This is a genomic window from Neorhizobium tomejilense, assembly GCF_964254135.1.
GTDB classification, from domain to species: Bacteria; Pseudomonadota; Alphaproteobacteria; order Rhizobiales; family Rhizobiaceae; genus Neorhizobium; species Neorhizobium tomejilense.
Map to the genome: position 1 here is coordinate 1,474,948 of NZ_CAXUSO020000002.1, position 56,066 is coordinate 1,531,013.

The 56,066-nt window shown below is 60.4% G+C and carries 55 protein-coding genes and 5 pseudogenes (2 of these 60 only partly in view); 27 read left to right on the top strand and 33 right to left on the bottom strand.

The features are described 5' to 3' along the window. Both ACSQ3G_RS29705 and ACSQ3G_RS29710 read right to left on the bottom strand, forming a co-directional pair. Positions 1-156, bottom strand: the 5' portion of a protein-coding gene (locus ACSQ3G_RS29705; protein ID WP_436112854.1) for an aldehyde dehydrogenase. The gene continues 1,323 nt to the left of window position 1, outside the view; 156 of the gene's 1,479 nt are visible here — the first part of the coding sequence; its start codon is at positions 154-156; its stop codon lies beyond the left edge, outside the window. Positions 157-216: 60 nt separating this feature from the next. Further along, positions 217-1,668: an APC family permease gene (locus ACSQ3G_RS29710; RefSeq protein WP_436112855.1), complete on the bottom strand. Its 1,452-nt coding sequence runs from the start codon at positions 1,666-1,668 to the stop codon at positions 217-219. Positions 1,669-1,992: 324 nt separating this feature from the next. Between ACSQ3G_RS29710 and ACSQ3G_RS29715 the strand changes: the two genes are divergently transcribed. Genes ACSQ3G_RS29715 through ACSQ3G_RS29740 form a run of 6 tightly spaced genes read left to right on the top strand, consistent with a single transcriptional unit; the run spans position 1,993 to position 8,377 of the window. Then, positions 1,993-2,778, top strand: a complete 786-nt coding sequence (locus ACSQ3G_RS29715; protein ID WP_436112856.1) for an IclR family transcriptional regulator — start codon at positions 1,993-1,995, stop codon at positions 2,776-2,778. Further along, positions 2,779-4,050 carry a Tm-1-like ATP-binding domain-containing protein gene (locus ACSQ3G_RS29720; protein ID WP_436112857.1) on the top strand — a complete coding sequence of 424 codons (1,272 nt, stop codon included), beginning with the start codon at positions 2,779-2,781 and terminating at the stop codon, positions 4,048-4,050. Further along, the gene (locus tag ACSQ3G_RS29725; protein WP_168293681.1) at positions 4,047-4,697 is read left to right on the top strand and encodes an HAD family hydrolase; all 651 of its coding nucleotides are present in this window, start codon (positions 4,047-4,049) and stop codon (positions 4,695-4,697) included. Before ACSQ3G_RS29720 ends, ACSQ3G_RS29725 begins: the two co-directional genes overlap by 4 nt. A 17-nt stretch (positions 4,698-4,714) precedes the next feature. Beyond that, positions 4,715-6,076 (top strand): aspartate aminotransferase family protein, encoded by a 1,362-nt coding sequence (locus ACSQ3G_RS29730; RefSeq protein WP_436112858.1) that lies wholly within the window; start codon positions 4,715-4,717, stop codon positions 6,074-6,076. Between the two features lies 1 nt (position 6,077). Next, positions 6,078-7,361, top strand: coding sequence for an aspartate aminotransferase family protein (locus ACSQ3G_RS29735; protein ID WP_436112859.1), 1,284 nt, complete (start codon positions 6,078-6,080; stop codon positions 7,359-7,361). Positions 7,362-7,369: 8 nt separating this feature from the next. Beyond that, complete coding sequence (locus ACSQ3G_RS29740; protein WP_436112860.1) at positions 7,370-8,377, top strand: phosphotransferase enzyme family protein; 1,008 nt, start codon at positions 7,370-7,372, stop codon at positions 8,375-8,377. Between the two features lie 14 nt (positions 8,378-8,391). Here the strand turns inward: ACSQ3G_RS29740 and hpaR are convergent, their stop codons facing one another. Further along, entirely contained in the window at positions 8,392-8,865 is a 474-nt protein-coding gene (gene hpaR, locus ACSQ3G_RS29745; RefSeq protein WP_436112861.1) for a homoprotocatechuate degradation operon regulator HpaR, read from the bottom strand. A 124-nt stretch (positions 8,866-8,989) separates the two neighbouring features. Here hpaR and ACSQ3G_RS29750 point away from each other — a divergent pair, with 124 nt between their 5' ends. From ACSQ3G_RS29750 to hpaI, 7 genes are all read left to right on the top strand, one after another. After that, a complete protein-coding gene (locus tag ACSQ3G_RS29750; protein WP_436112862.1) occupies positions 8,990-9,382 on the top strand; it encodes a 5-carboxymethyl-2-hydroxymuconate Delta-isomerase in 393 nt (130 codons plus the stop codon). A gap of 43 nt (positions 9,383-9,425) precedes the next feature. Further along, positions 9,426-10,943, top strand: a complete 1,518-nt coding sequence (gene hpaE, locus ACSQ3G_RS29755; protein ID WP_436112863.1) for a 5-carboxymethyl-2-hydroxymuconate semialdehyde dehydrogenase — start codon at positions 9,426-9,428, stop codon at positions 10,941-10,943. A gap of 38 nt (positions 10,944-10,981) precedes the next feature. After that, a complete protein-coding gene (hpaD, locus tag ACSQ3G_RS29760; RefSeq protein WP_436112864.1) occupies positions 10,982-11,962 on the top strand; it encodes a 3,4-dihydroxyphenylacetate 2,3-dioxygenase in 981 nt (326 codons plus the stop codon). 62 nt (positions 11,963-12,024) lie between these two features. Then, positions 12,025-13,479: an NADP-dependent succinate-semialdehyde dehydrogenase gene (gabD, locus tag ACSQ3G_RS29765; protein WP_436112865.1), complete on the top strand. Its 1,455-nt coding sequence runs from the start codon at positions 12,025-12,027 to the stop codon at positions 13,477-13,479. A gap of 20 nt (positions 13,480-13,499) precedes the next feature. Then, on the top strand, positions 13,500-14,369 hold the full coding sequence (locus ACSQ3G_RS29770; RefSeq protein ID WP_436112866.1) for a fumarylacetoacetate hydrolase family protein: 870 nt from the start codon (positions 13,500-13,502) through the stop codon (positions 14,367-14,369). A 2-nt stretch (positions 14,370-14,371) separates the two neighbouring features. Next, a complete protein-coding gene (gene hpaH, locus ACSQ3G_RS29775) occupies positions 14,372-15,175 on the top strand; it encodes a 2-oxo-hept-4-ene-1,7-dioate hydratase (protein WP_436112867.1) in 804 nt (267 codons plus the stop codon). 11 nt (positions 15,176-15,186) lie between these two features. Continuing rightward, positions 15,187-15,999, top strand: coding sequence for a 4-hydroxy-2-oxoheptanedioate aldolase (gene hpaI / locus ACSQ3G_RS29780; RefSeq protein WP_436112868.1), 813 nt, complete (start codon positions 15,187-15,189; stop codon positions 15,997-15,999). Between the two features lie 96 nt (positions 16,000-16,095). On the opposite strand, the gene ACSQ3G_RS29785 is transcribed toward hpaI, so the two are convergent. Next, complete coding sequence (locus ACSQ3G_RS29785) at positions 16,096-16,647, bottom strand: NADPH-dependent FMN reductase (protein ID WP_436113234.1); 552 nt, start codon at positions 16,645-16,647, stop codon at positions 16,096-16,098. Between ACSQ3G_RS29785 and ACSQ3G_RS29790 the strand changes: the two genes are divergently transcribed. From ACSQ3G_RS29790 to ACSQ3G_RS29800, 3 genes and pseudogenes are all read left to right on the top strand, one after another. Then, positions 16,532-17,371, top strand: coding sequence for a VOC family protein (locus ACSQ3G_RS29790; protein WP_436112869.1), 840 nt, complete (start codon positions 16,532-16,534; stop codon positions 17,369-17,371). The genes ACSQ3G_RS29785 and ACSQ3G_RS29790 overlap by 116 nt on opposite strands. 209 nt (positions 17,372-17,580) lie before the next feature. Continuing rightward, positions 17,581-17,961: pseudogene (locus tag ACSQ3G_RS29795) on the top strand (alanine racemase); the annotation flags it as partial. A gap of 49 nt (positions 17,962-18,010) precedes the next feature. Then, positions 18,011-18,550 carry an ABC transporter substrate-binding protein gene (locus ACSQ3G_RS29800; protein WP_436112870.1) on the top strand — a complete coding sequence of 180 codons (540 nt, stop codon included), beginning with the start codon at positions 18,011-18,013 and terminating at the stop codon, positions 18,548-18,550. A 74-nt stretch (positions 18,551-18,624) separates the two neighbouring features. Here ACSQ3G_RS29800 and ACSQ3G_RS29805 read toward each other — a convergent pair. The 4 genes and pseudogenes from ACSQ3G_RS29805 to ACSQ3G_RS29820 all read right to left on the bottom strand — a co-directional run. Then, positions 18,625-18,803, bottom strand: a pseudogene (locus ACSQ3G_RS29805) (ISL3 family transposase); the annotation flags it as partial. 142 nt (positions 18,804-18,945) lie between these two features. Further along, the gene (locus ACSQ3G_RS29810; RefSeq protein WP_436112871.1) at positions 18,946-20,223 is read right to left on the bottom strand and encodes a CaiB/BaiF CoA transferase family protein; all 1,278 of its coding nucleotides are present in this window, start codon (positions 20,221-20,223) and stop codon (positions 18,946-18,948) included. Between the two features lie 17 nt (positions 20,224-20,240). Further along, positions 20,241-21,404, bottom strand: coding sequence for an acyl-CoA dehydrogenase family protein (locus tag ACSQ3G_RS29815; RefSeq protein ID WP_436112872.1), 1,164 nt, complete (start codon positions 21,402-21,404; stop codon positions 20,241-20,243). Between the two features lie 15 nt (positions 21,405-21,419). Next, entirely contained in the window at positions 21,420-22,448 is a 1,029-nt protein-coding gene (locus ACSQ3G_RS29820; protein ID WP_436112873.1) for an acyl-CoA dehydrogenase family protein, read from the bottom strand. A 260-nt stretch (positions 22,449-22,708) separates the two neighbouring features. Between ACSQ3G_RS29820 and ACSQ3G_RS29825 the strand changes: the two genes are divergently transcribed. The 3 genes from ACSQ3G_RS29825 to ACSQ3G_RS29835 all read left to right on the top strand — a co-directional run bounded on the left by ACSQ3G_RS29825 (position 22,709) and on the right by ACSQ3G_RS29835 (position 26,853). Further along, positions 22,709-23,488 carry an enoyl-CoA hydratase-related protein gene (locus ACSQ3G_RS29825; RefSeq protein ID WP_436112874.1) on the top strand — a complete coding sequence of 260 codons (780 nt, stop codon included), beginning with the start codon at positions 22,709-22,711 and terminating at the stop codon, positions 23,486-23,488. A 19-nt stretch (positions 23,489-23,507) separates the two neighbouring features. Next, a complete protein-coding gene (locus tag ACSQ3G_RS29830) occupies positions 23,508-25,571 on the top strand; it encodes a 3-hydroxyacyl-CoA dehydrogenase NAD-binding domain-containing protein (RefSeq protein ID WP_436112875.1) in 2,064 nt (687 codons plus the stop codon). Positions 25,572-25,638: 67 nt separating this feature from the next. Next, complete coding sequence (locus tag ACSQ3G_RS29835) at positions 25,639-26,853, top strand: CaiB/BaiF CoA transferase family protein (RefSeq protein ID WP_436112876.1); 1,215 nt, start codon at positions 25,639-25,641, stop codon at positions 26,851-26,853. A gap of 1 nt (position 26,854) precedes the next feature. Here ACSQ3G_RS29835 and ACSQ3G_RS29840 read toward each other — a convergent pair whose 3' ends face one another. The 13 genes from ACSQ3G_RS29840 to ACSQ3G_RS29900 form a co-directional block, all read right to left on the bottom strand. Further along, positions 26,855-27,703, bottom strand: a complete 849-nt coding sequence (locus ACSQ3G_RS29840) for an alpha/beta fold hydrolase (protein ID WP_436112877.1) — start codon at positions 27,701-27,703, stop codon at positions 26,855-26,857. 113 nt (positions 27,704-27,816) lie between these two features. Further along, positions 27,817-28,572, bottom strand: a complete 756-nt coding sequence (locus ACSQ3G_RS29845; protein WP_436112878.1) for a GntR family transcriptional regulator — start codon at positions 28,570-28,572, stop codon at positions 27,817-27,819. A 122-nt stretch (positions 28,573-28,694) separates the two neighbouring features. Beyond that, a complete protein-coding gene (locus ACSQ3G_RS29850) occupies positions 28,695-29,615 on the bottom strand; it encodes an NAD(P)-dependent oxidoreductase (RefSeq protein ID WP_436113235.1) in 921 nt (306 codons plus the stop codon). 25 nt (positions 29,616-29,640) lie between these two features. Further along, positions 29,641-30,270 carry a fumarate hydratase C-terminal domain-containing protein gene (locus tag ACSQ3G_RS29855; protein WP_436112879.1) on the bottom strand — a complete coding sequence of 210 codons (630 nt, stop codon included), beginning with the start codon at positions 30,268-30,270 and terminating at the stop codon, positions 29,641-29,643. Further along, positions 30,267-31,133, bottom strand: a complete 867-nt coding sequence (locus tag ACSQ3G_RS29860; RefSeq protein WP_436112880.1) for a fumarate hydratase — start codon at positions 31,131-31,133, stop codon at positions 30,267-30,269. Before ACSQ3G_RS29860 ends, ACSQ3G_RS29855 begins: the two co-directional genes overlap by 4 nt. Then, complete coding sequence (locus ACSQ3G_RS29865) at positions 31,123-31,770, bottom strand: flavin reductase family protein (RefSeq protein ID WP_436112881.1); 648 nt, start codon at positions 31,768-31,770, stop codon at positions 31,123-31,125. Before ACSQ3G_RS29865 ends, ACSQ3G_RS29860 begins: the two co-directional genes overlap by 11 nt. Position 31,771: 1 nt before the next feature. Next, complete coding sequence (locus ACSQ3G_RS29870; protein WP_436112882.1) at positions 31,772-32,884, bottom strand: ABC transporter ATP-binding protein; 1,113 nt, start codon at positions 32,882-32,884, stop codon at positions 31,772-31,774. Between the two features lie 26 nt (positions 32,885-32,910). After that, on the bottom strand, positions 32,911-34,650 hold the full coding sequence (locus ACSQ3G_RS29875; RefSeq protein ID WP_436112883.1) for an ABC transporter permease: 1,740 nt from the start codon (positions 34,648-34,650) through the stop codon (positions 32,911-32,913). A gap of 103 nt (positions 34,651-34,753) precedes the next feature. Then, positions 34,754-35,773, bottom strand: a complete 1,020-nt coding sequence (locus tag ACSQ3G_RS29880; protein WP_436112884.1) for an ABC transporter substrate-binding protein — start codon at positions 35,771-35,773, stop codon at positions 34,754-34,756. A 113-nt stretch (positions 35,774-35,886) separates the two neighbouring features. Next, positions 35,887-36,498 carry a carboxymuconolactone decarboxylase family protein gene (locus ACSQ3G_RS29885; protein WP_436112885.1) on the bottom strand — a complete coding sequence of 204 codons (612 nt, stop codon included), beginning with the start codon at positions 36,496-36,498 and terminating at the stop codon, positions 35,887-35,889. A 2-nt stretch (positions 36,499-36,500) separates the two neighbouring features. Continuing rightward, positions 36,501-37,694 carry a CaiB/BaiF CoA transferase family protein gene (locus tag ACSQ3G_RS29890; protein ID WP_436112886.1) on the bottom strand — a complete coding sequence of 398 codons (1,194 nt, stop codon included), beginning with the start codon at positions 37,692-37,694 and terminating at the stop codon, positions 36,501-36,503. A gap of 2 nt (positions 37,695-37,696) precedes the next feature. Then, positions 37,697-38,368, bottom strand: a complete 672-nt coding sequence (locus ACSQ3G_RS29895; protein WP_436112887.1) for a glutathione S-transferase family protein — start codon at positions 38,366-38,368, stop codon at positions 37,697-37,699. After that, a complete protein-coding gene (locus ACSQ3G_RS29900) occupies positions 38,365-39,198 on the bottom strand; it encodes an alpha/beta fold hydrolase (protein ID WP_436112888.1) in 834 nt (277 codons plus the stop codon). The genes ACSQ3G_RS29895 and ACSQ3G_RS29900 overlap by 4 nt, the downstream gene beginning before the upstream one ends. 228 nt (positions 39,199-39,426) lie before the next feature. On the opposite strand from ACSQ3G_RS29900, the pseudogene ACSQ3G_RS29905 reads away from it, so the two are divergent. Further along, positions 39,427-39,712 (top strand): annotated as a pseudogene (locus tag ACSQ3G_RS29905) (transposase); the annotation flags it as partial. Positions 39,713-40,443: 731 nt separating this feature from the next. Here the strand turns inward: ACSQ3G_RS29905 and ACSQ3G_RS29910 are convergent. The 10 genes and pseudogenes from ACSQ3G_RS29910 to ACSQ3G_RS29955 form a co-directional block, all read right to left on the bottom strand. Beyond that, on the bottom strand, positions 40,444-40,920 hold the full coding sequence (locus tag ACSQ3G_RS29910; RefSeq protein WP_436112889.1) for a nuclear transport factor 2 family protein: 477 nt from the start codon (positions 40,918-40,920) through the stop codon (positions 40,444-40,446). Between the two features lie 329 nt (positions 40,921-41,249). After that, positions 41,250-42,425 carry a serine hydrolase domain-containing protein gene (locus ACSQ3G_RS29915; RefSeq protein WP_436112890.1) on the bottom strand — a complete coding sequence of 392 codons (1,176 nt, stop codon included), beginning with the start codon at positions 42,423-42,425 and terminating at the stop codon, positions 41,250-41,252. A gap of 360 nt (positions 42,426-42,785) precedes the next feature. After that, a complete protein-coding gene (locus ACSQ3G_RS29920; protein ID WP_436112891.1) occupies positions 42,786-43,637 on the bottom strand; it encodes an alpha/beta fold hydrolase in 852 nt (283 codons plus the stop codon). A gap of 292 nt (positions 43,638-43,929) precedes the next feature. Further along, on the bottom strand, positions 43,930-45,429 hold the full coding sequence (locus ACSQ3G_RS29925; protein ID WP_436112892.1) for a 3-hydroxyacyl-CoA dehydrogenase family protein: 1,500 nt from the start codon (positions 45,427-45,429) through the stop codon (positions 43,930-43,932). A gap of 4 nt (positions 45,430-45,433) precedes the next feature. Beyond that, positions 45,434-45,661 (bottom strand): enoyl-CoA hydratase/isomerase family protein, encoded by a 228-nt coding sequence (locus ACSQ3G_RS29930; protein WP_436112893.1) that lies wholly within the window; start codon positions 45,659-45,661, stop codon positions 45,434-45,436. An 86-nt stretch (positions 45,662-45,747) separates the two neighbouring features. After that, on the bottom strand, positions 45,748-45,939 hold the full coding sequence (locus ACSQ3G_RS29935) for an enoyl-CoA hydratase-related protein (protein ID WP_436112894.1): 192 nt from the start codon (positions 45,937-45,939) through the stop codon (positions 45,748-45,750). Between the two features lie 41 nt (positions 45,940-45,980). Continuing rightward, positions 45,981-46,721: a molybdopterin cofactor-binding domain-containing protein gene (locus ACSQ3G_RS29940; protein ID WP_436112895.1), complete on the bottom strand. Its 741-nt coding sequence runs from the start codon at positions 46,719-46,721 to the stop codon at positions 45,981-45,983. Positions 46,722-46,772: 51 nt separating this feature from the next. Next, positions 46,773-48,002: a molybdopterin cofactor-binding domain-containing protein gene (locus tag ACSQ3G_RS29945; RefSeq protein WP_436112896.1), complete on the bottom strand. Its 1,230-nt coding sequence runs from the start codon at positions 48,000-48,002 to the stop codon at positions 46,773-46,775. A gap of 14 nt (positions 48,003-48,016) precedes the next feature. Further along, positions 48,017-48,166: pseudogene (locus ACSQ3G_RS29950) on the bottom strand (2Fe-2S iron-sulfur cluster-binding protein); the annotation flags it as partial. Between the two features lie 4 nt (positions 48,167-48,170). Continuing rightward, on the bottom strand, positions 48,171-48,875 hold the full coding sequence (locus tag ACSQ3G_RS29955; protein WP_436112897.1) for an IclR family transcriptional regulator: 705 nt from the start codon (positions 48,873-48,875) through the stop codon (positions 48,171-48,173). Between the two features lie 178 nt (positions 48,876-49,053). On the opposite strand from ACSQ3G_RS29955, the gene ACSQ3G_RS29960 reads away from it, so the two are divergent. The 5 genes from ACSQ3G_RS29960 to ACSQ3G_RS29980 all read left to right on the top strand — a co-directional run bounded on the left by ACSQ3G_RS29960 (position 49,054) and on the right by ACSQ3G_RS29980 (position 53,884). After that, positions 49,054-49,977 (top strand): fumarylacetoacetate hydrolase family protein, encoded by a 924-nt coding sequence (locus tag ACSQ3G_RS29960; RefSeq protein ID WP_436112898.1) that lies wholly within the window; start codon positions 49,054-49,056, stop codon positions 49,975-49,977. Beyond that, positions 49,977-50,360 carry a carboxymuconolactone decarboxylase family protein gene (locus ACSQ3G_RS29965; RefSeq protein WP_436112899.1) on the top strand — a complete coding sequence of 128 codons (384 nt, stop codon included), beginning with the start codon at positions 49,977-49,979 and terminating at the stop codon, positions 50,358-50,360. Before ACSQ3G_RS29960 ends, ACSQ3G_RS29965 begins: the two co-directional genes overlap by 1 nt. 144 nt (positions 50,361-50,504) lie before the next feature. Next, on the top strand, positions 50,505-51,590 hold the full coding sequence (locus tag ACSQ3G_RS29970) for an ABC transporter ATP-binding protein (protein ID WP_436112900.1): 1,086 nt from the start codon (positions 50,505-50,507) through the stop codon (positions 51,588-51,590). A gap of 269 nt (positions 51,591-51,859) precedes the next feature. Then, on the top strand, positions 51,860-53,065 hold the full coding sequence (locus ACSQ3G_RS29975; protein WP_436112901.1) for an ABC transporter permease: 1,206 nt from the start codon (positions 51,860-51,862) through the stop codon (positions 53,063-53,065). A 9-nt stretch (positions 53,066-53,074) separates the two neighbouring features. Further along, positions 53,075-53,884, top strand: coding sequence for an ABC transporter permease (locus ACSQ3G_RS29980; RefSeq protein WP_436112902.1), 810 nt, complete (start codon positions 53,075-53,077; stop codon positions 53,882-53,884). A 184-nt stretch (positions 53,885-54,068) separates the two neighbouring features. On the opposite strand, the pseudogene ACSQ3G_RS29985 reads toward ACSQ3G_RS29980, so the two are convergent. Next, positions 54,069-54,316 (bottom strand): annotated as a pseudogene (locus ACSQ3G_RS29985) (arginase family protein); the annotation flags it as partial. A 45-nt stretch (positions 54,317-54,361) separates the two neighbouring features. Beyond that, positions 54,362-55,273, bottom strand: coding sequence for a LysR family transcriptional regulator (locus ACSQ3G_RS29990; protein WP_436112903.1), 912 nt, complete (start codon positions 55,271-55,273; stop codon positions 54,362-54,364). Between the two features lie 100 nt (positions 55,274-55,373). Between ACSQ3G_RS29990 and ACSQ3G_RS29995 the strand changes: the two genes are divergently transcribed. Next, positions 55,374-56,015 carry a DsbA family protein gene (locus tag ACSQ3G_RS29995; RefSeq protein ID WP_436112904.1) on the top strand — a complete coding sequence of 214 codons (642 nt, stop codon included), beginning with the start codon at positions 55,374-55,376 and terminating at the stop codon, positions 56,013-56,015. A 25-nt stretch (positions 56,016-56,040) separates the two neighbouring features. Continuing rightward, a protein-coding gene (locus ACSQ3G_RS30000) for an MBL fold metallo-hydrolase (protein WP_436112905.1) crosses the window boundary here: on the top strand, positions 56,041-56,066 show its 5' end (the start). It continues 865 nt past the right edge of the window; the window shows 26 of its 891 coding nt (coding positions 1-26); its start codon is at positions 56,041-56,043; its stop codon lies beyond the right edge, outside the window.

Sequence of the window (56,066 nt, forward strand, 5' to 3'; positions counted from 1 at the left end):
TGCGCCGGCATCGCCAATGGTCGTCAATTTCGCTCCGTCGATCGGTGAGATGACATCCATTGTCGCGTCGCTTAACGGTGCACGCCATTCGCCGCCAATGAACAGCGATTGCGGCGAGACGACGCCCGAGCGGAGTTGGTCGATCTTGTCCTGCATCTCAATCTCCTCACGAAAGAAAAATGGCGGACCAGCGTCCGCCATCATGATCCTGATATGTCAGGCTTCCTGTCCGGCGCCGAGCCGGGCAAAACCGGCAGCATCTTCCGACTTCAAACGGGCAGCCGCAATCAAGCCGACAATGGCGGCAATCACCACCAGGCCCGGCAGAAGCACGGCGAGCACGCCGCTTGCGCCGGCGATCGCGCCGAAATTCACAGTGATATAGTAGACTAGTCCCAGAAGGATGATTCCTGTGATCACCGGCAGGACCTTGGTCACCAGAACATTGCCTTCGAGGCCGGGATTGCGGCTGAAGAAGGCGACGATGGCGAATGCGGTGAACGCCATCAGCAGGATGATTGCAAGCGTGCCGACATTGGTGAGCCACGAGAAGAGGGCAAGCACCGGATCCTGCCTGGTAAAGGCGAAGAGCGCGATGACCAGAGCGGCGATAATCGTCTGGATCACCGAACCGACATGCGGGCTCTGGAAGACGGGGTGGGTCACACCAACAGATTTCGGCAGCAAGCCTTCACGACCGGCGACATACATGTAGCGGGCGACACCGTTGTGAAAGGCGAGAACGCCGGCAAACAAGCTGGTGACGAAGAGGACGTTCATGACCAAGACGACCCAGTTGCCGACATAGCGTTCAGCGAGGCCGAACAAGAACGTCGTCGGATCGGCAAGGCCCTGCAGTTCGGGAACGAGCTTGTCGGCGCCGGCGCCGCTCACCATCAACCAGGAGGTCAGCATGTAAAAAAGGCCGATGATCACCACCGAGATGTAGGTCGCACGCGGTACCGTCTTGTGTGGCTCACGGGCTTCTTCGCTGTAGATGGTAGTGGCTTCGAAGCCGATGAAGGCGGCAAAGCAGAAGAGGATACCGATGGCCGGCGTGCCGCTCACAAACGCGGTGGGTGTGAAGGCGGCGGCCGAGAGGCCGCTGTCGCCGCCCTTGAAGAAGATTGCGGCGTCAATGATCAGCACCACGAGATATTCTAGAATGACGAGAACCGTTAGCACCTTGGCCGAAAGATCGACGCGGCGATAGCCGAAAACGGCGACGATCGCGATGCCGATATAGGTCCAAACCCACCAGGGGAGTGTTAGGCCGAGGCCTGCAAAGAGACCCGAAGTCGCTGCGCCGAACAGGCCGAATACGCCGATCTGCATGGCATTATACGCGAGAATGGCGATCAGCGCCGCGGCACCTCCCATCATGCCGCCCAGGCCCTGGGCCGTATAGGCATAGAATGCGCCGGCGTTGCGGATGTGGCGGGCCATGGCAACATAGCCGATCGAAAAAAGCAGCAGGATCAGTGTGACCAGCAGAAAGGTCAGCGGAATGCCCGCGCCGTTGCCTAGCATCATCGACAGAGGCACACCGCCGGCGACCGCCGTGAGCGGTGCTGCGGCTGAAACCACCAGAAACGTCACGGCGCCTACACCGAGACTGTTTTTGCGCAGCTGGTTTTCACCTGCGCCTGTTGAGAGTTGATTGCCCATTTTGCTTAAGTTCCCCTTGTTTCAACTATCCGATTGCGCTTCGGGAAAACGCGTTCTCCCAAAATCGCCGTCATTCGAACCGGACTGATCTGCCGCGTTTTTCTTTTGCTCCTGGCCGCTCGCAGGTCAGCGCATATGAATGGTTCATATATTGAACCAATGCTTCAAATATAGACTTGCAAAAATGCGCTCCACCTGTCAAGTTATTTCGCGTGTTAAGTAGTTTGGCCAGAATGGAGGATCCGGCATCGACGGCGATGACCCGGACAGGTGCCAGTAACGCTGACCGGCATCGAACGACGACCGAGTAAAAGAGGAAACCACATGAGCACCGTCGGAAAAGCACTGTCCTTGCTGGACAGCCTGTCGCAGCTCAACCAGGAAGCGGGATTGACGGACATCGCCCGTCTCTGCGACCTCGACAAGGCGACAGCCCGCCGCCTGCTTGTCGAGTTGGAAAAGCATGGCTTCGTCGAGCAGGATCTCGAGACGCGCAGGTACCGGATCGGTTCAGCGCCGGTTCGTCTGGCGCGGATTCGCGAGGCCCGCTATCCGTTCCTGCGAGTCGCCATCCCTCTCGTAAGGGAGCTCGCTGAAAAGTCTGAGGAAACTGTTCATCTCGCCGAATTCAGCGGCAGCACACTTTCGACGATCCATGTCGAGGACTCACCGCGCGCTCACCGGGTCATCGTCGAGATCGGCACGCGCCTGCCTTTCCACGCTACGGCATCAGGCCTCGCCTATCTGGCTTTCTCCGATGAGAAATACATCGAGTCGGCCCTGTCGCAACCACTGAAAGCCTTTACCGAGCACACCGTGACTGATCCGGCCGCCGTCCGCAAAATGATAGACGAAACGCTCGCGCGCGGATTTTCGATCAGCAGCCAGGGCCTCGAGGTCGGTGTCGTCAGCACTGGCGCTCCCATTCTTTCGCCGACCGGACAACCGATCGGCTCCGTCACCATCGCGGCGCCGCTGGTGCGTGCGCGCGCGGCCACTCTGGCTAGCTTCGGAGCAGCCGTCGCCGACGCAGCCAAACGCATCTCAGAAAAATACTACGGCCCCGAACGGCCTTCAGGAACAAGAACGCAAACAAAGAGGACCGGTTGAATGCGCCCAGCAGAGTCTTTGCCAGAACAAACACGCCTGCCCAGCATCCTTGTGATTGGAACCGGTGACACCAAATCCGACGAGCTTCAGTTCATGGCGGGCATCATCCGCGACGCTGGCGCAAAACCGGTCATGGTCGACGTCAGTATTCTGTCAGATCCGCCTTACACACCTGATTATTCCAGGCACGACATCGCCAAATCGGCGGGAAGTTCGATTGAAGCGATCATCAACAGCGGCGACGAAAATTCAGCGATGGGGCTGATGTCAGCCGGCGCTACGGCTCTTGTTGGAAGGCTGCATGCGACGGGAAAGGCCGATGGCATCATTGTTCTCGGCGGCTCCATGGGTACGGACCTGGCGCTTGATGTGGCGGCCGCTCTGCCGCTCTGCGTTCCCAAATTCGTGGTCTCGACGATTGCCTATTCGCATCTCGTGCCGCCGGAGCGCATTGCTCCGGACCTGATGATGATACTGTGGGCCGGTGGGCTTTACGGATTGAACGATATCTGCCGCGCCGTGCTTTCCCAGGCCTGCGGCGCCGTCGTTGGGGCCGCCCGCTCCAGCGTGAAGCCCAAGGCAGACCGGCCATTGATCGGAGTGACTTCCCTCGGTTCCACCTGCCTCAAATACATGAAACATCTGAAGCCGGAGCTCGAAAAGCGCGGCTATGAGGTCGCAGTATTCCACTCGACCGGCATGGGCGGACGGGCCTTCGAGGCGATTGCCGCGCAGAAAGGCTTTGCCGCGGTGTTCGACTTCTGCATGCAGGAAGTCGTCAACCACCAGAATGGCACCGTGGTCACCTCCGGTCCTGACCGCATGGAAAATGCGGGCCGCGCAGGCATACCGCAGATCGTCGCGCCCGGCGCGGTCGATATGGTGGACCTGCCCGCATGGCAGCCCCTGCCGGCAGCACTTGCCGACCGACCTTATCACGCACACAACCGGCTGATCGGCTCGGTCACCACCTCGCCGGAAGGACGCCGGGCGACGGCTGCGCTGATCGGAGAAAAACTTGGCGGAGCGAAGGCGCCGGTCGCCCTGATCCTGCCGCTTGCAGGCATACAGGAATGGGACCAGCCAGGCGAACCATTGCATGATCCGGAAGGCCTTTCAGCCTTTATCGACGCGATGCGCCTGGCCCTCCCCCAATCCGTCGACTTGCATGAGGTCGATGGCCACATCAACTCCCCCCAATTCTCCACAAAAGCCCTTGCCGTATTCGATGCGTGGGTTGCACAGGGCATCATCCCGGAAGGCAGGCCATGACAGGTGATCGCGCACTCATCCTCGATTTCGGCGGCGTCGTCACCCGCACGCTGTTCGAAACGCACGACGTCACCGAGCGGGCGCTTGGCCTTGCCGCCGGCACACTCACCTGGCGCGGTCCGTTCGACACAACCACCGATCCACTCTGGGTATCGATGCAGAACCGTGAGATCACCGAACGCGACTACTGGATGACACGGACCGCAGAAGTCGGCCGGCTGGTCGGTGAGGATTGGACCGACATGAAGACCTTCGTCCAGCGGGCGCGCGGCGCCGATGCCGATCTCGTGCTGCGTCCGGAGGCGGCAGACGCCATCACCCGCGCCAAGGCCGCCGGCCTGCGGCTCGCCATCCTTTCGAATGAACTCGATCTTTTCTACGGTGTCGAATTTCGCAAGCGCTTCCCGCTGATTGATCTCTTCGACGTTATCGTCGATGCCACCTACACCAAGATCCTGAAACCGGATCCGCGCGCCTATGAACAGGTGATCGCCGAGGTCGGGCTTCCGCGCGAAGCCTGCGTCTTCGTCGACGATCAGCCGAAGAACATTGAGGGCGCCACCGCCGTCAAACTTCCCAACGTCCATTTCGACGTTACTCGCCCCGCGGACGGCTATGCCCGCGCCCTTTCCATGCTTGGACTTTGAACGAAGAGGACTGCGATATGCGCGAAACCAATTTTTTGACCGAAAACAACGCCCGTCATGTCTGGCACCCGATGGCGCACCCGGCCGACATGTTGGCCAACCCGCCACGCATCATCAGGGCGGCTTCCGGTGTCGAAATCACTGATATCGACGGCAAGACGGTGCTCGATGGCGTCGGGGGGCTCTGGAACGTCAACCTCGGCTATTCCTGCGATCCGATCAAACAGGCCATCCGTGACCAGCTCGAGGAACTCCCTTATTATTCCGCCTTTCGCGGCACCACCAATCCGCCGCTGATCGAACTGTCTTACGAACTGGCTGAGTGGTTCAAGGAAGACGGCCTCAGCCGATCCTTCTTCACCTCGGGCGGCTCGGATTCCGTGGAGACGTGCCTGCGGCTTGCCCGCCAATACCACAAGGTCAACGGCCAGCCGGAGCGCACCAAATTCGTGGCGCTGAAGAAAGGCTATCATGGGACCCATTTCGGCGGCGCCTCCGTCAACGGCAATGCCAACAACCGTCGCAACTACGAGCCGCTGCTCCCGGGCGTTTCGCACCTGGCGGCTCCCTATGGCTACCGCAATCCCTTCGGCACCGACGATCCGGCTGAAATCGCCGCGGCCATCGGTCGTCAGTTCGAAGACGAGATCGCCTTCCAGGGCGCCGATACGATCGCCGCCTTCATCATGGAGCCAGTTCTGGGTGCCGGCGGCATCATGGTGCCGCACGAAACCTTCATGCCGCTGATGCGTACCATCTGCGACAGGAACGGCATTCTTCTGATCGCCGACGAGGTCATCACGGCCTTTGGCCGCACCGGCGCCTGGACGGGATCACGCCTGTGGGGCACCAGGCCCGACCTGATGTCGACCGCCAAGGCGATTACCAACGGCTATTATCCCTTCGGTGCAGTAATGATTTCCGACAAGATCGCGGAAGCCTTCGAGGCAAACAAGAACACCGTCGGCACCATCGGCCATGGCTACACCTATTCCGGCCACCCTGTGGGTGCAGCGGCGGCGCTGGCGACGCTCAAGGAAACCAAGCGCCTCAACGTGGCCGCCAATGCAGGCGCACGCGGCTACGAACTGCTGGCCGGTCTGAACAGACTGAAGGAAAAACACGAACTCATCGGCGACGTGCGCGGCAAAGGGCTGATGTGCGCGCTGGAACTGGTGACGGATCGCGCGGCAAAGACCGGCGCGCCGAAGGATGTGGTCCAGCGCCTGCAAGACGCGGCCTACGACGCCGGCGTGATGGTGCGTACCTCCGGCTCCAACGTCATCATCTCGCCGCCGCTTATCATCACCACGGCCGGTGTAGATCGGATCCTCGCCGCACTCGAGGCAGGCCTGACAGCTGCCGCGGGAGGCAAATGACATGGCCGAAAACGCAGCACTTCTCGCCCGTCGCGAGCGCCTTCTTGGCCGAAACATGTCCACCTTTTATGACGAGCCCGTGCAACTGGTGCGTGGAGAAGGTGTCTGGCTGTGGGACGCGGCCGGCCGGAAATATCTCGATTGCTACAACAATGTGCCGCACGTCGGCCATTGCCACCCGCGCGTGGTGGACGCGATCACCCGGCAAGCGTCGACGCTGAATACCCACACGCGATACCTGCATGAGGGCATCCTCGACTATGTCGAGCGGCTGACATCGACGTTCGACAAGAGCCTCGATACTGCGATCATGACCTGCACCGGCAGCGAAGCCAATGACATCGCGTTGCGCATGGCACAGGCGGTCACGGGAAAGACCGGTGTTATCGCGACCAACCACACCTACCACGGCAATACCGCGGCCGTGTCGCAGCTCTCTACCCGTATGCCCCCCGTCGGCGGCTTCGGCGGTCATGTCCGCCACGTGCCGGCGCCCGACAGCTATCGGCCACTGGGTGGCATGCCCGGCGAAGCCTTTGCCGAGGCTTTCGCCGCTGAAGTGGAAAAAGCGATCGCTTCGCTACAGAGCAGCCCGCACGGCTTTTCGGCGCTCATCATCTGCCCGTTCTTTGCCAATGAGGGATTTCCCGACCTGCCCACGGGCTTTCTCGACAAGGCAATCACTGCCGTGCGCAAGGCGGGAGGGCTTGTCATATCCGACGAGGTGCAGCCGGGTTTCGGGCGCACTGGGGGCCATATGTGGGGCCACCAGCGCGCAGGCTTCGTGCCCGACGTGGTGACGCTCGGCAAGCCGATGGCCAACGGCCATCCGGTCGGCGGCGTCGTCGCCAATGCCGACACGCTGAACGCCTTCCGCAAGGCCTTTCGCTATTTCAATACCTTTGGCGGCAATCCGGTTTCCTGTGCTGCGGCCTTGGCGGTTCTCGATGCGATCGAAGATGAAGGGCTAATGGAAAACGCCCGGACCGTCGGCGCCTATGCGCAAGACGGACTCAAGCGCCTGTCCGAGAAACATGACGTCATCGGCAACGTGCGTGGCAGCGGCCTGTTCTTCGGGGCGGAGCTGGTTCTTGACCGTGAGAGAAAGACCCCGGCGCCGGACATCGCCACGAAGGTCATCAATGACATGCGGGCGCGCGGCGTCCTGATGGGCAAGATCGGGGTGCATCAATGCGCGACCAAGATCCGACCACCCATGCCATTTTCGAAGGGGAATGCCGATTTGATGCTTTCCACGCTCGACGACGTTTTGTCCGGATTGTGACGGTGGCCATGTCGGAACATGAATCCATCCCATTCATGGAGGCGCTGCGTGCGCGCGCATGCGAAGCCCTTGGCAGCTGGGAGCTGGGAGCCCAGACACCCCAGCTCCTGAAATACCGGGAGAATGCGGTGTTCCGGGTGACGCTCAGGAACGGCGAGCCTGCAGCCCTGCGGCTGCACCGGCCCGGCTATCGCAACGAAATTGCATTGGTTTCGGAACTCTCCTGGATGGCAGCCCTAGGCGAGGCGGGCTTGCGCGTTCCGGCACCTGTTCCCACGCCGGATGGACGCCAAATCGTTGCACTTGCGGGAAATTCTGAGTTCGGTGACCAATACGCAGACATCGTCAGCTGGATGACCGGCAGCCCGCTCGGCCAATCGGGTGTTCTTCTAGCACATTCCGCGGAACGCCTCGCCGTTATTTTCCGCCTGCTGGGCGCAGCGATAGCCCGGATGCACGCAGCCACCGATGCTTGGAGACCACCGGCCGATTTCCGACGCCCGGCATGGGACGGCGATGGTTTGCTTGGAGGGCAGCCGCTTTGGGGCCGATTCTGGGATTGTGCGGGACTGTCCCCGGAGCAGGCAATGCGACTATCGGATCTCAGGCTCTTTCTGCGGGAGAAAACCGATGCACTCTGCCATCTCGATTATGGTCTCATCCATGCCGATCTCGTTAGGGAAAACGTCCTCATAGACGGCGATCATGTCGGATTGATCGACTTTGACGATGGTGGCTACGGCTGGCGGATGTTCGACATCGCCACAGCCTTGTTCAAGAATCGCGGCGAGCCGCACTACGAACTCATCAAGGCCGCGCTGATAGAGGGCTATCGCGGCGTGCGGTCGCTGCCGGACAGCGCCCTTGAAACCTTGTCACTCTTCATGGTTGTGCGCAGCATCACTTATATCGGCTGGATCGGCGAGCGAGTTGGCGCGCCGGATGCGGCGAAGCGGCTTCAGCGCTATGTCGCCGATGCTCTGGCGCTGGCAGATGGCCTCGGCGCCAGCAGATAGGAGCGGAGGCCGTGCTATTTATTCAGCCTCGCCAGTTCGTCGAGCATATCGAGCAAGGTATCGATGCGCTCGCGGCCGAACCGCTGCTCAAGCGCGGTATAAATCATCCGACTGTCGGGACTGACCTCGTTGATGATCTTCAGTCCCGCGGCGGTGATCTGCAACAGTATCCGACGACCGTCTTCAGCATCTTTGCTCTTGGTAATGAAGCCGCGCTCCTCGAGAGACCGGATGATCCGCGTCAGGCTCGGAGCAAGGATAAAGGCCCGTTCCGACATTTCCGATGCATCCAGTGTTCCGGCCTCTGCCAGAATGCGAATAACGCGCCATTGCTGTTCCGTCACATCATGCAGCGCCAGCATGGGCCGGAAGTGCCCCATCACCGCTTCACGCGCCCGAAGCAACGCAATCGGCAGCGAGCGGCGTGTATCGCGGGGCAGCAAGGCATCCTGCATTATGCCGTTATTGTCAGGGGATTGTTTGGTCATACGGGTTCTATGGATCAATTTCTTGAATCGCGCAACGTGGCCGCGAGCCGCAATGCTCTTGACAGAGCCTTCAAAATATTTAACATGTTAAATATAGTGAGAACGCCGTGGCGCGGGAGGAACGATGCCGCATTTCACCATGGAATATTCGGCTAATCTCGACGGAAAAGTGGACTTCGACGCACTGTGCCGTGTCGTCCACGCCGAGATTCTCGGCACGGGTCTGTTCGAGACCGGTGCCGTGCGGGTGCGCGCCATCCGGTGCGAAGCCTATGCGATTGCCGACCTGCTTGATGCAAATGGCTTCATCGATATGTCGTTTCGCATTGGAGAAGGTCGTAGCCAGCAAGACAAGCGAAGGACTGGCGAAGCGATCTTTACCGCCGTCACGGAACACCTCTGCAAGCTGTTCGAGACGCCGCACTTCGCCCTCACCCTCGAAATCCGCGAAATCGACCCGGCGCTGAGCTGGAAGAAAAACGCCATCCACCCGCGCCTGCGCAAGACAGACGGTTAGCGCCGCAGTGATTGACCGCAAGCTGGACACATCGGAGAAAAGCATGTCGACACTGGAAGAAAACATCGCAAAGGCCGAAGCCTATTTGGCTCGCTTTCGCAAAGGCGGCGTCCTGAACCATATCGCTGGCGAAGCAATCTCTGCAGCCGATGGCACCACGTTCGACATCATCTCTCCGGTCGATCTGAAGGTCTTGGCAAAGGTGGCACACGGCAAGGCGGCGGATGTGGACCGGGCGGCGCAAGCCGCAAAAGCTGCCTTTCCTGCCTGGGCCGCGATGTCGGGCGACGCGCGCAAGAAACTTCTCCATAAGATTGCCGACGCGATCGTAGCACGTTCCGAAGAGATCGCGTTCGTCGAATGCATGGATACCGGTCAATCGCTGAAATTCATGGCGAAGGCAGCCCTTCGCGGAGCCGAGAACTTCCGCTTCTTCGCTGACCGCGCCGTGGAAGCCCGTGACGGCAAAACGCTGCGTGCGGATGGGCAAGTCAACTTTACCAGCCGTGCACCGATCGGGCCAGTCGGCGTCATTACGCCATGGAATACACCCTTCATGCTGTCGACCTGGAAGATCGCGCCGGCGCTCGCTGCCGGCTGCACCATCGTCCACAAGCCGGCGGAGTTTTCACCGCTGACGGCACGGCTGTTGGTCGAGATCGCCGAAGAGGCGGGCTTGCCGAAGGGTGTCTGGAATCTCGTCAACGGCCTCGGCGAGGACGCCGGCAAGGCGCTGACCGAGCATCCCGCCATCAGAGCGATCGGCTTCGTCGGCGAAAGCCGCACCGGCTCGATGATCATGAAACAAGGCGCCGACACGCTGAAACGGGTACATTTCGAACTCGGCGGCAAGAATCCCGTCATCGTTTTTGCCGATGCCGATCTTGAACGCGCTGCCGATGCTGCCGTCTTCATGATCTATTCGCTGAATGGCGAGCGCTGTACCTCGTCTTCCCGCTTGCTGGTGGAGGAAAACATCTACGACCGATTCACGGCGATGGTCGCCGAGAAGGCCAAGCGCATCAAGGTCGGCCACCCCCTTGATCCAGAAACTGTGGTCGGTCCGCTGATCCACCCGGTTCATGAAAAGAAGGTGCTGGAATATATCGCGATCGGCAAAGAGGACGGTGCCACGCTTGCCGCTGGCGGTGAGAAATTCGATGGGCCGGGTGGCGGATGTTACGTATCCCCCACCCTCTTCACCGGCGCCAACAACCAAATGCGTATCGCGCAGGAAGAAATCTTCGGACCGGTTCTGACCGCGATCCCCTTCAAGGACGAGGCCGATGCGCTGGCGCTTGCCAACGACGTGCAATACGGCCTCACCGGCTACCTCTGGACCTCGGACGTCACCCGCGCTTTCCGCTTCACCGATGCGCTGGAGGCCGGAATGATCTGGGTGAACTCGGAAAATGTGCGCCACCTGCCGACCCCTTTCGGAGGCGTCAAGAATTCCGGCATCGGCCGTGACGGCGGCGATTGGTCCTTCGATTTCTACATGGAGACCAAGAACGTTGCTTTCGCCACCAAGGCGCATGCGATCCAGAAACTCGGCGGCTGAGTGCACCGGACACCCTATTGAATTTGGAGGAGAACCCCATGCCCCTGCCCACCCCCAATCTTTATCCGCCCTTCAACATCGTGCGCCTCAGCCATGTCGAGCTTGCCGTCACCGACCTTGCGAAATCGCGCGCTTTCTACGTCGACACGCTCGGCTTGCAGGTGACCGACGAGACGGCAGACACGATCTATCTGCGTGCGCTTGAAGAGCGCGGCCATCACTGCATCGTCCTGAAGAAAGACGCCGCCGCCGAAGCACGCGATCTCGGCTTCAAGGTTTTTTCCGACGAGGACCTCGACAAGGCCGAGCATTTCTTCAAGGGCAAGGGCCTGCCAATCGAATGGGTCGAGCGGCCCTACCAGTCGCGTACCTTCCGCACGCGCGATCCGCACGGCATTCCGCTGGAATTCTATTCAAAGATGGACCGCCTGCCGCCGATCCACCAGAAATATGCCCTCTACAGAGGCGTAAAGCCACTCCGCATCGATCACTTCAACTGCTTCTCACCGAATGTCGACGAAAGTGTTGCCTTTTACAATGAGATCGGCTTCCGGGTGACGGAATACACCGCCGACGAGGAAACCGGCAAGCTCTGGGCTGCATGGACGCACCGCAAGGGTGGCGTCCACGACATTGCGTTTACCAATGGTCGCGGCCCGCGGTTGCATCACACCGCGTTCTGGGTTCCAACGCCGCTCAATATCATCGACCTGCTCGATTTGATGGCGACCACCGGTTGGCTGCCCAATATCGAGCGCGGACCGGGCCGGCACGGCATTTCGAATGCTTTCTTCCTCTATATCCGGGATCCGGATGGCCATCGTATCGAGATCTATTGCTCGGATTATCAGACGGTCGATCCGGATCTCGAGCCGATCAAATGGGATCTCAAGGATCCACAGCGCCAGACGCTTTGGGGAGCTCCCGCGCCGAAATCCTGGTTCGAGGAAGGCAGCACCTTTGCCGGCACCGAGGTGCGCGATTCCGTGCTGAAGGCCCAGCCGATCGTTGCACCCTGAGTTTCCCCAACTGGGCGGGCGCGAAAGCGTCCGCCGTCTTTTTAATGCTTGAGGAGCCAGCCATGAAATTGCAAGATCCTTCCCTGTTCCGCCAAGCCGCTCTTGTCGGTGATAATTGGATCGAGGCCGATCCGAACAACGCCATCGAGGTGAACAACCCGGCGACTGGCGAGATCATCGGTCTCGTGCCGAAGCTGGGTGCCGCCGAGACCAGGACGGCCATCGAGGTCGCTCGCCTGGCGCAGAAGGGTTGGGCTGCCCGCACCGCGAAGGACCGCTGCGCCGTCCTTCGTAAATGGTTCGATCTGATGATCGAGAACAAGGAAGACCTCGGCCGCATCCTGACGCTCGAACAGGGCAAGCCGTTGGCCGAAGCGACTGGCGAGATCGTCTATGGTGCAAGCTTCATCGAATGGTTCGCCGAGGAAGGCCGTCGCATCTATGGCGACTTGATCCCCGGCCACCAGCCCGACAAGCGCATCATGGTGATGAAGCAACCAATCGGCGTCGTCGCGGCAATCACGCCGTGGAACTTCCCCAATGCGATGATCACCCGCAAGGCCGGTCCCGCCTTTGCCGCCGGCTGCGCCATGGTCTTGAAGCCCGCCTCGCAGACGCCGTTTTCGGCGATCGCCATTGCGGTTCTCGCCGAGCGCGCCGGCCTGCCGAAGGGTCTCTTCAGCGTCATCACCGGCTCGGCCGCGGCCATCGGCGGCGAGATGACCTCGAACCCGGTGGTGCGCAAGCTGACCTTTACCGGTTCGACCGAAATCGGCACCGAACTCTACAAGCAGAGCGCCACGACCATCAAAAAACTCGGCCTCGAGCTCGGCGGCAACGCGCCGTTCATCGTTTTCGACGATGCTGATCTCGACGCGGCGGTCGAAGGCGCGCTGATTGCCAAATACCGCAATAACGGCCAGACCTGTGTTTGCGCCAACCGTATCTATGTGCAGGACGGCGTCTATGATGCCTTCGCCGCGAAGCTGGTGGCGGCCGTCGGCAAGCTGAAAACCGGCAACGGCTTTGACGAAGGCGTCATCCTCGGACCGCTGATCGACAAGGCGGCCCTTGCCAAGGTCGAGGAGCATATCGCCGATGCCTTGGGCAAGGGTGCGCGTATCCTGCAGGGTGGCAAGCCACATGCGCTTGGCGGCACCTTCTTCGAAGCGACCATCCTGGGCGATGTCACCAAGGACATGGCGGTGGCGCGCGAAGAAACCTTCGGGCCGCTGGCGCCGCTGTTCCGCTTCAAGGACGAGGCCGACGTCATCGAGCAGGCGAACGATACCGAGTTCGGCCTTGCCTCCTACTTCTACGCCAAGGATCTCGCCCGGGTATTTCGCGTGGCCGAGGCGTTGGAATACGGCATGGTCGGCGTCAACACCGGGCTGATCTCGACAGCCGAAGCGCCGTTTGGCGGCGTCAAACTGTCGGGTCTCGGCCGCGAGGGCTCGAAATACGGCATCGAGGAATTCACCGAAGTCAAATATGTCTGCCTCGGCGGCATCGGCTGAACTGAACAGGAAGAAAAACGATGTCGCACCCGAAGTTTGTCAGCTTTACCCGCAACGGCCACAGTGGATACGGCCTTCTTACGGGAGATGGAATTGTTGACCTTTCCGCCCGCCATGGCACGAAGTGGCCAACGCTGCGCGAGGTGATCGCGGATAGCGCACTGTTGAGGCTCGCGGAGGAAACAGCCGGTGTGCAGCCCGATTTCCCGGTGTCGGACATCCGTTATGAAATCCCTGTTCCGGCCCCGGAGAAAATCATCTGCGTCGGCGTGAACTTCCCCGACCGCAACGAGGAATACAAGGATGGGCAGGCCGCGCCTTCCAATCCTTCCCTGTTCATCCGCTTTCCGCGCTCGCTTACCGGCCACGGCCAGCCGCTGATCCGCCCACCGGAAAGCCCGCAGCTCGATTACGAAGGCGAGATCGTCATCGTCATCGGCAAGGGCGGCCGCCGGATTCCGGAAGCAGAGGCGCTATCCCATATCGCAGCGCTGTCGCTCTGCAATGAGGGCACGATCCGCGACTGGGTCCGCCATGCCAAGTTCAACGTCACCCAGGGCAAGAATTTCGACCGCACCGGCTCGATCGGCCCCTGGCTGATCCCGTTCACGGACGAGGCGCAGATCGCCGACATCAGACTCGAAACCCGCGTCAACGGCGAAGTGCGCCAGAGCGACCGCACCAGCCGGATGATCTTTTCCTTCCGCAAGATCATCAACTACATCTCGACCTTCACTACGCTGGTTCCCGGCGATGTGATCGTCACCGGCACGCCGACCGGCGCCGGTGCCCGCTTCGATCCGCCGATCTGGCTGAAGCCGGGCGATGCCGTCGAGGTCGAGGCCGATGGTATCGGCATCTTGCGCAACACGATCGCAGATGAGGTTTGACTGTGTTGACACCCGATGAAATCCGCCAAGCGGCCGAACAGCTTGACATCGCAGAGAGGACACGCGCACAGACCGGTCTTTTGTCGCTGCAATACCCCGGTATGACGATGGACGACGCCTATGCGGTGCAATCGGCCTGGGTCAAGAAGAAGGTTGCGTCAGGTCGCAGAGTGATCGGCTGGAAGATTGGCCTTACCTCCAAGGCGATGCAGTATGCGCTGAATATCGACATTCCGGATTCCGGCGTCCTCTTCGACGACATGCTGTTCGAGGACGGCGCGACGGTACCTGCGGACCGCTTCATCCAGCCGCGGATCGAGGCAGAGATCGCCTTCATAATGAAGGCTCCGCTGAAGGGGCCCGGCGTCACCGTATTCGATGTGCTGAACGCTACCGACTATATCACCCCAGCGCTGGAAATCCTCGATACGCGCATCCTTAGGGCCGATCCCGGAACAAATAAGGCTCGCACCATCGTCGACACGATTTCCGATAACGCGGCCAATGCCGGCATCGTGCTCGGCGGGCGCATGGCGCGACCCGAGACTGTCGACATGCGCTGGATGGGCGCAATTGTCAGTCGCAACGCCGAAGTCGAGGAAACCGGTCTGGGTGCCGGGGTTCTCAACCAGCCGGCGCGCGGCGTTGCCTGGCTTGCCAATCGGTTGGCTGAATATGGCGACCGCATCGAGGCGGGCCACATCGTCCTTGCCGGCTCTTTCGTTCGCCCGATCGAAGCACGCCACGGCGACACCGTCGTCGCCGATTTCGGACCCTACGGCACCGTTAGCAGCTATTTCGCATAGGAGAGATGCCCATGCCGGCGCCCAAAAACACCTTCAAAGCGGCCTTGATGGAAAAGCGTCCGCAGATCGGACTGTGGCTCGCGCTCGCCAATCCCTATACGGCCGAAATACTGGGTGATGCCGGCTATGATTGGCTGCTGATCGACGGCGAGCATGCCCCGAACGATATCCCTCTGATGACGACGCAATTGCAGGCGCTCAAGGGTTCGCCGAGCCACCCGGTCATCCGGGCACCGATCGGCGAGGCTTGGCTCCTGAAGCAGATCCTCGATATCGGCGCACAGACGGTGCTGGTGCCGATGATCGAGAGCGGCGACCAGGCGAAAGCCATGGTGCGCGCGGTGCGCTACCCGCCGCACGGCGTGCGCGGCGTCGGGGCAGCGCTTGCCCGTGCGTCGGCGTTTAATCGCGTTCCCGACTACCTGCAGACCGCCAATGACGAGGTCTGCCTGTTGCTGCAGATTGAGAGCCGCGCTGGACTGGCCGCACTCGATGACATCGCGGCCACCGACGGCGTAGATGGTGTTTTCATCGGGCCGGCTGATCTTGCCGCCGACATGGGCCATCTCGGTCGGCCCGGCGATGCCGAGGTACAACAGGCGGTGGAAGCGGCGCTGATCCGTATCCGGGCGCTTGGCAAGGCCGCCGGCATCCTGACCGCCGATCAGTCGCTGGCCAAACGCTATCTGGGACTCGGCGCCACCTTCGTCGCTATCGGCAACGATGTCGCCCTCTTGGCAAACGGTGCTTCACGCCAGCTCTCCGATTTTCGAAACGCTGGCGCGACCACCGCCGGAAGTTCGGGCGCGGCAAAGGTCTACTAAAGCGCCTCCCAAATCCTCCAAATTCCCTGCTGCCGCTTTAATGTTTTGGTTTTCCGCATGTCGTGATCGAACCGCTGCACGGTTTGAGGGACATGCTTAAGACGCCGCTACCCTCTGGATAAGCCCCTGAAGCGCGACGAACTGTTCTGCGATCAACTGCCGCGTTGCTCGGTCAGTAAGCTCGCCCTGCGCCGAGATCTTGCTGGCTGCATCTGCGATCATGATCTCGGGCCTGTTCAACACGAATGCATCGAGATAGAGCAGCACCTGTCTCAGGTGGTATTGCGCCCGCGCACCGCCGAGCATGCCGATTGAAGCCGTCTGGATTGCCACCGGCTTGCCCGAAAACGGCGCCGGAGACAGCCGTGATAACCAATCGAGCGCATTCTTCAAAACACCGGGGATCGAGTAATTGTATTCGGGTGTGATGAACACAACGGCATCCGAAGACCGGATGATGTCGGCCCAGTCGAGCACAATGGCAGGACAACCCTCAGAGTGGATATCCGCATTGTAGTGCGGAATACGTTCCATGCCGTCCAGCGGACGGAAGGAGATTCCGGTGGGCGCAAGCGCCGAAAATTCCCGTGCGATTGCCGCATTGAACGATCCTTGGCGAAGACTTCCGCAGATTACCGCGATGCTGATTGTTTTAGTCATTTTCCCTCGCTTTATAGCCTGTTCCGGGGTGAGATTGCCTGTTTCGCGCTCTTGCTTTGATGACAGCGTTCATATAAAGAACATATATGTTCAATTAACGGATATTGTAAAGGAGAGTCATCGCATGGAGGTTCGCGTTGTCAGGCTTGGTCACGTTGGGCTCACGGTCAGGGATATCGATCGCACGATCGATTTTTATTCGACGTATCTCGGGATGCGTCTGACGGAAAAGTTCGAATATCCGGAAGAGAAGATCGGCCACGGCGTTGCCGTTGCCGCGGGAGCTTTCCTGCGGTGTGACGTCACGCATCACGAAATGTCGATCTTCCGGATGCGTCGCAACATTCTCGCCGCCGATGCGCCGGATGCGCCGCGCTTTGGCTTCGGGTTGCACCACATCGCGTTCGAGCTGAACACGCCGGAAGACCTGAAGGGGCTCTTTACGAAAATGCGGGACGGGGGCGTCGAGATCGTCAACAGCCGGAAAGGCGGACCCGGTAACCAGCCGCGCTTCTATGCCCGTGACCCCGATGGGAATCTGCTGGAATTCTACTGGGGTATCGACAAGATCGGTTGGGAAGGCGCATCGCGCGCATACGACCCGATCGAGGAAATCGATCTTCTCAACTTCGATTTCGAAGCCTTTGTCGACCGGCGCGAACGCGATGCAGCCGAGGCGCGCAAGGGCATTCGCTCCGGTCTCAATACCTGACCACTGAACAGAGAGCCTCAACGCTTCGCGCGCTTCGCCAACAGCCGGTCATTGTGCCGTCCGTCTCCAGCCATCTCGATTGGGGTTCTTCACGCTGTTCAAGACGGAAACCAAGGCGCCGCTTTCAGAAGACAGCTGGGATGGTGGCGTCGGCGTGTTGCGCTCCAAGGCCAGGCTGGCGACAGCAACACCTGGTGGGACCTGCAAAGGCTGCTTCTGTCGTCAAGGCGGACGCCTACGGCCCGGGCGTGGGCCGTGTCGCTCCGGCACTCTACGACGCCGGGTGTCGAGATTTTTATGTCGCCCATTTCGCCGAAGCGGTGGCGCTGAAACCCTGCATCGGATCGGATGCCCGTATATTCGTTCTCAACGGTTTGCAGCCAGGCAATGAGATCCGATGTGCCGACGGCGGTTTCATTCCGGTATTGAACTCTCTGGAGCAGGTCGCCAACTGGGCATCGGCAGCGCGCGAGCTGGGCCGGCGTCTGCCGGCCGCCCTGCAGTTCGACACCGGCATGTCGCGGCTCGGCCTTTCTCCTGACGAGGCTCGTCTGCTGTCGACGAACAGGGCGCTTCTCGGCGACATCGATCACCTGTTAGGCCAAGCTGATTCTAACCTATCCCGCAGATGATGATGCTGTGCTCTTCTGGTTCAAGCAGGTTGTCGACAAATACGGCTGGGATTATGTCGACGCATTGGCGAAACAGGAGCCGATTTATGTGCGTGGCACGCAGGCTCCGGCAGACATGGTGGAAAGCGGCGCCGCGACCGCTACCTTCTCCACCGATGGCGGTCTGGTGCCATTCGACGGCACGGTCTCTCGTTTCGTGCTGCCCAAGGAAGATCCCTTTGTTGCATGCCCTCAGCAAGCCGCAATCCTAAAGGGCTCTCAGCACCCCCAAGCAGCAAAGCTTTATCTCAGCTGGCTGCTGGATAAGGAAACGCAGAAAAACGTCTGGTATATGTGGTCGGTGCGCACTGATGTGGCCCCTCCAACAGGCCACAAGCCGATCTGGGAATATAGCAACGGCGATCCGACCGTCTTTGGTCGATTCCTCGCGGACCGAGGAGCTGTGGAGCGCTTCCGCGCACAGATCGGTCTTTATCTCGGCGAAACTAAGTGTGAACCCTCTCCCGGCCACCCCGGCCTCTATCCGGAAAAAGCCCTTCTGCACTGAACGGCCATACAGGCTCCGATCTATGAATTCCGATAGATGCGGACATAATCGGGTCTGACACAATCTCGATGACATCAGAGTGCTCCGACGATACGTGCCTCAAGCAAATCGAGTTTCGCGCGCCCTACATCTGGCGCTTGATGAGTTTCAGCTTGGTGATCTGCCCCTCCGTCTGGCCGCCGTTCGACCATATTGAAGTAATTGCATTCTGAACCGCTCCTCTGTCGCGGATAACGCCGTTGGCGAATGAGGCGTGGATCCGCCTACGAAGGAGAAATTCCATGCCACTCAAATGAACAATTGACAAAAATCCTGATGTGAAGGATCCGAGCTGTCGACCCCCTTGTTACCTCGGCGCGTGGATAAAGCCGATTTATTACCAAGCTCCCAGCCTCCTAGGCCTCAAGACTGGAATATGACCCCTGTGGGGTCAGCCGTGACAACTCGCCGGCGCTGAGGTTGAGCTTCCCATCAAGGACAGCGTGTGTATCGGCGCCAAGCACTGGTGGCGGTCGATCATAGGTCAGCGGGGTGCTCAACAGGCGAATAGGGTTTGCGATCAGCTTCACGTCGCCAGTCCGTTCGTTCGGTACCTCGACCACCATTTGGCGATGGCGGATCTGCGGGTTGTCAAGCATTTGCGGAATCGTGTTGATGGGGCTGCAAGGAATGTCGGCGGCTGTAAGACCCTCCACCCAATCCGCGACCCGCGCACCCGCGAATGCCTCATCGAGCCGCGGCAACAGCACGGCGCTGTTCGCCATCCGATCGCGGTTGGTGCGGAAGCGCGGATCGTCCGCGACGTCCGGGATATCCAGCACCTCGCAAAGTCGGTTGAACTGCCGGTCGTTCCCGACGGCAATCATGATGTCCACGTCGGCACATCCGAAGGCCTGCCACGGACACGTGATCTGCGAAGCGGAGCCGGCGCGCACCGGCGCCTCCCCTGACACAAGATAGTTCATCGCAATATGCGACATGCTGGAGACCTGGGCATCGAGAAGAGCAAGATCGATCTGTTGCCCGCCTCCTCCGCGATCACGGTGGCTGAGAGCGGCAAGAATGGCGATCGTCGCGTAGAGACCGGCCGTGATGTCGGAGACGCTGTAGCCGACGAGGTTCGGCCCCGCTCCTGGCAAACCGTCGGGGACACCGGTGATGCTCATGAGACCGCTCAGGGCCTGAAACAACGGGTCGTAGCCAGGCAGATCCGCATTGGGTCCTGTCTGGCCGAAGCCGGTGATAGAACAATAGACGACGTCGGGATTGACCTGGCGGATATCCTCGTAACCGAGCCCGTAGCGCGCCAACGTGCCGACCTTGAAGTTCTCGATGACGACATCGGCGTTCACTGCAAGTTCCCGGACGATCTTCTGCCCTTCCGGCGCCTTCAGATCGACGGCAACTGATTTTTTTCCACGGTTCGTGGCCAGGAAAGACGAGGTCTCTCCGGTTTCGCGACCCTGCGCGTCCTTGCGGTTGATACCGAGATGGCGAACGTCGTCACCATATACGGGATGCTCGATCTTGATCACCTCGGCACCTAGATCGGCCAGGATCTGACCGGCCAACGGACCGGCGAATACACGGCTGAGGTCGAGCACTGTCAGGTGAGAAAGGCAACCGCTCGCTACAGGTGGAGCGCTGGGCGACGGGGCTTCTGTCGTTGTCATAAGCGTCTTTCGTCTCGTCAGGAGGGCAGATCTAGCACCGACCTTGCCAGCACGTTTCGCAATATTTCGTTGGAACCACCGAAGATTGTCGTCGGGCGTGCCATCAGATAGGTCCCGGCGGCATGCAGTTTGGGATCATTTTCAAGAGGTGCCAGCAGGGCCGAACTCGCGCCGCCGATCGCCATCATTTCCTCAGAGACGCGCTGGTAGAGTTCGCTCTGGAAAATCTTCATGACCGAAACCTCGGGGCCGATCGCTTCGCCCTGGCGTAGCTTCTCGACATAGGTCTCGAACAGCGCCGTCAGATCCGCCACGTCGAGCCGCAGCCTGGTGAACCGGTCCTGGAAGTCCGGATCCCGATCGACCCCGACCTTGCAGGCGAGAAGGTGCAGGCGGCTCAGCGCCTGAGCCGAAAGCCGCGGCGCTCCGATGAAGACCCGTTCATGTCCGAGTAGCGCCTTAGCCATGGTCCAGCCCTGGTTGACCTCTCCCACCAGGTTGGCTGCAGGCACCCGGACATCATCGAAAAACACCTCGCAGAACTCGTCGTGCATCTCGAGGTTCTCGATTGGGCGCACGGTGATACCGGGCAGGTCCATCGGCATGAGGATGAAGCTGATTCCGGCCTGCTTCTTTGCGTTCTTGTCGGTGCGGGCAAGAATGAAGATCCAGTTCGCGTCGTTTCCTAGAGTCGTCCAGGTCTTCTGGCCGTTGATGATCCATTCTTCACCGTCCAGCACCGCTTCGGTGCGCACGGCGGCGAGATCGGAGCCCGCATTCGGCTCGCTATAGCCTTGCGCCCAGATGTGTTTGCCGCTCAGGATCGGCGGAAGAAACCTGGCTTTCTGCTCGTCAGTTCCGAACCGGATCAGCAGCGGCCCGAGCATGACAGGCCCGATATCGTTGATGCGCACCGCACCGAAGCGCTCGTTTTCCTCGATCCAGATCAATTGCTTTGTGGCGGAAAGCCCCATGCCGCCATACTCGACCGGCCATGCGGGAGCGATCCATCCCTTCTGAGCTAAGGCCATGTACCACGGTCGGCTTTGGCTGAAATGCAGACGCCTCTGCGAGAAGCGAGGAATGTCGGGATAATTTGCCTCGATGAAGGCGCGGGCTTCGCTGCGGAAGTCCGCATCGCTCATAGTGCGATAAATTTCGTTTCGGGTATTGCAACTCATTTTCTCTCCCGGCGGCTAAGCAGCCTGGACAAAGGGCTGGGTGGCGGCAAAGCGCTTCCGGTGAAAGTTGGCACTGCCGAACTGGTTGGCCCAAACAATCGCCTTGCGGACATAAAGGCCAATATCGTGTTCGTCCGTAAAGCCGATCGCGCCGTGCATTTGCACACCTTCTCTGGCAACGAGCATGGCGGTGTCCGATGCGCGCGTCTTGACCTGCGACACAAGCGCGGCGCGGCGCGGCGCCGGCACACCGGCGTCAAGAGCCGCCGCAGCCATGGCGATGCTGGCGGCAAGCAATTCCACTTGGATCTTCACGTCCGCGGCTCGGTGCTGCAAGGCCTGGAAGCTGCCGATCGGCTTGCCGAACTGATGACGCACCCTCAGATAATCGAGCGTCATTGACAGCGCCGTCTCGCACAGTCCAAGCAAATAGGCGCCGCTCGCGAGAACGGCTTCGTCGAACGCGGCAGCCGGGTCGTCGAGAGGCAAGATCGCGGCAGGCGCGGCTTCTATCACGAGATCGCCGAAATGACCGCCGTCCTGCGTTCCCTCATTGTCGATGCGAAGACCCTGTGCACCCGCCTCGACCAGGCCGGCCTTATCGGCCGCAGTCACCAGAAACGCGTCCGCACCTCCTGCGCCAGGGACGAAACGCTTTCTACCGGATGCCTTGCCGGCTATGAGCTTGATCGTGGCGGCCCAATCGAGGCCGTCCCAATCTTCCTGCCAGGCGGGAAGAACGATACGTCGGCCGGACAGTACGGCCTCATCGGCCGCTTCGCCCATCAGCCTCACGGCGAGCGCCCCGTGGATCAAGGGTTCCGGAACGAGGCCGCTGCCAAGGACGCGGGCCAGTGCACAATAGGCATCCATTCCCAGTCCGAGGCCGCCGGCCGCCTCAGGCAGGCGCAACATCAGCCAGCCCATTTCAGCCATCTGTTGATAGACGTTGCGATCAAAACCTTTATCTGTGAACCGCAATCCGCGGATACGCCGCAGCCCGCTTCCGGCGGGCACAAAAGCGCGCGCGCTATCACGGATCATTTCTATTTCCAAAGGATCGGACACGGCTCTCCTCCCAACCCTATCAATCTATAAATCAACTTATTGCGTTTTATGGGCTCGTCAAGGACCGAGGAGTGAGCCTCGCGGCAATCCAACCGGAGGCAGTTGCCGGCCCCGACAACGAGAATCGCAATAGACTTGAATATATCATAGATATAGTTTTATGCTTTTCAAGGCAAAGATGGACCGCTCGCTCGGCTTCGGGCGGTACGGTCAATCGCGACAGAGGAAAATTCGTAATGACATTCCAGCCTTCAGACCGGCTCAGGATCGAGAAGACCGATAAGGTCGCAACGATCACGCTCGACAATCCGCCCGTGAACGTCGTCACCTTGGCGCTCTATCAGGAGCTTGCCGATCTGTTTCAGGACGCAAGCAACTGGACGGACGTCAACTGCATCATCCTGACCGGGTCCGGCAGCAAGGCTTTCTGTGCCGGGCTGGACCTGAACGAGTTTCTAGCAGCCACGGTCGAGGACGACCCCTACCGCGCCCGCATCATACGCCGATGCTTCGAAACCATCCGCAAATGCGGCTTGCCGACGATCGCTGCGGTCAACGGGCCGGCACTCGGTGCCGGCGCGGTCATTGCTTCCGTATGCGATATCCGCATCGCCTCGCAAAATGCTCGTTTCGGACTGCCGGAAATCAATGTCGGCCGCTGCGGTGCGACAGCGCACATGGGACGCCATCTGCCGCAGAGCGTTCTGCGGCGCATGTTCTTTACGGGGCAGCCGATCAGCGTCGAGGAGGCGGAACGCTGGGGCTTTGTCGACCGCATTGTGCCGTTGGAGCAACTGATGGACGAGGCCAATGCGCTGGCCGCGGTGATTGCCACCAAGTCTCCGCTCGGCCTGCGGCTCGGCAAAGAGGCATTGAACGCCGTGGAGTTCATGGTGGTCGAGGACGGCTATCAGTTGGAGCAGGGTTTCAGCACCAGACTAATGATGACGGAGGACGCCCGGGAGGCAACGAGGGCGGTCGTCGAGAAGCGTGCGCCCGTTTTCAAGGGGCGGTGATCGGGCGATGGAGGATCAGATGAAAGCAGATGCCGAAGCAAACTTTGTCGCTATCGAGATCGAGGATGGGGTGCTTGTCGCAACGATCGACAACCCCCCGGTCAATGCGGGCTCCTGGGGTGTTCGCAAGGGGCTCGCCGACGCCATGGCGCGCGCGGCGGGTGACAGCTCCATCGAGGCGGTGGTGATCATCGGCGGAGGCAAGACGTTCATTTCCGGCTCCGACATCCGCGAATTCGGCAAGCCGCTGCGGGAACCGCTGGTTCCGCAAGTCAATGCAGCCATCGAACAATGCCCGAAGCCGGTGGTAGCCGCCATTCATGGCGCAGCTCTCGGCGGTGGTTATGAGATCGCCCTGGCATGCGATCGCCGTATTGCGAGCCCGGCTGCGGTGGTCGGCCTGCCGGAAGTCCGGCTCGGCATCATTCCCGGCGCCGGCGGAACACAGCGCCTGCCCCGGCTCACGGGCATGAGCAGGGCGATTGACCTGATCACCTCCGGGCGTCGGGTCCCGGCACCGGAAGCGGCGGAGCTTGGCATGATCGATGCGATCGCGGATGAGGATCTGCTCAGGCACGCGGTAGCGGCGGCGAAGTCGATGGCCGGAGGAAAGCGCCGTCTGCGGGACATGTCACCCCCCGTCGAGCCGGCGGAACCCTTGGATGAGGCCAAGGCGAAGGCGCTAAAAGGCGCCAAGGGACTCAACTCGATCGCGATCGTGCTGGATGTGCTGGACCGCACTGCGTCGATGGATTTCGATGCGGCGCTTGCCGTCGAGCGTGCGGCCTTCGACAAGCTTCGCTGTGGCGAGCAGGCAACCGCGCTACGCTATCAGTTCTTCGCGGAGCGACAGGCGCTGCAGATCCCCGAGATCGAGGGGATTCAGCCAGCGGCTGTCCGGAATGTCGGCATCCTCGGCGCCGGAACGATGGGATCTGGCATAGCGATCGCATTCCTGGATGCGGGCTATGGCGTGACGCTGATCGACAGGACCGATGAGGCGCTGGCCGCCGGCATTAGCCGCATCCGCGAAAACTACAAGAAGTCGGTGGAGGCCGGGCGTATTGCCGAGGGCAAGGCCGCTGCGACGATTGAGCGGCTGACGACAACGATCGATGTGGATACCCTTTCCGGCTGCGATCTTCTGCTTGAGGCGGTGTTCGAGGATTACGACGTCAAATTGCCGGTGATGCGGCAACTCGGCGAACTGGCCGGACCGGGCGCGGTGATCGCATCGAACACATCCTATCTCGATCTTGACAGGCTCGCCGAAGCAAGTGGCCGCCCGCAGGACGTCGTCGGCCTGCATTTCTTCAGCCCGGCACATATCATGAAACTTCTGGAGGTGGTTCGCGGCAGGGAGACCTCGGCTCGTGCGCTGGCGACCGCGCTTCAGATCGCCAAACGTCTGAAGAAAACCGCTGTCGTCGCCGGCGTCGGGGAAGGGTTCATCGGCAACCGCATCTATGCCGCCTACCGGCGACACTGCGAGTTCATGGTCGAGGACGGCGCCTCGCCCGAACAGGTGGATCGCGCGCTCGAAAGTTTCGGCTTTGCTATGGGACCCTTTGCCGTTTCCGACTTGTCCGGCCTCGACATCGCCTGGAAGACACGCCAGCGGCAGGCCGCAAGCCGCGATCCGCGCGAGCGCTATGTTAGGATTGCCGACCGGCTGTGCGAGGCCGGACGCCTCGGCCGCAAAACCGGCGCCGGTTGGTATGCCTATGGGGCGGTGGGCGGACGCCGGACGCCCGATCCCGAAACGCAGCGCGTCATCGAGGCTTGCCGAACCGAGGCCGGCCGTGCCGGCCACAGCTTCGCGGAACAGGACATCGTCCGCAGGGCGTTGGCAGCCATGGTCAACGAAGCGGCGCTGCTGCTGGAGGAAGGTATTGCCCAGCGTGTCTCGGACGTCGATCTCGCAATGGTGAACGGCTATGGTTTTCCGGCCTATCGCGGCGGTCCGCTGTTCTGGGCGGATCGGCAGCCTCGCGCGCATCTCGAAAGCGCTATGGACGAGCTTGCGGAGGCGGCCGGCCACGGTTTCAGGCGGGGCGACCTTGGTCGCGTGCTTAGCCGATAGCAATAGGAAGGCGCAAGCTCGGCTGAAGCCGGAAGTGACGATAGTGTCCTCGGGGAGGAAAATTACAATGAATGATCAGGAAGCCGCTCCGGCCGGTCCACTGGCAGGCGTCCTCGTCGTCGACCTGACGCGGGTGATGGCCGGCCCCTATGCGACAATGATCCTGAGTGATCTCGGAGCTCGCGTGATCAAGGTCGAAGATCCGGACGGAGGCGACGATTCTCGCGGCTTCGGGCCGATCCACGGGCACACGTCCACCTACTTCGCCTCGGTCAACCGCGGCAAACAGTCGATTGCTCTTAACCTGAAATCCGAGGCGGACCGAAAGATTCTGTTCGACCTTCTCGCGGGTGCCGACGTGCTTGTCGAAAACTTCCGCCCCGGCGTCATGGACCGGTTAGGCATGAGTACCCGACTACTGAGCGAGCGGTTCCCGCGCCTGATCTACGCTTCGCTTTCCGGATTCGGTCAGACCGGGCCGTACCGCGACCGTGCGGCCTATGACATCGTCGTCCAGGCGATGGGCGGCATGATGAGCGTCACCGGCTTTCCCGATGGACCGCCGGCCCGCATCGGCACGTCGATTGGCGACATAGGTGCCGGTGTCTTCACCGCGCTCGGCATCTGTGGCGCACTTTTCAGCCGGCAGAACTCTGGAAAAGGTTGCACGATAGACGTCGGCATGCTCGATTGTCAGATCGCCCTGCACGAGAACGCGATTACCCGGCATGTGGCGACCGGCGAGATACCGGGGCCGATGGGCAGCAAGCATCCGCTGATCGCGCCGTTCCAGGCTTTTCAGACCGCAGATGCCTGGATCGTGATCGCCGCCGGCAACGACACGCTTTTTGCCCGCTTCGTCCATGCCATAGGCCGGCCGGATCTGTCCGAAAACCCGCTGTTCAACGGCCGGTTGATGCGGCAACGGCATCATCAGGCCCTCGAAATCGAAGTCGAAATCACGCTTGCCCATAAAACCGCGGCGGACTGGTTGTCGTTGCTGCAGGAGGCGGGCATCCCCTGCGGTCCGATCAACACCGTCGCCGACCTGATAAATGATCCGCAGCTTCGGGCGCGCAACATGTTGTGCAGCACTCGCAATAAAGCCGGCGAGTTGTTCACGGTCGTCGGCAATCCGATGAAGTTCTCGGCATTCGCGGATACGGCCGAACGCCAGCCCGTTCCGGAGCTTGACCAGGACCGTGCGGACATCCTCGCGGAACTATACTCGCGGGAGGCTGACCAGAACGATCAGCCTCCCGCGAGTATGCCGCGAACCTGAGTTACTTCGGGAGCGTGTCAGCCCAGTCCGCGATCGCGTCGGCGGTCTCGACCGGCTTTTCTGCGGGCAATGCATGGCTCGCATTCGGGATGACGGCTACAGTCACTCTATCACCGAACTCATCCTTGGCCTCCAACCGCGAGCTTTCGGGTCGAAAAGGGTCCGCCCCGGCCTGCAGATCAAGCAACGGTGCCTTCCCCGCTGCCCACCAGTCGGCCTGGTTGGTGAGCTTGCGGGCCTCGCGCTGAGACTTCGTCACATCCTGGTGCCAGCCTTCCAGCCACTCAGTGGGGTCGTTGCCTTCGGCAAAGAAAGCCAGACGCAATCCGGCCAGTTTCTGTTCGCGCGAGGATGCCGGATCATTGATCATGGTAATGGCATCGGAGAGTTCCTGCGGCCACTTCTTTGCGCCGCCGGCAACAAGAACAACGCCCCGCGCCATCTCGGGGTAGTCCGACGCAATCGTCTTTGCGATCCATTGCCCATAGGCGTGGCCAGCAACCACAGCGCGGCCACCTTCCGCCTTGATCACCGCAGCGAAGTCGCGTGCGAAATCGTGGAACGTCACATCGTTCATGGGGCCGCGCGAGCCGCCGATGCCGCGGGGTTCGGGAAGCGCTACCCTGTAGCCGCGCTTGGCCAGCCGGTCGGCCAATGGCCCAAACTCTGACGTACCACGGCCGGTCGATGCAATGATCACGACGAGCGGACCGTCGCCACGTACCGAATAGGAAATCGTGGCGTTACCGTTGACGACAGTTTTTTCTTCGGCGGCCAATGCAGCCAGATTGCCGCTGAAGACGAATGAACCCGCCATGCAGGCGGCCAGTGCAAACTTTCCAATATTCATGGTGCTCCTCCCGTTGACACGCCCTCAGGCGTCAATAAAGCAATAACATGCTTTATTGATTTATCCAATGCGGCAAGCGCACTATCAGGATGGTAGGAGCACCGAAAAGATCGCTATTTGATCAGTTTCATGTCAATACGCACCATATCGCCGCGGTAAAGGCCGTTGGCGACCAGCAGCAGAGCCCCGTCCTCGTTGACCGCCAGTCTCTGGACCTTGGCGATCGGCTCGGCCAGCCCGATGTCAAGCAAAGTGGCGGTCTCGAGATCAGCGGAATCGATCGTCAATATTTGTCGGGCGTCGACCACTCTGTACCCGGGCAGTTCCGACACTAGCCGCATGGCGGTGGTCTTCGAAAAGTTCTCTTCCGGGATGAGACCCCGCAGCCGCTCGTCAACGAAAACGTCAGCGACAAGAAAAGGCACGCCACCGCGACTGTGAAGGCGGCGGAGATGGCGATAAGCGGGGACGACTTTACCGACATCGAACCCGGACTGGTCGAGGCTCTGATTGGCCACGTCGGAAAGAATTTTGATGTCAGCGTCTAAGCGGGACATCAAGAGCCCGTTCCAATCCGTCTGCACCTCGCACCATAGATCACGGCGAGGTTTCTGGCGCACGAATGTACCCTTGGCGCGAAACCGTTCGATCAGACCTTCCTTCTCGAGAATATCGAGCGCCTGACGAATGGTCATACCGGCAACGCCACATTCTCTTGCCAGCATCTCGACCGTGGGAATCTGGGATCCGACCGGCCATGTCCCGTTTTCCACCCACTTCCGGAACAGGGATGCAAGCTGTATGTAGCGAGCAACGGAACTTTTGTCTAAGGCGGTTGCGGTCTGAGATCTCGAGGTGGCTTCGGACATGTTATCTTTCCTCATACCGATCAAGGTCGGTGACGTCCGGCGTTTCCGTTCCGGGTGAAGTTCAAGCTCATCATATAGAGTTTTGATTTTTTGTCGAAAAGCCTCTTTCGCCTGAATGCCCCTCAGAATATTTGCGCGATGGACTCCTCAACCACAAGACGTTCCACCGCCTGGACAAGATCGGCGACGTAGCGCTCGGTGACGGCGGCCGAGTGCGGCGTCAAAAGGACATTTGCAAGCGTCATGAACCTCCGATCCGGATTTGGCTCATTTTCGAAAACATCGAGCGCGGCTCCCGCTATCTCCCCCCGTGAGAGCGTTCCGATAAGTGCTTCCTCATCGACAACGGAGCCCCGTGAGATATTCACAAGGTAGCCTCGTGGTCCCAAAGCGGAGAGAACCGGCGAGCCTACCAGATGGCGGGTCTCCGGCCCGCCCGGGCATGTGAGCACCAAGAAATCCGACCATTCGGCAAGCCTCACCACGTCCGGCTGGAATTCCCAGATCCTCGCCGGACGTGGGTGGCGCGCGCTGTACGCGATCTTGCAGCCGAGAGCTTCCAGCCTCGCGGCCACCAGCGAACCGATCCGCCCCAAGCCGACAATCCCGACGCGGCTGCCGGCAAGCCGCGGGGTTGGCGTGAAACGCCTCCCGGACCAGTCTCCGGAACGGACGAAACGATCCGCAGCCATGAGGTTGCGTGCAAGCGCCAGTGTTAGCGCCACCCCCATCTCGGCCGCGTCGGAAATGACAACCTCGGCGGTGTCCCTGAGCTTGATGCCTCGCGCTGCCAAAATATCGAAATCATATCTGTCCCGCCCGGCGCCGCAGCTGATGATCGTTTTCAGTGCCGGCAGGCGGTCGAGATCCGCCTGATCCACGCCGCGCATCGCGCTGGTCACCAGCAGGCGGAGCTGCTGAAGGACCTCTGCGGACTGCTCTTCCAGCCCCGGCATAGGAACAACATTTCCAAGCGTATGCAGCAGGTCCCTTACCGCCGGCTGGACCTGATCATAGACGCCAATGGTCAAGGAGTGGCTCATCTTATCGACTCTTGCGCGCTGCCGCTTACGGCGCTCGGTTTTCGGAGCGTTCGCGCGACATCGCCGCGAGAATTTCCTCACGGCGCGCACGCGCTACCTCGTCGATTTGCTGGTAGAGGCTATTGCCTTGAGAATCGATGCCGACTGTCAGGGGTCCGAGCCTTTTCACCTTGAGCCGGACGATGCGGTAATGGGACACGAGTTCCGGCCATGCGACCCCGAGGACCTCCTCCACCGCATCCGTGAGGATCGGCGCCCCGCCGCCCTGGAAGGACACATAGATCCCTCCGGTTTCAGCGAGCGCCGCAGCACTTTCGGGAGCTAGGCCGCCTTTGCCACCCGTTAGTAACAGCTTATGGGCGCGGATCAGTTGCGGCATCAGCGGATCGAAGCGCGTGCTGGTGGTCGGGTTGAGATAATGCAGATGCCAGCCGCCCTCCTTCTCTTCGAGCGAAGCGCCGAGATGGAAGATGCATCCGTCCTGCAGGACGACAGGTGGCTCGATCCCCTCCCGGGCTTCGCGTTCAAGCCGCTGATAGGTGGGCAGCCCGGCGCTCGAAACGATCTCTCCGGTCAGGTAGACGCGGTCACCGACACGAAGATGGAAAAGGTCCTCAGGCCGGACAGGAAGGGTCAGTTCGTAATCGCGGCTCATTCGACCCACTCCACCAGGCCGCCGGGATGGATGCGCACCCGCGACCGGCGGTTGATCCAGCAGTTGAAGGCGACCGCGACCGGCGTGAACCCGTGGCCGGAACACCATTCGACATGGACGCCGAGCGTGGTCGTGTCGCCGCCTGTTCCCATCGGCCCGTAACCGAGCGCATTAATGGCCCTCGTCAGTCGGCCTTCGAGCGCGGCCACTTCCGGCTCGGGATGCGGCTGGCCGAGCGGTCGCAGCGTCGCCTCCTTGGCCATCTTAGCTGCATAGTCAAATGTGCCGCCGATACCGACGCCGATCGCGACGGGAGGGCAATGCTGGCCGCCCGCCTTGATCGCCACGTCCAGCACATAGGCCTCGATTTCCTCGATGGACGGAAAGGTGAACAGTTCGAGCGCCGCCCAGCGGCCCGAGCCGAGCGCCTTGGGCGAACAGATGATCTCGACCCAGTCTGCGCCGCTCACCTGGTCGAATGTGACGATCGGCATGCCCTTGCCGGTGAGCGATCGCTCCCGCGTCAGCGGATTGGTGACATGCGGCAGGAAAGGCGGATCGACCGTCGCTACCAGCGCCTCGTAGCCCGCCTTCAACGACGCCTTGAAATCGGCGCGGATCGGGCTCTCGGTCCCCAGCTTGACGAAATAGACCGGGATGCCGTTATCGGAACAGACATAGGTATTACGTTCGGCGGCGAGTTCGGCGCTCCGCAACTGCATTGCCAACGTCTTGCGCGCCACTTCCACCTTTTCTCGCTCCATCGCTCCCCGGATCGTCCGTATCGTGTCGTCTGGCACACGGCGAACGGCACGATCCAGGAGTTCACCGCCGAGCTTCTGGATCAGGGCATCATCCGACATTGCTGGCAGTCCTTTCCAACGGCTCCGTGAGGGGACGCATCAGTTCGAAAATCGGCCCCAGGCCCGCATAATCCATGTAGCCGAGGCGCGACAACGGCCGGATCAGCGAGAGATCCACCCTGCCCTCGCGAACAACAGCATCGTCGACATGGATGCCGACGACCTCTCCAAAGATCACCATCGATCGCACGTCGCCGCCTTCGGCGGTCTTCAGTTCGACGATCTCCGACAGCCGGCATTCGAGCGATACCGGCGACTCCGCCACCCGCGGGGCATGGATGAGATTTTTCGCTGGCTCGGCCGTCAGGCCGATCCGCTCAAACTCGTCCACATCCGGCCCAAAGCTGAAACAGCTGTCGTTCAGTTCCGAAACCAGCGCCTCCGTCGCCATGTTGACGACGAACTCGCCGGTCTCCTCGATATTGCGCTGAGTATCCTTCCGTCCGGCCGAGGAGAACATCACGAAGGGCGGCGCACCGGAGACCGCGTTGAAAAAGGAATACGGCGCGAGATTGGCTATTCCTGCGGCCGAACGACTGGAAATCCAGGCGATCGGCCGGGGGGACACGAGCGCGTTCCAAGGATTGTGGGCAAAACCGAATTGCCGCGGATCGTCGCTGCGGGGGTCATAGAACATGTCAGGTTACCGGCAGAACACGACCGTGACGCGGAGCGAAACTGAGCACGACTTCGCTCCCGGGCTCAAATCGCCGATCGGGATTGCTCTCCACCTGCATTATCTGCCCCCCGACCTCGACCACGTAATGAAGGACGTTTCCTAGGAAGCTCACCGAGCCAACCCGGCCGGTCAGGTTGTTGGTGTTTTCGTTCGCAGCGGTTTCGCGCGCACTCGCAAGCGAGATATTCTCCGGTCTGACCGACACCGACACCGTATCGCCTCCGCTCTGGTCCTTGTCTGCGCAACAGCGGATGTTGACGCCCCCGCCGACTTCCACCGTGACCGCCTCGGCGGCGCCGCCGAGGCTTTTTCCGCGCAGGATATTGGTATGTCCGATAAACCCGGCGACGAACTCGTTGGCGGGTCGGCAATAGATGTCCTGCGGTGTGCCGAACTGCTGGACTTTGCCCTTGTCGATGACTGCTATGACATCGGACATGGCGAGCGCCTCGCTCTGGTCATGCGTCACATAGACGGCCGTGATCCCCAGTTCCGATTGCAGCCGTTTCAACTCAATGCGCATGCCTTCGCGCAAGGTTGCGTCGAGATTGGAGAGCGGCTCGTCGAGCAGCAGCAGCTTTGGCCGGTGAACGATTGCGCGGGCAAGCGCGATGCGCTGCTGCTGGCCGCCGGAAAGCTGTGTGGCCGAGCGGGCGCCGTAGCCGCCGAGGCCGACGACCTCGAGCGCCGCGTTGACGGCCTTGTCGATCTCGGCGCGGCTGTAGCGGTGTGTCTTCGAGACCTTGAGCGGAAAGGCAACGTTTTCGAACACGGTCATATGCGGCCAGATCGCATAGGACTGGAAGACCATGCCGATATCGCGCCTGTGCATCGGCACGGAAATATCAGCCTTTCCGTCGAATATCGGACGACCATCAAGCAGGATACGCCCTTGGTCGGGTTCTTCCAGGCCCGCGATGCAGCGCAAGGTCGTCGTCTTGCCGCAACCCGACGGGCCGAGCATAGTGAAGAATGTGCCCGGCTCGAGGTCGAAGTCCGCATTCCGAATGCCCCCGGCATATTCGTTGCGGCCTGCGGGGTAAACTTTGCTGATGTTTTCGAGCTTCAACATGGGGTTCTCCTCCCGGTCGGGTGCAGCTACGCCTTATCTTTGGCGACGATATAGAAAACGAAAGAAAGGCAGGTCATCACGGCTGCCCATATGAGGCCGAAGGCCGCAAGTTCTCCTCCTTGGCCGTTGACCCAGAGGTCGTACATGCTGACCGCCACGACCTGGCTGTTCGGACCGGCCAGCAGCGCCGCGACCGCAAGCTCCTTGGTCGCGATCAGGAAGATGAACAGCCAGGCGGAGATCAGTGCCGGCGACAGCAGCGGCGCCATGACCTTGCGCAGCATGGTGATCGGTCCGGCACCGGCCACGCCGGCGGCCTCCTCAAGCTCCTGGTGTATCTGGAGAACGCCTGCATAACTGTAGCGAAGCCCGTATGGCAGGTAACGGACGGTATAGGTCAGGGCCAGCGCCCACAGCGTGCCGTAGAGCGGCAATGGCATCGACAGGAAAATCATCATAAATGCGACCCCCATGACGATGCCGGGAAAGATCAACGGCGCCGTCGCCAGCTGATCGAGCAGGACACCGCCGGGCTTGCGTCTGGCGCTCAACCAGCCGACGAAGAAGGTCAGGACCACGGCGACAGTTGCAGCGATCGCGCCGACAAAAACCGTGTTGAGCGCCAGCTCGCGGTAATGTTCCGAAGCGAGTACCGTCTGGAAGTTCTTGAGCGACATGACCGGCAAGGCGGAGATCCGGATCGCTCGCATGAAGGGCTGTAACGCAAGCCATAACAGCGCCAACAAGGGTAGTAGAAGAAGCAGGACGAAATTGAAAATGACTAACGCCTCTGCGACCCAGCGATAGGGTCCCAGATTGAACGGCCGCGGGCGAAAGCTCTTGCCGGTGATTGAGCTGTACTTGCCGGCATTCTTGGCGAGCTTGCCGTAGAAATACAGAAGGATGCCGACCACGATGAGAAGGATGACCGAATAAGCGCTGGCATATCCAAGGTCCGGCGGGATTGTTTCCTTGATCGACTTGTAGACGTCGGTGGTCAGCACGTTGATGCCGCCCGGTATGCCCACCATGGCCGGCACTTCGAAAGCCTCGATGGCACGGATGAATACGAACAGGGCAAGCGCGAGTATGGCCGGCATCGACATCTTGATCGAGACAGTCCAGATCGTCTGGAAGATGTTGGCACCGCTCATCCGGGCAGCCTCTTCCAAATCGGCATTGGCAACGCGGAAGGTCGCCGACAGCAGCAGGAAAACCAGCGGCGACCAGAGAAATCCCTCGATCAGGATCATCCCGGTCATGGAATAGACGTCGAGCAGCACGTCCCGCTGGCCCGTAAGGGTCCGATAAAGATCGTTCAGCGGTCCCGCACGGCCCAGCAGAAACAGCCATGCTCCGACATAGAGGATATAGGGCGTTCCAAGGGAAATGATCGTGGTGAGATAGGCAAGCGGCTTGAAGCGCATATTGGTGCGCTCGACAAGCCAGGCCTGCACTCCACCGAACACCAGCGCCACGACGGTCGAAAATGCAGCAAAGACGACCGAATTATAGACACTGGTGAAGACCCCGGACGCGGTCAGGAACCTTGTGAAATGAACGATCGTAAAGCCGCCGAAGCTCGCATCCGGACTGGTAACGGAGAGCGAACGCGCGATCAGGATGACGACCGGAGGCACGACGAGGATAGCCAGAACGGCCCCGATGACGATACTCAGCCATAAGGTCGGATTGCGGGTCGTGCGCCGGGTCGAGATCGTTTTCGAAGGGGTGGAATGTACGCTTGTCTGGTGGGTCATAGCCATCCATCGGGCTCCGGCATGTAAAACGCCGGTCCGGTTCGCTGAGGAACAGGAGCCGGTGCAATGTACTGGGTGCGTGCGGAAGCTTGCCCGCCGCAAGCTGCGATCACATGAAGGTCTTGTTCACGACATCGATCCACTTCTTCAGATTTTTATCAATGGTATCCGGCGTAATAAAATTGATCTTGAAGGGCTGCGGACCGGTCGGAAGCAGCTCGGGGTGGCTGACCTTGGCATTGGGATTGGCGGGCAGATAGCCGGCATCGGCGACCGCCTGCTGGCCCTCAGCCGATTCCATGAAGTCGATGAACAGTTTGGCGGCATTCGGATGCGGCGCGTCCTTCACCAGTCCGATCACGCTGGCGCTTGCGATCAGGGGCTCCATACGGATCCACTCCACCGGAGCGCCTTTTTCCTGGCTGATGGGAACGTGATGGTTGAAGATCATCAGCGCGATGGGGGATTCCCCCAGAATCGTGCGGTCGAGCACCGTGCGCTGGCTGGAGGTGATGTTGGTTATTTTCTGGGTGGCGAGCTTCTTGAGATATTCCATCCCCTTTTCTTCGCCCATCGTCATCAGCATCGTGCCGACGAAACCCGCGGCGCCGGTCGGCTCGGGCGTGACCGCCCATGCCATCTGGCCTTTCCACTTCGGGTCGAGCAGATCCTCGAAGGTTTTTGGCGCTTCTTCTTTGGAAACCAGATCCGTGTTATAGGCTGCCGTCAGATAGTAGAAGTTCTCGGCATGCCAATAGCCTTCGGGATCCTTGGCCTCTGCCGGAAGGCTGGCGGCGGAATCCGGTATGTAAGGGGCGACCATTCCGGCTGCCTTGATCGAAGAATAACTGCCGGTACCATCGAACACGTCGCCGACACGATTGCCGGCCTGCCCTTCGTTGATCACCTTGAGCGCCACGTCACCACTGTTGCCGCGCGAATACTCGACCTTGATGCCTGGGTACCTGGCCTCGAAGGCGGCGGCGATGGGCCGAACGGCCTGATCAACGATCATCGTTGTATACCAGACGACCTTGCCTTCCTTCTTGGCGGCCTCGATGAGTTGGTTACTCGCGGCATTGGCCACACTGCTCCACAACAGGGCACCGGCAAGACCCGTAAACAGCATTGTTCTTCTGCTGGGCATACTCTTTCCTCCTCAAGCGTGTGCGATGGCTCCTCCAGTCGCACAGTTATAAAAGCTATAAACCATGTTTATGATTTATACAAGCTGAGACACCCTCATGCAGCCTGACCGCTGTGGTCTCCCAGAGGCGGCAGGGTGAACACGCCGGCCTCCGAATGCGGCAGTTCGTCGGTCATGCCGTCCGGCAACGGTACGCGATGCGCGTTCAGCGTCATCGCCACCATCGAATAGTATCCCGCTACCGCCGTCAGTTCTACGACACCGACTTCTCCCCAGCGTGCCTGCACCGCCGCATAAGCCGCGTCGGGAACATCGCCCTCGGCTAACAGCAGCCGCACGTATTCGTAAACTGCCGCGGCATCTGCATGATTGGCGAGATCTGGGCGGCGTCCACAGCGGAGATCTTCGATCACGGTCTCCTCCACCCCCGCCCTTCGCGCCTCGTTCGCATGGATGGCGAACTCAGCCAGACTGCTCCAGTGACGTGCAGTCACGAGAATGGCAATTTCCGTCAGCGCAAACGGGATGCTCGTTTCATAGCGAAGCACCTGTCCCAACCTCTGCCAACGGTCGGCCAGGACCGGATTGTGAAGTGCCGCACGTAAGGGCCCGACAAGCGCGCCACGAGGCCCTGAAACGATATCGTTGAAAACGGCAAGCTGATCCTCGGACATTACGTCCGGGGTCGGAAAGCTTATTCTTCCCATACTCATATCTCCTTCTGAAAAATTCCAAGTTCTGCGAGAACGGCCTCCGTATCCGCACCAAGCAAGGGCGGCGCCTTGTTGAAAACGAGCCCGGACCGTTTGAAGCGCAAAGGGGAGACCACCTGGGCAACTTCGCCGACGAGCGGATGCGGCAGCGAGCGCAGCATCTGGCGATGCTTCACCTGCGGTTCCTCGAAAACCATGGGGACGGTATTGATTGGCCCGCAGGGAATCTTTCTTGCGCCGAGGAGGGCAAGCCAGTCGGCAAGGTCACGGCTGAGCAGGCGCTCGGCGATCAGCGGATGCAGGACATCGAGATTGCGAACACGGTCGACATTCTTTGCATAGCGGGGATCGCGCGCCAGTTCCGGCATGTCGAGTGCATCGGCAAAGCGGGCGAACTGTTCGTCATTGCCGACCGCAAGCACCATGTGACCGTCGCGGACCGCGAACACGTCTTGGGGCTGGATGTTCGGGTGCTTGTTACCGCGCCGTTGCGGAGCCTTGCCTGAAACCAGATAATTCATCGCCTGGTTGGCCAGCATAGCGGTCGCGACATCGAGCATGGCCAGATCGATATAATCGCCCTTGCCGCTGGTGTTGCGCTCCGAGAGCGCTGCCAGCACAGATATCGCGGCATACATCCCAGTCATGATGTCGATAATCGGAATGCCGACCTTCTGTGGGCCGCCGCCCTCCTCGCCGTCGGGCGCGCCGGTGACGCTCATCAGCCCGCCCATGCCCTGGATCATGAAATCGTAAGCGGCATCTTCAGCCATTGGACCATCCTGGCCGAAGCCGGTGATCGAGCAGTAGATCAGCCGAGGATTAATCTCCCGCAGTTGAGCCTCGCCAAGTCCGTAACGATCCAGCGTCCCGACCTTGAAATTCTCGAGCACGATGTCCGAGCGCTTCGCGAGTTCGCGAACAACATTCTGGCCTTCCGGCGAGGCAAGGTCGAGTTCGACGGAACGCTTGCCCCGATTGACCGAAAGATAGTAGCCGGATTCGGCGGTCGGATTGCCATTGGCATCGGCCAGATAAGGCGGGCCCCAGCGACGCGTATCGTCACCCTCACCCTTCCGTTCGACCTTGATGACCTCCGCACCAAGGTCGGCGAGGATCTGTCCCGCCCATGGGCCGGCCATGATACGGCTGAGATCCAGAACGCGGATATTCGAAAGCGGACCTGCCATCGTCAAGCCTTTCCAAACGTGAAAACGGCCTGCTGCGCGGCGACCTCTGGAACGGATGCCGGCCCATCGTCAACAACGGCGGTCGAAGCGAAAGACGGGCACGCCTCCAACATCTCGAACCAGGCGGCCAGCCTTGGGAACGCTTGCTTCCAGCCAGTCCCCGGCCAACGGAACTCAAGCTGGCCAAGCGCGCAGAAGACTGCCACCTGGCCGAGCCCGAGGGTCGTTGCCGAAAGCTCTGCCGCTTCCGTTTCCAGGCGCGCCATCGTGGCGCGCACCTTCGTCTCGAAGGCGTCGCAGATGACCGGGTCGGCCCTGTCTCCACGCACGCGCTCGATGCGCCAGAGCAGCAGGATATCGATCAGCCCGTCACCGAGCGCTTCCCAGCGCAACTGGCGGAGCCGAACCGGCGCATCCTCCGGCACCAGCATCCCTGCCCGTTCCGTCAGATAGGCGCAGATGACCCGACTGTCGAACAGCGCCTCGCCGTTCTCCGTCACCAGGACGGGGATCTTGCCAAGTGGATTGTCCGCAAGGACCGAGGGATTGGGCTCCGCGGCCATCGCCACGGCCGAGCGAACCCGCACGACCTGATCGACCAGGCCCGTCTCGTTCAGAACGATCATCACCTTTCGCACGAAGGGCGAACGGGGTGACCAATGCAACTTCATCATGAAAGGCCCCTAAGAAAACTGCTCATAACGGCGTTGAAGGCGTCCGGCCGTTCGAAGCAGGGCACATGACCTGCGTCCGGAACAGATTCGAAACGGCCGTTCGGGATCATCCCGGACAGGTTGCGCATGGTCTCCGGCAGGTTGCCGTCCCTTTCGCCCGCCACCAGCAGTACCGGACAGGCTATAGACCCGAGACCGGCGCTGACATCGAAGTCGGACAGGGCTTGCGCGCAGGCGATGAAGCCCTCCATCGGGGTGGCGGCGATCATCGCTTCCAGCCGGTCGACGACGGGCGACTGCGGGTTCGCCAGCCAGCGAGCGGCGGTACCCTTGGCAAACGCAGCGATCCCGCCCCTGCGCATTACGGCGATCCGCTCCTGCCATTGCTCGCGACCGCCCGACGCCGTCTTGGCCTGGCCGTCAACCAGCATGAGGCCTGTAAAGCGGGCCGGCGCCTGCGCGACTGCGGCAAGTCCCGTCGGAACCCCGATCGACAGCCCGACATAGGCGGCGCGATCGATGCCAATGCAGTCGAGTAGTTCAACGACATCGCCGCCAAGCACGCGGAAATCAACAGGCCGGGTTGGAATTGCGGAGCCACCGTGGCCACGCTGATCGTAGCGAAGTACGTTAAAACGACCTTCCAAGGCGACGACCTGCGCATCCCAGATCGAAAGATCTGTGGCAAGCGAGTTCGAGAACACAACCCAAGGAGCGGAGCGATCAGCGACCGTCAGGCGGACGGTAAGCTCCTGGCCATCGCTCAATTCCACCTGTTGAAGTGCGGCGCTGTCCCACTTTTTTCTCCCATCGGTAGAATCGTCCGCCATCGTCATTCCTGTAAACTTTTCAATCTTGTCACCGTTCACAATAAGCTAGTCTTATGACTTTTCGAAAGCAAGCTGTTTGTGCAGGACCCTGCCGCACAGGCCTTGCATCCAGGGTCCCGAACAAGAGCGGTGCGAAATCGTACGAGGTCTTTATGAACCAAAGACAGCGAAGTTTTTGTAATACAGCGTCTTTCGTGCGACTCTTCGGTCAGCCCGAGGGAGACAACTATGTCTGAAATGGTGCTGGCAATACTTTCCAATATTCGGACAGTTGAAGCCATGGTCGCCGCGTTCCGGGACGAGGAGCATTGCCGCCATTTGCCGGAAGGCATGGTATGGCGGGATGGCAGGGTCTGCCCCGCCTGTGGTTATAAACGCTCGATCTGCTGGCCGCGATATGGGCAAGCGCCGCGCGCGGCCGGGTCTCTATCAATGCTCCGGCGGTGATTGCCGGTTCCAGTTCACGGTGAGAACGCACTCGCCCCTGCACGCCACGAAACTTCCCTTGCGCGTAAGCGTTGCCATATGTGCATCGACGTCGGCATTCTCCGCCCGGAGCGAGGCATGGATACTCTCGGTCATCTCGAATCCGCTATAACCGGCGGCAGAGGCGCTGCCGCATCGCAGCCTGACATCGTCAACAGCGTACGCCCGGGCTCGACCGAATTGGCCGGTCGGGAAGCATCCCTTTTACCGTTTCGGCAGCCTCGCTAAATATCTTGGCACCGAAGGCCTCGAAAACCGGTCCGTGCTGACGCCGGTGCAACAGGAAGTTTATGACGTTGCACGTGGGAAGCAGCTTCCTTTGTGGAAAGCGGACGGCCCACCACTTTTTTCGCATCCACCACCCGCTAGCGGCATGTCTTGGATGGGGCGCCCCACCTTCGCCGATATCGGGCGTGACGGCGGCGATGGCGAGCAAAAGGCGCTCACGCTCCGGCAATAGTCCTCGTGCGGACATGCCGAGATCGAGAACCTTCGCGTATCCGCCGACCAGATGCTCGCCGCGCCTGGCGATGATCAAAATATGCGCAAAGCCGGCTCAGCCTGGCGCGGCTCTCGTACTGCGTGCGTGGGTTGGGGCTCGCGATCCGCGCCAATGAGATCCCCCGAACACGCATGCCGTTGCAAGGCGTCCGGAGAACCACTGGTCGATCACCTGATCAATCTCAAACAGCCGGCACTAATGATCGAGGCCCGCTCGGCTGTCGATCATCGTGGTTGTTCCTTCTTTTTGGTTTGGGATCAAAACATAGTGTTTTGGTTGGCTGCTTCGGCGGGAACAGGCTGCGAGACGTCCCAATGCTCGGCAATGTGTCCGTCTTTCACACGGAAGATGTCCATGATGGCCAGACCTCCGGTGCCGTCCTCTTTGCCCCCTGCATGAACATGCAGCCAGACGAGATCGCCTTGGGCCGCACTGCGTATGATGCGGCCGCTGGCGTGGGGGGTTGCTGCCAGAAGGCCGGTAGCGAACTTCACAAACCCCGCCTTGCCGGTCGCCACCCTCGGGTTGTGCTGAATGTAGTCATCGGCCACGATTTCGCTTGCGCCTGCCACGTCATGCTCATTGAAGACCTGGTTGTAGAAATGGATAACCAACTCGCGGTTCGCTTCCTCAGCCGTGAGATCGCGTGAAGCCGTTTGGGCCAGAGCTGGGGCAGCCGCAGCGAGGGTCACCGCAACGGTTGCAGCGGCAAGCAGTTTGATTGGATCGAACATGAGTTCTCCTTTTGGTTTGACGTCAGTAGCCAACGGTGAAGGGCTGGCGGATGTGCTTTGGGTCTTCGATCTCGTCTGCCATGGCCACGGCGTAGTTCTCTAACGAGTTGCAGGAGCGAACTCGCCGCGCAGGAGCTGGCCCGTCCTTGCTGAGCTGGAATTTGCCGGTGCGTACGATCCACCGAACACGTATGCCATTGCAAAGCGTCCGAAGAAGCACCGGTCGATCACGAAGGTGTCGACTTCTGCTCGCGGAAAATCTGATCGATCTCAAACAGTCGGAACCAATGATCGACTGGCACGGCTCTGACCGCCGGCCAAGCCTCCGCTCAGTTCCCATTCAAGGCTTTCACGACCGATTTGAAGAGATCAACCCGCTTGGGAGGACTGTTGTAGCCGGCAATAACCATAACGGTGCGTGTTTGACGATCGACATAGACACTTTGGCCGCCTACGCCCTGAGCGGCGAAGCCGTCTAGTCCGGGAACCGCCCACCAGAAATAGAAATAGTTCTTTTCCGGAAAGCTGGTACTGGTCGATTCATTCACCCAAGCGGGCGGTACGATCTGCTTGCCGTTGGCCTTGCCGTCGTCAAGCATAATCTGGCCCAACCGCGCAAAGTCGCGTAGCGTTGCTGCAAATCCCGCACCATACCATTCATGCTGGCGTCCGCGTGGCCCTTGCATGATCCAATATCCCGGCGCCTCCATGCCCGCCGGCTGCCAGATCGCCTCGGTCATAAGCTGCGCAATGCTCTTTCCTGTCGCGGCCACTATGACCTTTCCGGCGAGCTCCGTCTCGAGCGTCGAGTAGTTGAACTTCGCCCCTGGATTGGCGACCGGCTTTAGTTCGCGCGCGACATCTTCGTAGTACGACTTTTCTGTGTTGGTGGACGCATCACGAACGCCATCAAGGAAGCTTCCGGGAGAATAGTCTTCCACCCAGGACGTGCCCGTCCGCATTGTTAGAAGGTTACGCAGTGTCACCTTATCGTAGGCGGTTCCTTTGAGATCCGGCAAATATTTGACCACCGGATCGTCGACATGGATCTTCCCCTGTTCCTGCACAATGCCGAACAGCATGGAAGTCCAGGACTTCGACATCGAGAATCCAATGTAGCGGCTGCTTTCACTGCCGCCGTTGCGGTGTACTTCCCGCACGATCTTCCCGTCTCGCATCACAACAATGCCGTTGATGCGCAAATCCTGCAGCGCCGCAAGCAATGTCGTCTCTTTTCCCTCGATTTGGACCGGCGTGTCGTCCGGCAGCTTCAGTGTGGACGATGGCAAGGCCCATTTATTCGGTCCCGGTTCGACGGAACGCGTGTCGAAAAGTTCGTCAAGGTGACGGTAGGTCAGCAAGTTGAACGTGTCGCTGGTCTTGTTACGTCTCGCCTCCACAAGCGCAGGATCGAGCGGCTCCGCCAAGGCCGTAATCGAGCCCGCCGACAGTGCAATTGCCACACCGAGAATTGCGAATCTGGATAGAGAGAACCCGGTTGTCATTTCATTTCCTCCCAGCGATTGTCCAATGCGTTGCAGAAAATTCCAGACATAAAAGTCTATAGATTAGCTTATTAGCACATTACGTTGCACCCGCAGAATTGCAAGTCAAATTTTGCGCGCGATAGGCCCCACGTGCGGCGGCGTGCGGTCAGCAACCCAGGCACAGTATGAACACACCGGCGCGGCATCTTTGTCGTTGCGGAGCAGACAATGACCATCGGAACGACAGCCGAATTGCAGCACATGCCGCTCATCCTTACCCGGCCCACCAATGTCCATCGTCGGGCGATCGAGATTAAGTGATATGCAGCCCCTCAGTCGCGGCGGCCGCCCCCTGGGAACCGCCGCGTCCGTTAGCAATCAGTTCTTCAACTGATCAGCCCAGTCGGCGATCGCGTCGGCGACCTCGGCCGGTTTCTCGGCGGGTAACGCGTGGCTTGCCCCCTCGACCACCTTGACGGTTACGCGCTCGCCCAACTCGTCCTTCAGCTCCTGCCGCGACGATGCAGGCCGGAAGGGGTCGGAGCCCCCTTCAAGGTCGAGCATCGGAGCCGTTCCGCCTGCCCACCAGTCTGCCTGGTTCGTCAGCTTCATCGCCGCCCTCTGGCCTTGGGTGACGTCGGCATGCCACCCCTCAAGCCAAGGTGTCGGATCATTGCCTTCCGCGAAGAAAGCGAGTCGCAAGCCTCCTAGGCGTTGTTCACGGGTGGAGGCTGGGTCATTGATCATGACGATTGCATCGCTAAGTTCCTTCGGCCATTTCCTCGCCCCGGCTGCCACCAGCACCACACCGCGCGTCAGATCTGGATGGTCGGATGCGATGGTGCGGGCGATCCAGTTGCCGTACGCATGGCCCGCCACGATTGCCTGTCCACCCTCCTTGCGAATGACGGCTGCATAATCATCGGCGAAGTCATGGAAAGACACCGCCTCCATTGGCCCCTTGCTTGCGCCGATGCCCCGCGGATCCACCCATAGCCCGCGATAGCCACGGGCAGCCAATCGCTCCGCAAGCGCGCCGAACTCTTCAGTCCCCCGGCCCTGCGAGGGAATAAACAGGATAAGCGGCCCGTCTCCTTGCGTGCGATAGCTGATGGTGGCTTTGCCGTTCGTCACGGATTTGATGACCGCCTCCTCCGCATGCGCGGCACTCGCCGCCGAAACGGCCGCAAGGACGAGTGCGATGAGGAGACCTTTTCCCCGGTTCGTCATGTCAGTTCCTCCTTCTTTAGTGGTGAAAGGACATTAAGCTGACCTATTAGCTTTTTCAAGCTAAAGCTGATAGTCTAGCATTTTGACTGATCCGCGCAGCCTGTAGGCCGTGTCGATCCGTTGCAGCGGACTGCAGCAAACTCGTGTGGTGAATTTGTCACCGGCATCGCCAATATTGATGGGTTCAGCACCTGGCTCTCAATGGACTCATGGGTTGGAACATCCAGGTATGCGGAGACACGGAACTCGACGAACTCGATGCCCTTCGGCCTGCCTTGATCCAACGGTCGGTTCAAAGCCGCAGACCGGCAAAGAGGGCATTCACGTCACCCCGCAGGAAGCCGGGACCTTCCGCGTTGGCTACCTCTGCGATCATCCTCTTCAGGTCCTGATCCGCCAGATGCGCCGCCCACCAGACCGGACCGCCGGTCCAGCGCGGAAAGCCGTAGCCATGGATCAGCGCGACATGGATATCCGACGCCCGGCGCGCGACGTCTTCGGCTAGCAGCCGGGCACCTTCGTTCACCATCGCCCCAATGCACCGTGCGCGGATTTCGTCGTCGGTGATGAGGCGGGGACGTATTCCCGCCGACTTTCGCGACGCTTCGAGATAGGCCTCAAGCGCGGTGTCCGCTTTAGCGTGGCCGCTCGCGTAATCATAATAACCTGCTCCCGTCTTGCGAGCGAAGCGGCTCGCCTCGCACAACCGGTCCAGGACGTCGACATATCGCACTGACTGGTCGTACGAAGTTGCCCGCGCCTTGCGCATGCGCCACGCAATGTCGAGCCCAGACAGGTCGGCCACCGCGAAAGGGCCCATCGCCATGCCGAAATCCGTCATGACGAGATCGACTGCCTGCGGCGAAGCCCCGTCCTGGATCAGGAACTCGGCATGACGCCGATAGGCGTTGTAAACGCGGTTCCCGATGAAGCCGTTGGCGTTGCGAGCGATCACGACCTGCTTGCCGAGCCTTTTCGCCAACGCGAGCGCCGTTGCCAGCGTTTGCGCGTCAGATCGAGTGCCTCTGACCACTTCGAGCAGCTTCATGACGTGGGCGGGAGCGAAGAAATGCAGCCCCAGGAAGCGTTCAGGAATGGGAAGAGCCTCGGCCATCTCATCGATGTCGAGATAGGACGTGTTCGTCGCAACGATCGCTTCGGGAGCGATGATAGCGCCGAGATGGCCGAGCAGCTCCCGTTTAACCGCGATATCCTCGAATACGGCTTCGATGACCAAATCCGCGCCAGCAGCATCGGACAGGTTTACCGACGCCGTCAGTGCGGCGGCTTGGCGGGCGGCCGCGGCGTCGTCAATGCGCCCGCGCCTGAGATCGTCGCTGCGCAGTCCCGCGACCCGCCCCACGCCGGTCGTGAGTGCGTCCCCGCTCCGCTCAAGGAGGATCACTTGATAGCCGCTCGAAAGAAGCGCGTGCGCAATCGCGGCGCCCATGGTTCCGCCACCGACGACGCCCACGCAGCCAATCGGCAACGCAACGGCACCGGTGCTTTCCGAGCGGCTCGCATCCCGCTCGGCAAAGAAGACATGGCGAAGCGCGAAGGCTTCAGGCGACATACGGATGTCCTGGAAAGCAGCCCGCTCTTCCGCCAAGGTCTGCCGGAAGGGTTTTTCCGCGGCACACAGGACTAGCTCCGCTGCCTTGACGGCCGCTGGTCTGCGTCGCGCACGGGCGACGATGTTGTCGCGCACCACGCGCGCCTCGCCGCCATCGAAATCCGGTACCGGCATCTCAGCGACGCGGCGTTTGCCGGAACAGCGACGAAGCACCGCCATCGTATCATCGAGCAGGTCGCCTTCGCTGATGGCGTCGATAAATGCCGAATGACAGCGCCTCCTCGGCTTTTACGCGCCGTGCGGAGACAGCAAGCTCCAAGGCGACCGGAACGCCTGTCAGCCGCGGCAAGCGCTGGGTGCCACCAGCGCCGGGAACCAGCCCAAGGCCGACTTCCGGCAACCCAAGGACCGCGTTACGGTCAGCGACGCGAACATCGCAGCCGAGCGCCAATTTAAAACCGCGCCTAGGGCCGCCCCGTGGATGGCGGCCGCAACGGGGATCTCGAGATTTTCGATCGCCTCAATTACAGCCGGGAGCTACGGCTCGGAGAGCGGTTCGCCGAACTCCTTTATGTCCGATCCGGACACAAAGGTTTTACCTGCCCCGATCAGCACCACGCCCTTAAGCGCCGTATCCAACGCGATAGCGGCGATCGCCGCGACCAGCCCCTTGCGCACGGCGTGAGAACCAGCATTCACAGGAGGGTTGTCGATGGTAACAATCGCCAACTCCTCAACTTTTCTCCAACTGATCACGCTAGATAGACCTCTTAGGCCTTTAGGTCTTCGGAGTTGATCGGCAATGTCCGGACACGCTTCCCTGTTGCTAGGAAGATCGCATTGGTGACGGCTGGAAACGCCGCCGAGGTTGCCGCTTCACCTATACCTCCTGGCGGCTCCGCGCTCGGGACGTTATACGTTTCAACGTGGGGTGCCTCGTCGATGCGGAGCGGCAGATAATTGTCGAAATTGCTTTGTTCGACGCGGCCATCCTTGAAGGTAATCGCGCCATACAGTGCGGCAGTGAGTCCGTAGAGCGCGCCGCCTTCCATCTGGGCCGCAATCGTGTCGGGATTTACCGTTAGTCCGCAGTCCACAGCTGTGACGATCCGTGTCACCTTGACGGCACCGTTCGGCGCGACAGTTGCTTCAGCAATGATCGCGAGATAGGAGCCGAATGCGAACTGCACAGCGACACCCCTGCCCTGCCTGGCTGATAATGGCCTACCCCATCCGGCCTTTTCTGCAGCCAGCTCCAAGACCTTCAGCGCACGCGGATTTTCCGTCAATAGCCGTTTGCGGTACTCGACGGGATCGATTTTCGCTGCAGCGGCAAGCTCATCCACGAAACTTTCGACCATGAACACGTTATGCGAGGGGCCAACACCGCGCCACCAACTCGTGAGAACACCAGGTGGCTCAACCTGGTTGAATTCAATTTGAATCGCGGGAAGCTTGTACGGTGGATGGGCTGCCCCTTCCACGCCATCGGGATCCACGCCGTTCTTCATTGCGGGTGGGAAGATCCGGGCAAAAATCGACGATCCGGAGACACGATGCGTCTAGGCGACCGGGTTTCCCTGGGCATCAATTCCGCGGCGGCCAAAGCCGCCGCCGACTATATGATTGTTGATTATGATCTTCTCGGGGGCGAGACCGGTGACGGCGGCGGCGGCCTCTTTGGCTGCGGAAAGGTTCTGAGTTCCGACCCAAAGTTCGCACGCATCCTTGGGCACGTGAACCGTGCAGTTCATCGGCTCCATTGCGGCGTGGGAAAGAAAAGGCAGTTGATAAACGGCGTCGATCCGCTGCGCGGCACTCGCCAGCGCCGCTATCACATCGCCTTCGCTACGTGCAATGGCGCCGGCTTTGCGGGATTCCTGATCCAGATGCTCGACGATATCGGAGCTGGAAACGTGTGCGTTCGGGCCGTCGTCCCACTCGATCGCCGCCGCCTCAAGCCCTTTGGCAGCTCCGGTGTGATCCGCCACGACCGCTACTGCGCTGTCGGTCTGCACGACCTGATGCACGCCCTTGATCGCCAGCGCAGCCTGCTCATTGACAGACTTCGGCTTGCCACCGAGAACCGGCGAAATGGCGATCGCCGCGATTTTGGTACCGGCAGGGGATGCGTCGATGCCATACTTGAGCGATCCGTCCACTTTGCCTGGTGTGTCCAGACGTTTCGCCGAGGTTCCCAGGAGTTTGAAGTCCTTCGGAGATTTGAGCGTTACGGTTTCCGGTGGAGGTACAGGCAGTGACGCAGCAATATCGACCAACTCACCATAAGCCCGCTTCCGTTTTCCACTCTCATCGATAACGAAGCCATCTTCGGCCCGACACGTTGCGGCGTCTACTTTCCACTCGTTTGCTGCGGCGTGAATGAGCATGATGCGGCCCCTCGCACCGGCGGTGCGCAAGGGTGTCCAGAACGCGCGTATTGAAGTGGAGCCGCCCGTCATTTGACGCCCGAGCATTGGATTAGCATAGAGTGCCTCTTTAAGCGGCGCATGTTCGAACTTTACATCATCAAGTGCGACTTCCAGCTCTTCAGCGAGCAGCATGGCTTGGGCGGTGTAGATTCCTTGACCCATTTCCACTTGCGGCATGACCAGAGTGACAAGCCCTCTCCGGTCGATGCGAACGAATGCGTTGGGAGCGAAGCCCGCGCCTGCCGCAACAGAAAAGTCTGGGCCAAGAGCCAGATTGACGACGAGACCACCGCCAACGACAATGCTTGCCTTCAGGAAGAGGCGGCGGTTCAATTGCGGGCCGTGAGTACAGTTCGACATGATCTGCTTTTCCTTTACGCGCTTGCACGCTTAATGGCGGCCCGAACGCGCTGATAGGTACCGCAGCGACAGACGTTGCCCGACATTGCATTGTTTATCTCGTCGTCGGTGGGTTTTGGCATTTCGTTCAGCAACGCGGCGGCTGACATCAGCGGGGCACTGCGGAACTCAGTTGAGGCCCTTCACGATCTCTGCGGCCGCATCGAGGAGTGGCTTTTGCACGGACAAAAGCAAATGGGCACGTGTACTTGGCACAAGAACGCCAAGGCTTGCTTCGCAACGCCCGCTCCTTTCGAGAAGGGGCGCGGCGATCCCGTGAACGCCCATCTGCAGTTCGTCATGAGAAATGGACCAGCCATCGGCCTTCGTCGTTTCGATCCGCGCCAGGGCCGCAACCAGGTCGTCGGTTTTTTTCAGGATGCGAGTGATCGCCTTTTCGCCCTGGAACGCCAGGATAGACCAGCCGCTGGCTCCTTTGTAGAGCGGGTGGCGCGAACCGGGACTGTGTTCGACGCGGACCAGATGCCGCTGGCCGACCGCCTGGTCGATGACGACGGCCTCCCAATTGTCCAGCCCGTGCAGAACGACAGTCTCGCCTATTTCCGCCGCCAGCCTCTGCATGACGGGTTTGGCGACGCTGCGCAGATCCGTGCCGGTCTGTCGTGCAAGACGGAAGACGGCAGGCCCGACGATATAGCCCTCGTCACTTCGGCGGACATAAGCGCGTTGCGCCAGCGTCACGAGCAGACGATGGGCCACCGTGCGGTTGATGGCGCACATTCGCGCCACGTCGGACGCGCTGACGGGCCCTTGCCCCGCTACCGTTTCGAGAACGGTCAGCATCTGGTCTCCCGTCGATGAGATTTCCGCCAATTTCAACTCCTGTGAAGGTCAAGCCGCACATTCCGCTGCTTAGGTCATACCGGTTTCTGGCCGGAGGTGGCCAAAAGCCTACTACTCCGACACTGATTTTGTAGCAAGCCGATCATTGACGAATATCGCACGATATGATCTAAATACGAACATAAATGTTCATATAACGGAATAGAAAATGAAACTCGTTAGTTACGATGAAAATGACACCCCACGCTTTGGCGCCCTCTGTGGCGATCATGTGATCGACCTTGCCCGCAGCAGTGAACTTTACGCCGCAGGCGACGGGGCGATCGAGCTCATCCCTTCGCGCATCGAGGCGTTCTTCGAGAAGCCGGATGTTTTCTCTGAATCGGCGCGTGCAGTAATTGCTCGTTTCGAAGCGGACCATGTTGCGAACGATACGATCTCGAAGCTGCGTTCGGACGTGAAGTTGCTGCCGCCGATCGCCCGCCCGCCCAAGATCATCTGCATAGCACGAAATTACGCTGAGCACGCCAAGGAAGCCGGCCTCGACATCTCGCCGATTCCGATTATCTTCGCGCGCTTCGCCAACACCTTCGTCGCTGACGGCGGCCCGGTCATCGTGCCGTCCGTCTCCAGCCATCTCGATTGGGAAGGTGAGCTGGCCATCATCATCGGCAAAAATACCAATGGTCGCCGCCTGAAAAAGGAAGAGGCCATGGACTACGTCTTCGGCTACTCCATTTTCAACGACGTGACCGTGCGCGACTATCAGTTCCGGGTTACCCAATACACGGCGGGCAAGAACTTCCGCGCCTCCGGACCTTTCGGCCCGATTATCGTCACGGCCGACGAGATTGCGGATCCGCACAAGCTGGACATCCGCACGACGCTGAACGGCGAAGTGATGCAATTCGCCAACACCGAAACGATGATCTACGACATTCCGACGATCCTCGAGCACATCTCGGACTTCATCGATCTGGAAGCCGGCGACGTGATCCCGACGGGGACACCTGCCGGTGTCGGTTTCAAACGCAAACCACCGATTTTTTTGAAGCATGGAGACCGGATCACTGTTGAAATCCCCGGTATCGGTACATTGTCGAATCCTGTTATCGATGAAGGAACTGCGTAGTGGGACAGGACGTCTTTGAACGGGGCCTCGACATTCGCAAGGCTGTGCTGGGCGCGTCCTATGTCGAGAAATCGCTAAGCGCGGCCGATGACTTCAACCTCGACTTCCAGAATCTCGTCACGGAATATTGCTGGGGCGCCGGCTGGGGGCGCACTGCGCTCAGTCTGCGCGACAAAAGCCTGCTGAACCTGGTCATGCTCGGGACACTCAACCGAAGCACGGAGTTCAAGCTGCACCTGAAAGGCGCGTTGACGAACGGCTGCAGCCGGGATGAAATCAAGGACGCACTGATCCAGCTTGCCATCTATGCCGGCATACCGGCCGGTGTGGAGGCATTTCGTCTCGCACGCGAAGTCTTTGCCGAAATCGAGGCCGCCGGTTGATCGTCTGACGCCGAACACCGGAAGGCAGACGGATTCCAGCAGCTCAACCCAAAGGGAACCACCTATGCAAATGCATAAAGCCAGAGTTCATCCTACGGAAGCCCGGTTGTCCGCGTGGCCCGCCGTGGGCCTGAGGTCGCACTGATGGCGCTTGCAACGGCGAACCAGATCGTCCGCTTTAGCGGGGTCTCCAAAAACTATGGAATCTACAAGGCCATCGACGGGATCGATCTCGATATTGTTCCGGGGGAGTTCATCACGTTTCTTGGCCCGTCGGGATCGGGCAAGACCACGACGCTGATGATGCTGGCCGGGTTCGAAACGCCGAGCGAAGGCACAATCGAGATGGATGGCCGCCGTATCGAGGGGTTGCCGGCTCATAAGCGCAACATTGGCGTCGTCTTCCAGAATTATGCGCTCTTCCCTCACATGTCGGTGCGTGAAAACCTGGCATTTCCGCTCAGTGTACGCCGGGTAGACGCCACAGAAATTCGAAGCAGGGTGGACGCCGCGCTGGCCATGGTGCATCTGGGGGGGTTGGGCGACCGAAAGCCGGTGCAGCTTTCCGGTGGACAGCAACAGCGCGTGGCACTTGCCCGCGCCATCATCTTCAAGCCGCGCCTGATCGTTCTTGACGAACCGCTCGGCGCGCTCGACAAAAATCTACGCGAGCACTTGCAGGCGGAACTAAAGACGCTCCACCGCGACCTCGGCACGACCATGGTTTTCGTCACCCACGATCAATCCGAGGCCCTGACGCTCTCCGATCGTGTCGCCGTATTCAACAAGGGGCGGATCGAGCAGATCGACACACCGCAAGCTCTCTATGAACGGCCTGCGACACCGTTCGTCGCCTCCTTCATCGGCGAAAACAACATGCTGTCGGGCCGCATTGAAGCCAAGGACGGCGATGAGGTTGCTATCCGCTTTTCAGGCGGAGGCCTGTTGCGGGCTCGCTCCCAGACTTCGTGCAGGTCCGGCGACGAAATCATCATCAGCGTCCGACCAGAAAACATTCGCCGTGCCTCAGCGGATGCCGGCCAGCACCTCTCCGCCGCCGTCATAGACATCGTCTATCTTGGCGACCAGAGGCGCATTCTTGTCGAGGCCGACGGCATCGGCCGGCTGGTCTTCAAGACGAGTGCTAGCGACGAAAAACCGATCGCGCAAGGAGAGCGGATCGACATCGAACTCTCGGCCGACGCCTGCCGGGTCCTGCCGAAGCAATAGGCATGGCGACAACCGGTACCGGTGCCGTGCGATCTCAAGTGTGAAAATGAACCAGAAAACAAGGGGAATGCCGCCGTGAAAAAATATTTCATCTGGCCTCACTGGTGGCCGCACTTGCCATACCTGGGATGGTGGTCGCGCGTGACCTGGGCGGCGCAGTAGATGTGGGCCCCTAGTACATCCAGAGCCCGGGGCTTCCATGCGCCAAAGATCCTCCTTATCCGGAGCTGTCTTGCGGCCATTCCCTTGCAACAAAAGCAGCCGATGCCATGAGCGAGACGACGACGACTGGGATTTCCATCAAGGCTGCAGGCCTCCTTCTCGTCCTGCCGCTTGTTCTGTTTTTGCTGGCAGTGTTTTTCGTGCCGCTGGCCGGGATGTTACGGCTGTCGGTGGAGGACAGAGACCTGTCCAGCGTCATGCCTTTGACAGCGGAGGCGATAAAGCAATGGGACGGAAACGGCCTTCCGGCACCGGCTGCCTACGATGCGGTTGCATTGGATTTGATGGTCGCCAAGAAGACACGCACCGCAGGGGTCGTCGCAAGGCGGCTCAACTACGATACTCCCTCGCTACGGACCGTTATCACAGCGACAGCGCGTGGCCTGCCGGAAACAGCCGGCACGGGAGCCGACTGGGCGACCGAACTTCACGTCATCGACCCGGCTTGGGGCAGGCCCGAGATTTGGCAGGCAATTGCCCGGGCACGGGGACCCTGGAGTGATTTCTACCTGCTCTCTGCCTTCGACTTGCGCCGTGACCCCGCTGGTCGAATCCACGCGGCGCGCGATGAAGGCCGCCTCTATGTCGATGTCTTGGTTCGCACTTTTACCATTGCCTTGACCGTCACGGTCATCTGCATCGTCCTTGCCCTCCCTGCCGCACTTCTATTGATGTCGACCGGTGCCGGCGTGTCCAGTTTGCTGATGATCGTCCTGCTGCTGCCCCTGTGGACCTCCGTTCTGGTGCGCTCTGCCGCCTGGATGGTGATTCTGCAGAAAAATGGGCTCATCAACACGCTGCTCATCAACATCGGCCTGATCGGACAGCCGCTGGAGCTGATCTACAATCGGACGGGTGTGTTGATCGCGCTCACCCATATTCTCCTGCCCTATGCCGTCCTGCCGATCCTCGGCGCGATGCGCAACGTTCCCAAAAATCAGACGCTGGCGGCGAACTCGCTTGGCGCCGGCCCAATCAGAACCTTCTTCTCCGTCTACTTGCCTCAAATTCTCCCGGGCATTTCCGCCGGTGGACTTCTCGTCTTCATTCTTTCGCTCGGCTACTATATCACCCCCTTGCTTCTCGGCGGTGCGGGCGATCAGTTGCTGCCCTACTACATCGCGTTCAACACCACCCAGACCGTCAACTGGGGCCTGGCTGCCGCGCTCGGCTCGGTGCTGCTGGCAGCGACTTTCCTGCTCTATGCGGCCTATATCCGGCTGGTCGGCGTCCAGCGCATCGGATTGGGATAGGAACCCGTCATGACCGACAGCACATATTGGTGGAAACTGGCGGGCAAGGCATTTGGCTTCATCGTCTTGCTTTTCCTGATCGCACCGATCATCGCGATCATCCCGCTTTCCTTCAACACGTCGAGCATTCTCGCCTATCCGTTGGAAGGCTTCTCGCTCAAATGGTACGCCAAGTTCTTCGGCGACCCGCGTTGGTGGATCGCCATCAAAAACAGCCTGATCGTCGGGATCGCTACCGTCTGCATCGCCACGCCGCTCGGCACGCTGGCAGCGCTCGGGCTGTCCGTCTCCAGCTTTCGCGGCAAATCTTTCCTCATCGCGAGCATCATGTCACCGATGGTCGTTCCGACCGTGATTACCGCCGTCGGCATCTATTTCCTCTTCGCGCGGCTTGGCCTCGCCAACAGCCTGAGTGGACTGGTGCTCGCCCATACAGCCCTTGCCGTGCCTTTTGTCGTGATCACCGTCAGCGCCGCGCTGAGCCAGCTTGACCGGGTCTTGTTGCGGGCATCCGCCAGCCTTGGCGCCGACGGGTTGACGACATTCCGGCGCGTGACCATGCCATTGATCATGCCCGGTATCGTTTCGGGCGCAATCTTCGCCTTCACCACGTCCTTTGACGAGGTGGTGGTGGCGATCCTGCTCACCGGCCCTGAACAGCGCACTCTGCCACGCGCGCTGCTAAGCGGCACGCGCGAGAACCTCGACCCGACGGTCATGGCCGTGGCAACGCTGCTGATTACACTTTCGGTCATCCTGCTTCTGGTTTTCACTGCCCTTCAGCAGCGTGGCAACAGGCTGGTCGACAAAGACGAATAGGTTCTCTGGCCACAGATCTTTTGTTAGCGGCATAAGGGGTGCTGGCGGAAAACTGTCAACCTTCCAGTGCCATGGACGCTGCGGCGTCTCGCAACCTGCCTTCCAGCCCGCCGTTTCTAAAGAAGTTCGGGCGAAGGCGACGGAGAGGAGGTCGACAAATTGTCGGGGGCTCGTAACGGCATCGATCACGGTATGATCGCGATAGGCGAACACGAGGACCAGAGAACCGACCTTCAATGTCGGTCAGGTGCGATGGACCGTAGCCGTTGACCAGGTAAGGTCCATTGAGGCGCCCTCACCGTTGGGTTCCGCCTCGGGTTGGAAGAAATCGGCGTTGCCGCCGATGAAGAACAGGCCGTAGCGGTCACGTCGCCGAAACGCGAGCATCGAGCCCAGCACGATCGTGCAATCGCCGCCGAGTACTCCCCGGAAACTGGCCGGAAATCGGATGAGAGTAGCATTGCTGAGAAGCGCGCGTCACAATCCACTGGCTCTTTTTCGCTCCGCGGCCAGCATCATCTCGATGAATCGTTGCACCTTTGCCGGCCGGAAGCGTGCTGCCGGGAATACCGCATGGATCCCACCGGGCGGCAGTGTCCATTCAGGCACCAACCGCACCAGCCGTCCGGTGGCAATGTCATCTCCCAGCATGTAGTCCGGAAACACGGATACGCCGGCGCCGGCAAGAACGCAGGCGTAGGCGGTAGGGGTCTTGTCGGTCCGAATTGCGGACCGCGCTTCAATGATCTCGGTCTCATAACCAGTGCGCGAAAACATCCAGCGGAGAGGATGACGTAGAACCGCATTCTCGATCCAAGGCAGGAGCCCCACGTCAACTGGCGTCGAGCATTGAGGGAAGGTCAACGCGAGCGCGGGCGCGGCGACGAGATATTGTTCGAAAGTCCCGAGACGCCGTGCCTGGTTGCTGGTATCCGTCAACCAGCCGACCCGGATGGCAAGGTCGAACTGGCCGCTCACGAGATCGATGATATCGTCGTCGAACACAATGTCGACGCACATCTGCGGAAACTGCTTGAGATAGGCGGCGATCACCGGCGCTACCATGGTTGAACCGTAGTCAAGCGGCGCCGTCAGCGTCAGGGTTCCTGAAGGCTCGTTGGTGAGATGCGACATCTCTCCATAAGCTGCCTCCGCCTCCCGGAGAATGAGGGCGCAACGATCATAAAAGCGCCGCCCTTCTTCTGTGGTGTGCAGCCGGCGCGTCGTCCGCGCCAGGAGCGTCACCCCTAGCTCCTGTTCTAGTTTTCCGACCTGATGGCTAATGACGGCCTTGGCCACGCCAAGCCGCTCGGCGGCGGCGGTAAAGGAGCCACTTTCGACGACAGACGTAAAAAAAACCAACCGATTGAGGTTGAGAAGATCGCTCATTCATTTGTCTTATCAGATCAGACAGTCTGTACGATTGGCCGACATTTATCTCCTTTGCAAGCCCTGACAATGTGTATCCGTTCCAATCAAGGAGTGCCGGATGGCGCAGACCGGTTCTATCATCTATCTCTTCGATCCATTGTGCGGCTGGTGCTACGGCGCGGCTCCCGTGCTCGAACGTCTTCGTATTGACGGCTTCCGTGTCGAAGCCTTGGCGACCGGTCTGTTTTCGGGATACGGTGCACGACCGATGGATGCGGCTTTCGCTGCCTATGCCTGGACCAATGATCAACGGATCCACCGACTCAGCGGCCAACCGTTTTCGGCGGAGTATCGTGCAAATGTGCTGAACCGGCCAAATTCGCTGCTCGACTCAAGTGCCGCCACACTGGCCATCACCGCGGCTGGACTGGACGATGCGAATTTGCGTTTCGACGCGCTGAAGATCATCCAGCATGCCCGCTATGTGGATGGGCTCGACGTCACGAGCCCCGCCGTTCTCATCGAACTCCTCGATCAGGCAGACATGACATCGACGGCGGACCTACTGCGGGAGCCCTCCGAGGCTGTCTTCGAGGCCAACCGGGCGCTTGTCGGCAAGGCGCAGCACCTGTTCCGGCAGGCGCGTGCGGACGGCGTTCCCGTGCTGGTTGTCGAATCCGGAGCCGGGCCGCATCTCCTGAATTCGAGCGCGCTCTTCGGCAGTTACGGCAACCTGATGCCTCATCTCGAAGCAGCTTGAAATTTCTCCCAACCGAGGAAAATCCATGATCACAAGACGCGCCACCCTCAA

Bases quoted from the DNA above. Each gene is read 5' to 3' on its own strand.
- ACSQ3G_RS29710 (WP_436112855.1), bottom strand. From the start codon at position 1,668: ATGGGCAATCAACTCTCAACAGGCGCAGGTGAAAACCAGCTGCGCAAA.
- ACSQ3G_RS29715 (WP_436112856.1), top strand. From the start codon at position 1,993: ATGAGCACCGTCGGAAAAGCACTGTCCTTGCTGGACAGCCTGTCGCAG.
- ACSQ3G_RS29720 (WP_436112857.1), top strand. From the start codon at position 2,779: ATGCGCCCAGCAGAGTCTTTGCCAGAACAAACACGCCTGCCCAGCATC.
- ACSQ3G_RS29725 (WP_168293681.1), top strand. From the start codon at position 4,047: ATGACAGGTGATCGCGCACTCATCCTCGATTTCGGCGGCGTCGTCACC.
- ACSQ3G_RS29730 (WP_436112858.1), top strand. From the start codon at position 4,715: ATGCGCGAAACCAATTTTTTGACCGAAAACAACGCCCGTCATGTCTGG.
- ACSQ3G_RS29735 (WP_436112859.1), top strand. From the start codon at position 6,078: ATGGCCGAAAACGCAGCACTTCTCGCCCGTCGCGAGCGCCTTCTTGGC.
- ACSQ3G_RS29740 (WP_436112860.1), top strand. From the start codon at position 7,370: ATGTCGGAACATGAATCCATCCCATTCATGGAGGCGCTGCGTGCGCGC.
- hpaR (WP_436112861.1), bottom strand. From the start codon at position 8,865: ATGACCAAACAATCCCCTGACAATAACGGCATAATGCAGGATGCCTTG.
- ACSQ3G_RS29750 (WP_436112862.1), top strand. From the start codon at position 8,990: ATGCCGCATTTCACCATGGAATATTCGGCTAATCTCGACGGAAAAGTG.
- hpaE (WP_436112863.1), top strand. From the start codon at position 9,426: ATGTCGACACTGGAAGAAAACATCGCAAAGGCCGAAGCCTATTTGGCT.
- hpaD (WP_436112864.1), top strand. From the start codon at position 10,982: ATGCCCCTGCCCACCCCCAATCTTTATCCGCCCTTCAACATCGTGCGC.
- gabD (WP_436112865.1), top strand. From the start codon at position 12,025: ATGAAATTGCAAGATCCTTCCCTGTTCCGCCAAGCCGCTCTTGTCGGT.
- ACSQ3G_RS29770 (WP_436112866.1), top strand. From the start codon at position 13,500: ATGTCGCACCCGAAGTTTGTCAGCTTTACCCGCAACGGCCACAGTGGA.
- hpaI (WP_436112868.1), top strand. From the start codon at position 15,187: ATGCCGGCGCCCAAAAACACCTTCAAAGCGGCCTTGATGGAAAAGCGT.
- ACSQ3G_RS29790 (WP_436112869.1), top strand. From the start codon at position 16,532: ATGCCGTCCAGCGGACGGAAGGAGATTCCGGTGGGCGCAAGCGCCGAA.
- ACSQ3G_RS29810 (WP_436112871.1), bottom strand. From the start codon at position 20,223: ATGACAACGACAGAAGCCCCGTCGCCCAGCGCTCCACCTGTAGCGAGC.
- ACSQ3G_RS29815 (WP_436112872.1), bottom strand. From the start codon at position 21,404: ATGAGTTGCAATACCCGAAACGAAATTTATCGCACTATGAGCGATGCG.
- ACSQ3G_RS29820 (WP_436112873.1), bottom strand. From the start codon at position 22,448: ATGATCCGTGATAGCGCGCGCGCTTTTGTGCCCGCCGGAAGCGGGCTG.
- ACSQ3G_RS29825 (WP_436112874.1), top strand. From the start codon at position 22,709: ATGACATTCCAGCCTTCAGACCGGCTCAGGATCGAGAAGACCGATAAG.
- ACSQ3G_RS29830 (WP_436112875.1), top strand. From the start codon at position 23,508: ATGAAAGCAGATGCCGAAGCAAACTTTGTCGCTATCGAGATCGAGGAT.
- ACSQ3G_RS29835 (WP_436112876.1), top strand. From the start codon at position 25,639: ATGAATGATCAGGAAGCCGCTCCGGCCGGTCCACTGGCAGGCGTCCTC.
- ACSQ3G_RS29840 (WP_436112877.1), bottom strand. From the start codon at position 27,703: ATGAATATTGGAAAGTTTGCACTGGCCGCCTGCATGGCGGGTTCATTC.
- ACSQ3G_RS29845 (WP_436112878.1), bottom strand. From the start codon at position 28,572: ATGTCCGAAGCCACCTCGAGATCTCAGACCGCAACCGCCTTAGACAAA.
- ACSQ3G_RS29850 (WP_436113235.1), bottom strand. From the start codon at position 29,615: ATGAGCCACTCCTTGACCATTGGCGTCTATGATCAGGTCCAGCCGGCG.
- ACSQ3G_RS29855 (WP_436112879.1), bottom strand. From the start codon at position 30,270: ATGAGCCGCGATTACGAACTGACCCTTCCTGTCCGGCCTGAGGACCTT.
- ACSQ3G_RS29860 (WP_436112880.1), bottom strand. From the start codon at position 31,133: ATGTCGGATGATGCCCTGATCCAGAAGCTCGGCGGTGAACTCCTGGAT.
- ACSQ3G_RS29865 (WP_436112881.1), bottom strand. From the start codon at position 31,770: ATGTTCTATGACCCCCGCAGCGACGATCCGCGGCAATTCGGTTTTGCC.
- ACSQ3G_RS29870 (WP_436112882.1), bottom strand. From the start codon at position 32,884: ATGTTGAAGCTCGAAAACATCAGCAAAGTTTACCCCGCAGGCCGCAAC.
- ACSQ3G_RS29875 (WP_436112883.1), bottom strand. From the start codon at position 34,650: ATGGCTATGACCCACCAGACAAGCGTACATTCCACCCCTTCGAAAACG.
- ACSQ3G_RS29880 (WP_436112884.1), bottom strand. From the start codon at position 35,773: ATGCTGTTTACGGGTCTTGCCGGTGCCCTGTTGTGGAGCAGTGTGGCC.
- ACSQ3G_RS29885 (WP_436112885.1), bottom strand. From the start codon at position 36,498: ATGGGAAGAATAAGCTTTCCGACCCCGGACGTAATGTCCGAGGATCAG.
- ACSQ3G_RS29890 (WP_436112886.1), bottom strand. From the start codon at position 37,694: ATGGCAGGTCCGCTTTCGAATATCCGCGTTCTGGATCTCAGCCGTATC.
- ACSQ3G_RS29895 (WP_436112887.1), bottom strand. From the start codon at position 38,368: ATGATGAAGTTGCATTGGTCACCCCGTTCGCCCTTCGTGCGAAAGGTG.
- ACSQ3G_RS29900 (WP_436112888.1), bottom strand. From the start codon at position 39,198: ATGGCGGACGATTCTACCGATGGGAGAAAAAAGTGGGACAGCGCCGCA.
- ACSQ3G_RS29910 (WP_436112889.1), bottom strand. From the start codon at position 40,920: ATGTTCGATCCAATCAAACTGCTTGCCGCTGCAACCGTTGCGGTGACC.
- ACSQ3G_RS29915 (WP_436112890.1), bottom strand. From the start codon at position 42,425: ATGACAACCGGGTTCTCTCTATCCAGATTCGCAATTCTCGGTGTGGCA.
- ACSQ3G_RS29920 (WP_436112891.1), bottom strand. From the start codon at position 43,637: ATGACGAACCGGGGAAAAGGTCTCCTCATCGCACTCGTCCTTGCGGCC.
- ACSQ3G_RS29925 (WP_436112892.1), bottom strand. From the start codon at position 45,429: ATGGCGGTGCTTCGTCGCTGTTCCGGCAAACGCCGCGTCGCTGAGATG.
- ACSQ3G_RS29940 (WP_436112895.1), bottom strand. From the start codon at position 46,721: ATGAAGAACGGCGTGGATCCCGATGGCGTGGAAGGGGCAGCCCATCCA.
- ACSQ3G_RS29945 (WP_436112896.1), bottom strand. From the start codon at position 48,002: ATGTCGAACTGTACTCACGGCCCGCAATTGAACCGCCGCCTCTTCCTG.
- ACSQ3G_RS29960 (WP_436112898.1), top strand. From the start codon at position 49,054: ATGAAACTCGTTAGTTACGATGAAAATGACACCCCACGCTTTGGCGCC.
- ACSQ3G_RS29970 (WP_436112900.1), top strand. From the start codon at position 50,505: ATGGCGCTTGCAACGGCGAACCAGATCGTCCGCTTTAGCGGGGTCTCC.
- ACSQ3G_RS29975 (WP_436112901.1), top strand. From the start codon at position 51,860: ATGAGCGAGACGACGACGACTGGGATTTCCATCAAGGCTGCAGGCCTC.
- ACSQ3G_RS29980 (WP_436112902.1), top strand. From the start codon at position 53,075: ATGACCGACAGCACATATTGGTGGAAACTGGCGGGCAAGGCATTTGGC.
- ACSQ3G_RS29990 (WP_436112903.1), bottom strand. From the start codon at position 55,273: ATGAGCGATCTTCTCAACCTCAATCGGTTGGTTTTTTTTACGTCTGTC.
- ACSQ3G_RS29995 (WP_436112904.1), top strand. From the start codon at position 55,374: ATGGCGCAGACCGGTTCTATCATCTATCTCTTCGATCCATTGTGCGGC.